Origin of the sequence: Draconibacterium mangrovi, assembly GCF_010586825.1 — a bacterium.
In the GTDB taxonomy this organism is placed as follows: Bacteria; Bacteroidota; Bacteroidia; order Bacteroidales; family Prolixibacteraceae; genus Draconibacterium; species Draconibacterium mangrovi.
On sequence record NZ_JAAAGB010000007.1, the window covers coordinates 230,687 to 288,357 of the forward strand.

Annotated in this window: 46 protein-coding genes (2 of these 46 running past the window's edge); 28 read left to right on the forward strand and 18 right to left on the reverse strand. The window is 40.4% G+C overall.

Going from position 1 to position 57,671, the window contains the following annotated elements:
- Nucleotides 1-167: the 5' end (the start) of a ferritin gene (locus G4420_RS17420; protein ID WP_163325212.1), read on the reverse strand. It extends 349 nt beyond the left edge of the window; only the first 167 of its 516 coding nucleotides appear in the window; the start codon lies at nucleotides 165-167; its stop codon lies beyond the left edge, outside the window.
- A gap of 614 nt (nucleotides 168-781) precedes the next feature.
- On the opposite strand from G4420_RS17420, the gene G4420_RS17425 reads away from it, so the two are divergent.
- Nucleotides 782-2,572, forward strand: a complete 1,791-nt coding sequence (locus tag G4420_RS17425) for a beta strand repeat-containing protein (protein WP_163325213.1) — start codon at nucleotides 782-784, stop codon at nucleotides 2,570-2,572.
- Between the two features lie 112 nt (nucleotides 2,573-2,684).
- Here G4420_RS17425 and G4420_RS17430 read toward each other — a convergent pair whose 3' ends face one another.
- From G4420_RS17430 to G4420_RS17460, 7 genes are all read right to left on the reverse strand, one after another.
- Nucleotides 2,685-3,683: a response regulator transcription factor gene (locus G4420_RS17430; protein ID WP_163325214.1), complete on the reverse strand. Its 999-nt coding sequence runs from the start codon at nucleotides 3,681-3,683 to the stop codon at nucleotides 2,685-2,687.
- A 191-nt stretch (nucleotides 3,684-3,874) separates the two neighbouring features.
- Nucleotides 3,875-4,519 (reverse strand): carboxypeptidase regulatory-like domain-containing protein, encoded by a 645-nt coding sequence (locus G4420_RS17435; RefSeq protein WP_163325215.1) that lies wholly within the window; start codon nucleotides 4,517-4,519, stop codon nucleotides 3,875-3,877.
- 11 nt (nucleotides 4,520-4,530) lie between these two features.
- Nucleotides 4,531-5,919 carry a CsgG/HfaB family protein gene (locus G4420_RS17440; protein ID WP_163325216.1) on the reverse strand — a complete coding sequence of 463 codons (1,389 nt, stop codon included), beginning with the start codon at nucleotides 5,917-5,919 and terminating at the stop codon, nucleotides 4,531-4,533.
- Nucleotides 5,920-5,935: 16 nt separating this feature from the next.
- Nucleotides 5,936-6,367: a curli production assembly/transport component CsgF gene (locus tag G4420_RS17445; protein ID WP_204273727.1), complete on the reverse strand. Its 432-nt coding sequence runs from the start codon at nucleotides 6,365-6,367 to the stop codon at nucleotides 5,936-5,938.
- A gap of 12 nt (nucleotides 6,368-6,379) precedes the next feature.
- Nucleotides 6,380-6,880 (reverse strand): CsgE family curli-type amyloid fiber assembly protein, encoded by a 501-nt coding sequence (locus G4420_RS17450; RefSeq protein ID WP_163325217.1) that lies wholly within the window; start codon nucleotides 6,878-6,880, stop codon nucleotides 6,380-6,382.
- A 1-nt stretch (nucleotide 6,881) separates the two neighbouring features.
- Nucleotides 6,882-7,532 carry a hypothetical protein gene (locus G4420_RS17455; protein ID WP_163325218.1) on the reverse strand — a complete coding sequence of 217 codons (651 nt, stop codon included), beginning with the start codon at nucleotides 7,530-7,532 and terminating at the stop codon, nucleotides 6,882-6,884.
- A 463-nt stretch (nucleotides 7,533-7,995) separates the two neighbouring features.
- A complete protein-coding gene (locus G4420_RS17460) occupies nucleotides 7,996-9,000 on the reverse strand; it encodes a LuxR C-terminal-related transcriptional regulator (protein WP_163325219.1) in 1,005 nt (334 codons plus the stop codon).
- A gap of 418 nt (nucleotides 9,001-9,418) precedes the next feature.
- Here G4420_RS17460 and G4420_RS17465 point away from each other — a divergent pair, with 418 nt between their 5' ends.
- From G4420_RS17465 to G4420_RS17490, 6 genes are all read left to right on the forward strand, one after another.
- Nucleotides 9,419-10,726 carry an acetyl-CoA hydrolase/transferase family protein gene (locus G4420_RS17465; protein WP_163325220.1) on the forward strand — a complete coding sequence of 436 codons (1,308 nt, stop codon included), beginning with the start codon at nucleotides 9,419-9,421 and terminating at the stop codon, nucleotides 10,724-10,726.
- 301 nt (nucleotides 10,727-11,027) lie between these two features.
- Entirely contained in the window at nucleotides 11,028-11,432 is a 405-nt protein-coding gene (gene mce / locus G4420_RS17470; protein ID WP_163325221.1) for a methylmalonyl-CoA epimerase, read from the forward strand.
- Between the two features lie 24 nt (nucleotides 11,433-11,456).
- Nucleotides 11,457-13,016, forward strand: a complete 1,560-nt coding sequence (locus G4420_RS17475) for an acyl-CoA carboxylase subunit beta (RefSeq protein WP_163325222.1) — start codon at nucleotides 11,457-11,459, stop codon at nucleotides 13,014-13,016.
- Nucleotides 13,017-13,030: 14 nt separating this feature from the next.
- Entirely contained in the window at nucleotides 13,031-13,402 is a 372-nt protein-coding gene (locus G4420_RS17480) for an OadG family protein (protein ID WP_163325223.1), read from the forward strand.
- A 35-nt stretch (nucleotides 13,403-13,437) separates the two neighbouring features.
- Nucleotides 13,438-13,863, forward strand: a complete 426-nt coding sequence (locus G4420_RS17485; RefSeq protein WP_163325224.1) for a biotin/lipoyl-containing protein — start codon at nucleotides 13,438-13,440, stop codon at nucleotides 13,861-13,863.
- Nucleotides 13,864-13,879: 16 nt separating this feature from the next.
- Nucleotides 13,880-15,526 carry a sodium ion-translocating decarboxylase subunit beta gene (locus G4420_RS17490; RefSeq protein WP_246241679.1) on the forward strand — a complete coding sequence of 549 codons (1,647 nt, stop codon included), beginning with the start codon at nucleotides 13,880-13,882 and terminating at the stop codon, nucleotides 15,524-15,526.
- Between the two features lie 58 nt (nucleotides 15,527-15,584).
- Here the strand turns inward: G4420_RS17490 and G4420_RS17495 are convergent, their stop codons facing one another.
- Nucleotides 15,585-16,094 carry an aminoacyl-tRNA deacylase gene (locus tag G4420_RS17495; protein ID WP_163325225.1) on the reverse strand — a complete coding sequence of 170 codons (510 nt, stop codon included), beginning with the start codon at nucleotides 16,092-16,094 and terminating at the stop codon, nucleotides 15,585-15,587.
- 644 nt (nucleotides 16,095-16,738) lie between these two features.
- Between G4420_RS17495 and G4420_RS17500 the strand changes: the two genes are divergently transcribed.
- From G4420_RS17500 to G4420_RS17520, 5 genes are all read left to right on the forward strand, one after another.
- Complete coding sequence (locus G4420_RS17500; RefSeq protein ID WP_163325226.1) at nucleotides 16,739-17,530, forward strand: hypothetical protein; 792 nt, start codon at nucleotides 16,739-16,741, stop codon at nucleotides 17,528-17,530.
- 12 nt (nucleotides 17,531-17,542) lie between these two features.
- The gene (locus tag G4420_RS17505) at nucleotides 17,543-17,932 is read left to right on the forward strand and encodes a nuclear transport factor 2 family protein (protein ID WP_163325227.1); all 390 of its coding nucleotides are present in this window, start codon (nucleotides 17,543-17,545) and stop codon (nucleotides 17,930-17,932) included.
- Between the two features lie 209 nt (nucleotides 17,933-18,141).
- Entirely contained in the window at nucleotides 18,142-18,744 is a 603-nt protein-coding gene (locus tag G4420_RS17510; protein ID WP_163325228.1) for a short chain dehydrogenase, read from the forward strand.
- A 249-nt stretch (nucleotides 18,745-18,993) separates the two neighbouring features.
- Nucleotides 18,994-21,120 carry a TonB-dependent receptor gene (locus tag G4420_RS17515; RefSeq protein ID WP_163325229.1) on the forward strand — a complete coding sequence of 709 codons (2,127 nt, stop codon included), beginning with the start codon at nucleotides 18,994-18,996 and terminating at the stop codon, nucleotides 21,118-21,120.
- A gap of 17 nt (nucleotides 21,121-21,137) precedes the next feature.
- A complete protein-coding gene (locus tag G4420_RS17520) occupies nucleotides 21,138-21,770 on the forward strand; it encodes a tetratricopeptide repeat protein (protein WP_163325230.1) in 633 nt (210 codons plus the stop codon).
- A gap of 6 nt (nucleotides 21,771-21,776) precedes the next feature.
- Here G4420_RS17520 and rimO read toward each other — a convergent pair whose 3' ends face one another.
- The gene (gene rimO, locus G4420_RS17525; RefSeq protein WP_163325231.1) at nucleotides 21,777-23,072 is read right to left on the reverse strand and encodes a 30S ribosomal protein S12 methylthiotransferase RimO; all 1,296 of its coding nucleotides are present in this window, start codon (nucleotides 23,070-23,072) and stop codon (nucleotides 21,777-21,779) included.
- Nucleotides 23,073-23,289: 217 nt separating this feature from the next.
- Between rimO and G4420_RS17530 the strand changes: the two genes are divergently transcribed.
- Nucleotides 23,290-23,826: a DUF2975 domain-containing protein gene (locus tag G4420_RS17530; RefSeq protein ID WP_163325232.1), complete on the forward strand. Its 537-nt coding sequence runs from the start codon at nucleotides 23,290-23,292 to the stop codon at nucleotides 23,824-23,826.
- A gap of 3 nt (nucleotides 23,827-23,829) precedes the next feature.
- The gene (locus tag G4420_RS17535; protein ID WP_163325233.1) at nucleotides 23,830-24,036 is read left to right on the forward strand and encodes a helix-turn-helix domain-containing protein; all 207 of its coding nucleotides are present in this window, start codon (nucleotides 23,830-23,832) and stop codon (nucleotides 24,034-24,036) included.
- A 78-nt stretch (nucleotides 24,037-24,114) separates the two neighbouring features.
- Here G4420_RS17535 and G4420_RS17540 read toward each other — a convergent pair whose 3' ends face one another.
- Nucleotides 24,115-24,990, reverse strand: coding sequence for a creatininase family protein (locus tag G4420_RS17540; RefSeq protein WP_163325234.1), 876 nt, complete (start codon nucleotides 24,988-24,990; stop codon nucleotides 24,115-24,117).
- 91 nt (nucleotides 24,991-25,081) lie between these two features.
- Between G4420_RS17540 and G4420_RS17545 the strand changes: the two genes are divergently transcribed.
- The 5 genes from G4420_RS17545 to G4420_RS17565 all read left to right on the forward strand — a co-directional run bounded on the left by G4420_RS17545 (nucleotide 25,082) and on the right by G4420_RS17565 (nucleotide 31,857).
- Nucleotides 25,082-26,368, forward strand: a complete 1,287-nt coding sequence (locus G4420_RS17545) for a glycosyltransferase family protein (protein ID WP_163325235.1) — start codon at nucleotides 25,082-25,084, stop codon at nucleotides 26,366-26,368.
- The gene (locus tag G4420_RS17550; protein WP_163325236.1) at nucleotides 26,325-27,242 is read left to right on the forward strand and encodes an HAD family hydrolase; all 918 of its coding nucleotides are present in this window, start codon (nucleotides 26,325-26,327) and stop codon (nucleotides 27,240-27,242) included. The genes G4420_RS17545 and G4420_RS17550 overlap by 44 nt, the downstream gene beginning before the upstream one ends.
- A 92-nt stretch (nucleotides 27,243-27,334) precedes the next feature.
- The gene (locus G4420_RS17555) at nucleotides 27,335-28,786 is read left to right on the forward strand and encodes a glycosyltransferase family protein (RefSeq protein ID WP_163325237.1); all 1,452 of its coding nucleotides are present in this window, start codon (nucleotides 27,335-27,337) and stop codon (nucleotides 28,784-28,786) included.
- 148 nt (nucleotides 28,787-28,934) lie between these two features.
- Nucleotides 28,935-30,152: a glycosyltransferase family protein gene (locus G4420_RS17560; RefSeq protein ID WP_163325238.1), complete on the forward strand. Its 1,218-nt coding sequence runs from the start codon at nucleotides 28,935-28,937 to the stop codon at nucleotides 30,150-30,152.
- A gap of 13 nt (nucleotides 30,153-30,165) precedes the next feature.
- Nucleotides 30,166-31,857: an alpha-amylase family glycosyl hydrolase gene (locus G4420_RS17565; RefSeq protein WP_163325239.1), complete on the forward strand. Its 1,692-nt coding sequence runs from the start codon at nucleotides 30,166-30,168 to the stop codon at nucleotides 31,855-31,857.
- Nucleotides 31,858-31,938: 81 nt separating this feature from the next.
- Here the strand turns inward: G4420_RS17565 and G4420_RS17570 are convergent, their stop codons facing one another.
- The gene (locus G4420_RS17570) at nucleotides 31,939-33,618 is read right to left on the reverse strand and encodes a M20/M25/M40 family metallo-hydrolase (RefSeq protein WP_163325240.1); all 1,680 of its coding nucleotides are present in this window, start codon (nucleotides 33,616-33,618) and stop codon (nucleotides 31,939-31,941) included.
- A 545-nt stretch (nucleotides 33,619-34,163) separates the two neighbouring features.
- Between G4420_RS17570 and G4420_RS17575 the strand changes: the two genes are divergently transcribed.
- A complete protein-coding gene (locus tag G4420_RS17575; protein WP_163325241.1) occupies nucleotides 34,164-34,850 on the forward strand; it encodes a hypothetical protein in 687 nt (228 codons plus the stop codon).
- A 42-nt stretch (nucleotides 34,851-34,892) separates the two neighbouring features.
- Here G4420_RS17575 and G4420_RS17580 read toward each other — a convergent pair whose 3' ends face one another.
- Complete coding sequence (locus G4420_RS17580; protein WP_163325242.1) at nucleotides 34,893-40,832, reverse strand: UDP-N-acetylglucosamine--peptide N-acetylglucosaminyltransferase SPINDLY family protein; 5,940 nt, start codon at nucleotides 40,830-40,832, stop codon at nucleotides 34,893-34,895.
- Between the two features lie 183 nt (nucleotides 40,833-41,015).
- On the opposite strand from G4420_RS17580, the gene nhaC reads away from it, so the two are divergent.
- Nucleotides 41,016-42,479: a Na+/H+ antiporter NhaC gene (nhaC, locus tag G4420_RS17585; RefSeq protein ID WP_163325243.1), complete on the forward strand. Its 1,464-nt coding sequence runs from the start codon at nucleotides 41,016-41,018 to the stop codon at nucleotides 42,477-42,479.
- Between the two features lie 79 nt (nucleotides 42,480-42,558).
- On the opposite strand, the gene G4420_RS17590 is transcribed toward nhaC, so the two are convergent.
- The 5 genes from G4420_RS17590 to G4420_RS17610 form a co-directional block, all read right to left on the reverse strand.
- Nucleotides 42,559-43,965 carry a Gfo/Idh/MocA family oxidoreductase gene (locus G4420_RS17590; RefSeq protein ID WP_163325244.1) on the reverse strand — a complete coding sequence of 469 codons (1,407 nt, stop codon included), beginning with the start codon at nucleotides 43,963-43,965 and terminating at the stop codon, nucleotides 42,559-42,561.
- 131 nt (nucleotides 43,966-44,096) lie between these two features.
- The gene (locus tag G4420_RS17595; RefSeq protein WP_163325245.1) at nucleotides 44,097-45,773 is read right to left on the reverse strand and encodes a RagB/SusD family nutrient uptake outer membrane protein; all 1,677 of its coding nucleotides are present in this window, start codon (nucleotides 45,771-45,773) and stop codon (nucleotides 44,097-44,099) included.
- Nucleotides 45,774-45,791: 18 nt separating this feature from the next.
- Nucleotides 45,792-49,040 carry a SusC/RagA family TonB-linked outer membrane protein gene (locus tag G4420_RS17600; RefSeq protein ID WP_163325246.1) on the reverse strand — a complete coding sequence of 1,083 codons (3,249 nt, stop codon included), beginning with the start codon at nucleotides 49,038-49,040 and terminating at the stop codon, nucleotides 45,792-45,794.
- A gap of 163 nt (nucleotides 49,041-49,203) precedes the next feature.
- The gene (locus tag G4420_RS17605; protein ID WP_163325247.1) at nucleotides 49,204-50,199 is read right to left on the reverse strand and encodes a FecR family protein; all 996 of its coding nucleotides are present in this window, start codon (nucleotides 50,197-50,199) and stop codon (nucleotides 49,204-49,206) included.
- A 44-nt stretch (nucleotides 50,200-50,243) separates the two neighbouring features.
- Entirely contained in the window at nucleotides 50,244-50,831 is a 588-nt protein-coding gene (locus G4420_RS17610) for an RNA polymerase sigma-70 factor (RefSeq protein WP_163325248.1), read from the reverse strand.
- A gap of 306 nt (nucleotides 50,832-51,137) precedes the next feature.
- On the opposite strand from G4420_RS17610, the gene G4420_RS17615 reads away from it, so the two are divergent.
- The 7 genes from G4420_RS17615 to pdxB form a co-directional block, all read left to right on the forward strand.
- Nucleotides 51,138-51,962, forward strand: a complete 825-nt coding sequence (locus G4420_RS17615; RefSeq protein WP_163325249.1) for a 2-oxo acid dehydrogenase subunit E2 — start codon at nucleotides 51,138-51,140, stop codon at nucleotides 51,960-51,962.
- Nucleotides 51,963-52,134: 172 nt separating this feature from the next.
- Nucleotides 52,135-53,163, forward strand: coding sequence for a substrate-binding domain-containing protein (locus G4420_RS17620; protein WP_262888344.1), 1,029 nt, complete (start codon nucleotides 52,135-52,137; stop codon nucleotides 53,161-53,163).
- A gap of 5 nt (nucleotides 53,164-53,168) precedes the next feature.
- Nucleotides 53,169-54,020: an SDR family oxidoreductase gene (locus G4420_RS17625; RefSeq protein WP_163325251.1), complete on the forward strand. Its 852-nt coding sequence runs from the start codon at nucleotides 53,169-53,171 to the stop codon at nucleotides 54,018-54,020.
- Nucleotides 54,021-54,124: 104 nt separating this feature from the next.
- Nucleotides 54,125-55,198: a sugar kinase gene (locus tag G4420_RS17630; protein ID WP_163325252.1), complete on the forward strand. Its 1,074-nt coding sequence runs from the start codon at nucleotides 54,125-54,127 to the stop codon at nucleotides 55,196-55,198.
- Between the two features lie 26 nt (nucleotides 55,199-55,224).
- A complete protein-coding gene (locus G4420_RS17635; protein WP_163325253.1) occupies nucleotides 55,225-56,511 on the forward strand; it encodes a lactate racemase domain-containing protein in 1,287 nt (428 codons plus the stop codon).
- 18 nt (nucleotides 56,512-56,529) lie between these two features.
- Nucleotides 56,530-57,543, forward strand: a complete 1,014-nt coding sequence (locus G4420_RS17640; RefSeq protein WP_163325254.1) for a Gfo/Idh/MocA family protein — start codon at nucleotides 56,530-56,532, stop codon at nucleotides 57,541-57,543.
- A 16-nt stretch (nucleotides 57,544-57,559) separates the two neighbouring features.
- Nucleotides 57,560-57,671: the beginning of a 4-phosphoerythronate dehydrogenase PdxB gene (gene pdxB, locus G4420_RS17645; protein ID WP_163325255.1), read on the forward strand. It continues 1,019 nt past the right edge of the window; the window shows 112 of its 1,131 coding nt (coding positions 1-112); it begins with the start codon at nucleotides 57,560-57,562; its stop codon lies off the right edge, out of view.

Sequence of the window (57,671 nt, forward strand, 5' to 3'; positions counted from 1 at the left end):
TTATTGGCATGAGTCAGCTCTTCCTGGTACTGAACATACATCCAGTTGGCAAAACCCGGCAGCCCTTTATCGTTAAAATAGGCTGACATTGAGAGGTATAATAATGATGAATATTGTTCTGCGTTTATTTGCTCATTTAACGCTTTTAGTACTTTTTCTTTCAACATGATCTACTTGTTTTATGATTTTGTGCTTAAAAGTAGAAAAAAGGACAGAAAGATAAAAAAGAAAGATCCGTTTTCGGATCTTTCTTAACGAATTAAAAATCGAATGTTGTCAGAGAAAATTTTTACATTAATTGTGATACCGGATTTAATGGTGTTTTTATTCGATCTTTAATTTCAAGGTTTAATAAAAAATAAGGGTATCTTAATTACTTCGTTACTACTGCATCGTAAAAGTAAGTTGATACCTCAACCGAAACAATAAGCATTTTAAGCAAACAGAACAGACCTAGGGGTACTACTAGTTAAAAGATCAATAAATTAAGTAGCACCAAAGCAGACGTCGCACATTTATTCAAATAAAAGAGACAGCGCAAACACACAGCAATTCTACATACTGACATACAGCATCTTACGCTGTGCGCATTTTCTTGAACGAGAAAATTAAGCATTATCTACACCTTTGATAAAACTTCCTATTTCACGTATTTTATTTTGGCTGAAACTGAAATAATTTTGAGATAACAACTGAAAGAAAATAACTGTTATTCCTGTCAAACATGAAACACAACATACTCTTTTTTAATCCACATTATTAACAACTAAAATTTTAAATTATGAAAAAATTAGGATTTTTATTTGTCTTTATGGCCCTTGTTGCATTAACATTTGCACAACAGGCTGTTGTTGATCAAACCAACGAAAGCGGTACTTCAGTACAGGCGGCCGTTACACAAACGGGAACAAACATAGCTACGGTTACACAAAGCAGTGTTTTAAACGTTAACAATGTTAACACCATAAGTGCAACGGTTAATCAAACAAATACTCCGGGAGGAGTGGCAAACAGCGTTACTATTAACCAAACTATTACGGATGACGATGACACCGATGGAAGTATTTTAACGGCTGATGCTACTCAGGAAGGAGAAAACAACAGTATTAGACAAACACAGGAAAACAACGGAGATGATCTGCTTAACAGATTTGTATCACGGGTTTTTACAGCTTCGCAATTCGGTAATTCAAATACTATTGAGCAATCATCTACTGATGGTGACCAGGGATCGGTTGAGTTTACTGCAACTCAAGTAGGAAATGAGAATGTTGCAACACAGTCAACTTTATTGGCAGGTGGTTCTTCATACGACGGAGACCAAACACCATTTGCTACTGGAGTAATTTTTCAGGAAGGAAATTTAAACCAGGCAACACAGCTAATGCAAAGTCTTGATGCCGGTGGCGACATTTACCAGAATGGTACTTCAAATATTGCCACCCAGTTTTTTGGCAATTTGAGCAAAGAAAACTATGCTGATATTGATCAATCCGGGGAAGCAAATGAAGCACACCAGACTTTTTCATCAGGCAATAGCACTGCAATATCTACTTTAACTGCTTTTCAAAACGGTCAAGGCAACCAGTCAGAACAGACTGTAACAGTTGGAAACGACAATACAGGATATGTTGAACAGACAGGTAATTATGGCGATGCTTTTCAAACCTTTACAGGAGATGACAACAACGCTTCAGTAAATCAGTCTGGATATATGAATGTTGCTATCCAAGATCTGACAGGAGATATGAATAATGCCACAATTGAACAAGTAAGTGGTTCGGAGAATTTGGCAACACAAATTATGGAAGGTTACAATGACAATGCATCAATCTATCAAACAGGAAGTTATTCAAGTGTAGCCTCTCAAATCTTTACTTCAACAAGTGGAGACAATACCGCCACTATATTACAAAACGGCTTGGGAGGAAATACACCTCCAAATACCGCCACACAATATGTTGAAGGTACATCAAACAATCTTTCCATCACACAAACAGGAGGAGGTTGGTTTAGCGATGCAACACAAAATGTTTTGGGTGCAGAAAGTGCGAACAACGCATTAACTATTAATCAAGATTGGGGAGACGACAACAATGCGTTACAAACGGTAACCGGAAGCTCAAACACTATTTATGGCGAACAACATGGAGTTTGGTATGGCAATGGAGAAAACCTGACTCAAACCATTACAGGTGATTTAAACGATATTAGCGTAATTCAATATGCCGATAATGACTTTGCAACCCAAACTGTAACCGGCGACGGCAATACCCTAAAAACAGTACAAAATGGTGAAAACGCCAGTGCTGTAATGCTTGTAATTGGCGACAACAACATTGCTTCGCTTGAGCAAAACGGATCTGTAGCTTCGGCCGACATTTACCAGGAAGGTGAATTAAATGTTGTACAAGGTTTGTCAGGCGCCGAATTTGCTATTGGTAACGGCACTCTGGACATCGATCAGTTTGGAGCAAGCAATATTGCCAATATTGGACAAACTGCATTTGGCGCAAGCGCTACCGTCAACCAGTCGGGAGTAGGAAACGTTGCAACAGTCAATCAATACTAATACTAACTTGACAGGGAGGACTATTTTTTAAAACAAAAAGAGGCAGCTTATTAGTTGCCTCTTTTTCATTAGAAAATGTTTTGTAATCCGGAATACCAGAAAATATTTACAATTAAACGTTCAGCATGTGGTTCCTTCCGAACATAAATACTGCTTCCATGATATTGCCACAATCTGTTTTCTGAATAATATTAGAACGATGTTTTTCTACTGTTCGTTCAGATATTCCCAATCGTTCAGCAATTTGCTTAATGGGCACTCCCGTTGCAGAGAGTTGCAGAACCTGTCGCTCGCGAGCTGTTATAACATTCGGATCAAGGTATTTAACGCTATTCATATTATTGAGGTAATTCACCTCTGCTACTTCTTCTTTATCTTTTAATGGAATAACGACACCTATGATTTTTGATGAAGACCCTCGTTTTTTTACAAACGAAAAATATAAGTTGAAGTACTCCTTATCCCTTCCATGGATTTTAATTCTGTTTAAGCGGCAATCTTTAGTCAATCCATTCATAAATCGCGATAGTTTCAATTCATCTTCATAGCCGGTATTAAGGGCAAAAACCTCGCTCAACAAATAACTGCCGTTTCTTTTTGGTGTAAAGTTTGCCAGTTTATCAAACGTTTCGTTGGTTTGAGTGATAAGTCTGTCATCGGCAACAAAAACACCATAAGGAATCATCCTGCAAATTGAATCGAATTTAATTGCACCATAAGCTTTTCGCTCCATATTCTTAATCAATTGTTTTTGAACAATATTCAGAATACGTTCCTGATCGAATGGTGGAAAAATAAAGCTATCTATGCCTAATTCAACCGCAACAAAAAACTCATTTTTGCGAAATTGGTTAAAGATAATAATAAATGGAATTTCGTTTTTTAATATTTCGTTATCCAGAATATTATAAACCTGGAAACCATTTAACTCATTTATGTCGTAAAAGCAGATAATTAAATCAGGGAGCTCTTTCATTAGCTTTTGAATAGCTATCTCGATATTACTTACAAAAGTTACGTGATAATTCTCTTTCGCCAATACATCAATAAACATTTTGCTTGATACTTCCGATTCTCCAATCAGAAGCAGGTTACTTTGGGTAGTTTTCATTTTTAAATCCTTATTTTTTATCTGACATCAAATTACTAAAATGAAACAGATTATCATATACGTAATTTCTCTACATTTAACTCATTAGCAACAAGTAGAGCAATACACCACTTTAAAATCATCAACATAAATAATAAACATAGGGCATTAACAAAGCCTCTACTTTCGTCCAATTCAAAATTCCCTCAAAACTAATTATCCCTCTGTGTTCTAAAACTCCAGGTTGGACTATTGGCCACTTTACTGCCTTCGTATTTAGCCACAACATACCAGTAATAGGTTGTATTATTCTCCAGGCCTGAAATAATCACTTCCTGATACGAAAGGTTTTCACCTGCCGAATTTTGCGTTGTTGAATTCGCCCTAAAATAATATACATCATATTCTAAGCTCTTGCCGTTATCTTCCTGATCGACCTGCCATTGCATTGTTAAGGAGGTGTTTTGATCAACAGCGCCATTTCCCGGCACTGGGTCGTAAAAGGTTACCCATCCAATATCATCATCATCTTTCAAAAGAAAAAAGGTAAGGGTTGTTGTTTCATTTTCATATACTGCCACGCTTACTGTATTACTCAAATAATCCTTCTTCCGGGCAGTAACAGCAAGCTCTCCTTCTGTTACTTTATTAAATTCAAATACGCCATCGGTATTTGTAATTGTAGATGTACTTGCCGGATTAGTGGCAATCTGAACTCCGTCTAACGGGCCGTATGTTTCTCCATCGAGGATCTGTCCCCGGATTGAGCCGAACTTATCGATATCGAGTTTTTCTTCTTCGCATGCTAACAAAAGCATTGCTATAAAAAGAATTAGTAAACAATTTATTTTGCTCATTTATTTCGTTTTTAATTTTTACCCAAATAATATTTCAATCCCAGTTTAAATCCCCAAATATGGTCGTTAAACTGTCCGTTTTTGTCACCGTCGTACTTATCAGAGAATAACTGGTTTACATATACTTTTCCAATTACTGCTAACCGGTTACCTAATAAATACTCAAACCCCGCCCGATAAGAAATATAGGGTATCAACCTATTGTCCGATAAGCCAACATTTGATTCAAAGTCATAATACGCGCCTCCCCCAAAACCGAACAGAGGCGAGAATTTACCTTTCGGATTTAGCAAATACATAAAACTCATATCGGCATAATATTCTTCTGATGCCATTAGTTCATCGATATGTATGCGCTGATAGCCGACATCGATTTCAAGGGAAAAATTTTTGTGTAAGGCATATCCCAATTCCAACGTAGCTCCAGGCCGAATGTAACTGATAGAATAATCGCCTGCATAAAATTGACCGGTCCCAAGAATGGATGTAAACATTTTTCCTCTCAAATGCTGCTCAAATGGTCTGCCCATATGATCAACATCTACCCTGTCCTCTCTTTCCGCCATATAATTTTGTATTTGTTCGTCTTTAATTTCCTCCTGATTTTCAAGACTCCACAAATTATCCAAAACACCTTCGATTATAAGGCCATGAACAGCTTTTTCAATGGCTTCAGTAACTGCCAGTTCGGTTGGTTCATTATAGGTGTAACCGGTTTCGGCCTCAAGCAGTCGTTTGTATTTTACGTACCGGAAAACCCCCATCGATACTTCCTGTGAAAGAATGGATTTTGTTGTGTAGATCGTTTTTAGAATCTTTCCATTACTGGTAGAAACAGCACGTAAATAGATGCTCACCCGATCTTCTCTGTATTGTGCCGAGGCGTCGGTTCCAAAATAGCGAACTCCTGCACCTCCGGTGTAAATATTTGTTTCGTATGAAACGATTCCGCCTTCGAGCAAAACACCAGCAAATAAAAGCGGAGGTAACATTACTTCATTATTTCCTTCGTATTGCTCGCGGCTCGACCGAATTATCTTTCGTTCATTCAGCAAATTACTAATATTCTCTCTTTCAATGGGCACAAACCAACCCGATTCTTCCAGTGCGCGCACAAGAATGTTGGTAGCTCCCTGGGTAACTGCCGTCGACCAGTTGGCGCCAACATCCGATGCTTTATACTGGCCCGTCTGATCTCTGAATTTATATACAGCAACCACGATGGGTTCTTTGGGCTGAGGCAGATCCAGCAAATCCTTTTTCACCGGAGTTTCCGGGCCTAGCTGTGCTTCCCGCTCTTTGCCCAATGGTTGATAAAAATAGGGACTGCACCCGGCAGTAACAGATACAATAATGCAGAATAACAGTACCCTGCAAATCAGTCTTTGAAGTTTTAACATTATAATCATATCTGTTTTAGAAATAAGGTACTTCAACCGATGTCGTTGCCCCGGTTGAGTTATCAACGATTGATATGTTTAATCCGGTACCGCCGTTTCCGATTTCAATTTGATAATCACCGAGAACATATGTTCCTTCATCTAATGCATCTTCGCCAAACTGACGACTCACAATCTGTCTCGAAAGTTGACTAAGAATTTGCCGGTTAAGACTTTCTGTAAAATTATCTACCGGATTAGAATTATAATAGCTACTGTATGAACTGCTTTCATCGTCCGGAGCCTCATAAGTATCTTGCGCCTGGGCTGAACTTAACAGCCAACTGTAATTGTACGGACTTCCGCCAAAAGCAGGATTTTTAGGAGAATAAACAAAATCCTGGGCAAAAGAATATGAAGTGCCCATTGCAAAGACTCCTAACAGAATTAGTATTTTTTTTTTCATCATGTATGGTTTTGTTTAAAAGATGCCCGAACCTGCGCGGTCGTCACCCTCCAATTGTTTTAATATTGCTTCATAATTTTGCAGATAAACCTGGGTTCGAGCAACGGCCTCCTGAGCGAGGGTTTCAACAATATCCCCCCGGGGTTGCAAGAAGGATTGAAAAACAAGTGTTTCGTTAATACTAACCTGAATTTGGGTTGTAGATAGACGATAAGGTTTTTCGGCAACAAAAATTGAATAGTTTTTCGCATTGGAAGGAGCTTCCCAATCGCGATAAAACAAGTCGTAAAATTCTCGTCCGCTCTTTGTTTTGGTTTCATCAAATATTAACCCATCAATCTCTAAATCGGCATCCCGACTTACCTTTTGGGCTTTTTCTTCCGTAATCTCCTTTATTAATTGTTTCAAATCATCAGGAGCTTCTTTTATTTGCTTTGAAGCTTTTATTGTATCGGTTTGAGCGTTGCAAAAGCCAATACAAATAAACATCAGGAGTATCGAAAAAAATGATTTCATATTATTGTGCGGGGAAATAAAAATCGCTGTGTTTGAGTATTAAACTCATTCCGCCCGTTTGGGTAACTTTTATACCAGGTATAATCGCATGATCAAGAATTAACTCAAGGCTATTATCCGTTCCTATTTGAGTTGCATCAACAGTTTTGGGTAAATCCTCAGTCCAGGTGTTACCATTCCCCAACAAGGCAATTTCCATAGTATTGTCGTCTCCAATTTGGGTAAGTAAATTGGATTTTGGAAATATCCCATTGTTATCGATATAGGAATTAATGGTATTCCTGCTGCCTTTCTGATATACTTCTGTGGCTGTAAGCGCTCCGACAGACCATGTATTTGCCTGGTTGTTTGCTCCATCCTGAACAAGAACTGTTGAATGTCCGGATCCTTGCTGAATTATTCCAGCCTGATTTTCAGTTTGAAGTTGAAGAGAATATATGGTATTGTTTAGCAAACCACTTTGCTCCTGATTTACAACTATTGTATTGACATCACCCACCTGACCAATAATACTATAATTACTCAACAGTAGTTCATTATCGATAATTCCAACCTGCATAAGTTCCAGTAAATGCTCCATCAGGTTATCCTGTGCCTGCACATTTGCAAAACAACTCGCGAATAGAATTAAATAGATTATTTTCCTCAGCATAACTCTTTTTATTTGTGGGTAAAAGCTTAAAGCACTTCATCTAAAATTACCATAATGAAACAGATCGGTCAATAGTTAGCGTATACGTGTTTTCTGCATCTTCTATTTTTTTATGCTCTGGGGCAATACTCCTCATGGTCCTTACATTAAAATGTAACGAACAAACAAATTAGACAACTTAAAATGTTGACCAACGAACAGAAGTGTATACCTCTAATTTTGACAGACCATACGACTAATAATATTTTGCCTACTTTCGATTTAACGGAGGACGATTTTCAATAATTCTACCTGTGTATAAAATCAACAAATTACCTTTTCGTTATCCGGCACTTGTTAAAAATTAAACTTTTGCCAAGGGATGCTACTCATTTAATCACAGTTCAAAAATACCCGATGATACAATTTTGCGCAATACGTGATTACCGCCCTTTAATAGTTCGGATACGCAATATTACGCATCTTACAGTTTTTGATTCATGCCATACACCTTAATAATAGCTTCAATAATATTCATTGAATTTGTTTTTCGCATGATGTTTGAGCGGTGTTTTTCTACCGTTCTCTGCGAAATTCCCAATTCGGCGGCAATAAGTTTAATGGGGGTTCCTTTTCCCGATATTTTTAAAATATCATATTCTCTTGAGGTTAAATCAAAATCAGCTGATTGCTCATTTTGAGTTTCAGATATTGAATTGTGATCATTTCCAGAAAATGATTTTACAACATGATCTGACAGAATCTCCACCTGAATAAGTAATCGGTTAACTACAAAATTCGAAATATTTGAAATGTACAAATTCGCACGATACCCATTTTCTCCTTTCAAATGCACATTCGAAACTGTACAATCGGTTGTATGGCCTTTTAAACACATGCAAAATTGTTTTTGCTGTTTCGGAGATTCACTGAAATCAAAGATTTCTTTTAATCCTGGCAGGCTCAAACTTTTGGCAAAACCCATAGTCTGATAAAACGCTGGATTGGCACGTTCAATCCTGTCAGTATCGCAAACCAACATCCCAATTGGCGAGCTAACAAAAAGCTTTTCGAAAGTTGAGCGCTCAAATGCTTTTAGCTTATCTGTTTTTTCGAACAACAACGTTAGCTTTGTAAGTATACGCTTTTCAATAAGTGGCTTAAAAATAAAATTATCGATTCCCAACTCCAGCCCCATCATTATTTCATCCGAATCATAATTTTCAACAATTACAACATAGGGAGTGACACAATTTAATGTACTCCTCCTTAATAAATTGTAGGTCTGATAAGCATCGTAATCCGTGAAATTATGACTACAGATTATCAGGTCGGGAGAATACTCAATAATTTTTTGAATGGCAGCCGGAATAGTTACAGCTCGTTTTACACAATATTTGTGTGTTTTTAGGATCCCACATAACTGGCCGAATAGTTCATCGTCGGACACATTAAGCAGTATCAACTTTTCTTGATGCAATTGGTTCATCGCTATTATGTATTGTAAAGGTGATAGCTAATTTAAGATAATTTCCAATAAATGACACGGTTAAAAGCTAATTTTATGTAGAAAGGAATAATACAACACGAAAAACACCCACAAACACTTTACAAACTTTAGTTCATAAAATAAATAAATGAAGTCGGGAACCATATCCATTGCACTATAATTTTACTATATGAATTCCATGAAACAATTTAGCTCACCTGCATTCTGTTGATTAAGAATTGAACAGGCTTTCTTATTTGTCATTAGTCCAAATAAATGTAACGAAACCCGCAATTAACAAATACTTTACATATCTATTCGAACTTCACATTATAATATTCGAATCATAGTGGGGGGAATTATATTTCTATCTTTGCGCACCTGAAATTATTAGCCGTATTTTATAATCCGATAAAACATGAAAAATATTAAGTACGTATCGCCGGAAGAAGCTGTAAAGGTTATAAAAACCGGAGACAGAGTCCATTTAAGTAGTGTTGCTGTAACTCCTCATACCTTAATTAAACCGATGGTTGAGAGAGGTCGCAACAAAGAGTTCCACAATGTTACCATTCAACATATCCATGTAGAAGGTCAGGTTGAATATGCCAATCCTGAATTCGAAGGAATCTTTCATTCTGAACAATTTTTTGTTGGTGGAAACCTGAGAAAACAAACTCAGGCTGGCTACGCCGATTACATTCCAATTTTCTTAAGCGAAACGCAGCGTTTAATGCGCAGAGGTTATTTAAAAGTAAATGTTGCCATGATTATGGTGTCAGTTCCTGACAAACATGGTTTCGTTTCATTAGGTACTTCTGTTGATGCAACCCGCGCCGCTATTGAAAATGCAGATACGGTAATTGCAGCTGTAAACCCGAATGTTCCGAGAGCTTGGGGTGATGCAATGATGCATATTGATGAGATTGATATTTTCGTTGAAGACGACATTCCATTGTATGTTCACGATCCTGCACCATTATCAGAAATGGACATTAAAATTGGGAAAAATGTTGCCGAATTAGTTGAAGATGGTGCTTGTTTGCAAATGGGTATCGGAGGTATTCCGAATGCTGTTTTGGCACAGTTGGGCAACCACAAAGATCTTGGAGTACACACCGAAATGTTTGCCGACGGAATTCTTCCTTTGGTAGAAAAAGGTGTTGTAACCGGTAAGAAGAAAAAAACAGATCCGGGAAAGATGGTAGCATCATTCCTTATGGGATCGCAAGCTCTTTATGATTTTGTTGACGACAACCCACGTGTTGCCATGATGGACGTTGCTCACACCAACCACGTGGCAAACATCCGCAAGAATGACAAAGTAACAGCAATCAACTCTGCACTGGCTATCGATCTGACTGGTCAGGTTTGTGCCGACTCAATTGGTATTACTCACTACTCGGGAGTTGGAGGCCAGATTGACTTTATCCGCGGTGCGGGTCACTCTAAAAAGGGTAAACCAATTATTGCGCTTCCGTCGGTAACGAATAAAGGTATTTCTAAAATTAGCCCAACCTTACTTTCCGGATCAGGCGTTGTAACTACTCGTGCGAACATGCATTGGGTGGTAACTGAGTATGGTGCTGTTAACTTATATGGCAAAACACTTCAGGAAAGAGCAAAACTTCTGATTTCTATCGCTCACCCTGACCATCAGGAATCGTTAGACAAAGCATCGTTTGAACGATTCGGTCCACACTACCATTATGTAAGGGGTGAATAAAAGACATATGTTTAATGAAGCAGACTTAATGTCTGCTTTTTTTATGACTATTATCATCAACCATTTTATCATTTCGTTCGAATATTAACTAATTCTAAAATCATGATACCAAACAATCAGGTTTTCTGGTTTTAGCGAATAGGGAATTATAAGAAGCCTAACTTTGTTGGAGTTTAAAAAATTGACTATTAATATTTTATAACCATTCTAAATAAGCAGAAATAGAAACGATTAATGCCTCAATAAACTGTACTAACTGGTTCAAAATCTGCTTATTTTCAAGAATACAATTATTTACAAGATGAACATTTCACATATAGAACACATCGGGATCGCAGTAAATAGTCTAGAAGAAGCTATTCCATACTACGAAGAGATGCTGGGTCTAAAATGCTATGCCGTTGAAGAAGTGGCAGAACAAAAAGTAAAAACCGCCTTCTTCCAGGTTGGCGACACTAAAATCGAGTTATTGGAATCAACCAGTCCTGACGGACCTATTGGCAAATTCCTTGAGAAAAAAGGTCAGGGCGTACACCACCTTGCTTTTGCTGTTGACAATGTTAACGATTCGTTGAACGAGCTTGGAGAAAAAGGCGTTCAGCTAATCGACAAAACAGCGCGAAAAGGGGCCGAAGGCTTAAACATTGGTTTCCTTCATCCAAAAGCTACTATGGGTGTATTAACCGAAATTTGTGGAAAAGAATAAAAGACACTTATAATAACCGATTTTATGAGCAACCAGGATAAAATTAAAAAGTTAATCGACCTAAGAGCAGAAGCTAAACTGGGTGGCGGATTGAAAAGAATTGAAGCGCAGCACAAAAAAGGCAAATTTACTGCTCGCGAAAGAATCGAACTTCTGTTAGATGAAGGAAGTTTCGAAGAATTTGACATGTTTGTTACACACCGCTGTACAAACTTCGGATTGGAAAAAACCAAATTTTTGGGCGACGGCGTTGTTACCGGTCACGGAACAATCGACGGACGTGTAGTTTATGTTTTCTCGCAAGACTTTACCGTTTTCGGAGGATCGTTATCAGAAACCTTTGCACAGAAAATTTGCAAGGTAATGGATATGGCTATGAAAGCCGGAGCACCGGTAATTGGTATCAACGACTCGGGTGGTGCACGTATTCAGGAAGGTGTGAATTCGCTGGCCGGTTATGCCGAAATTTTCGAGCGTAACATTTTGGCATCAGGAGTTATTCCACAAATCTCAGCTATTTTCGGACCATGTGCCGGTGGTGCAGTTTACTCTCCTGCCCTTACCGACTTTATCATGATGACCGAGCAAAACTCATACATGTTTGTAACCGGACCAAAAGTTGTTAAAACAGTAACCGGCGAAGACATTTCAGTTGAAGACCTTGGTGGTGGTAAAGTACATGCATCAAAATCAGGTGTTGCACAATTCCTTGTTGAAAACGAACAGGAAGGAATTCTGATTTTACGTAAACTTATAAGCTATCTTCCTCAAAACAATCTGGAAGATCCGATCATTACTGAAAGCACTGATCCTATCGACCGTTTAGACGATGTATTGAATGAAATCATTCCTGATAATCCAAACCAGCCTTACGATGTAAAAGACGTTATTCACACCATTGTTGACTATGGCGAATTCCTTGAAATTCACCGTAACTATGCGAAAAATATCGTAGTTGGTTTTGCTAAATTCGACGGACAACCTGTTGGTATTGTTGCTAACCAGCCAAACTACTTAGCCGGTGTACTCGACATTAATGCATCAGTAAAAGCCGCTCGTTTTGTACGATTCTGCGACGCATTCAATATTCCAATTATTACTCTTGTTGATGTTCCGGGATTCTTGCCGGGAAGTCGTCAGGAATATGGTGGTATTATTACTCACGGAGCAAAACTGATGTTTGCCTACGGCGAAGCTACTGTACCAAAAATCACTATCACGTTACGTAAATCGTACGGAGGTGCACACGACGTTATGTCGAGTAAACAGTTGCGTGGCGACCTGAACTATGCATGGCCAACTGCCGAAATTGCAGTAATGGGTGCTGCCGGAGCTGTTGAAGTACTTCACGGAAGAAAATTACGCGATATTGAAGATGCTGAAGAGCGTGCTAAATTTGTTGCCGACCACGAGGAAGAATACAAAGAGAAATTCGCTAATCCATATCAGGCTGCTTCATTCGGATATATCGACGATGTTATTGAGCCACGTAATACAAGGTTCAGAATTATTCGCGGGTTACAAAGTCTTGCCACCAAGAAACTGGTTAATCCACCTAAGAAGCATTCAAATATTCCACTTTAAAAACAGAACAAATTATGGAACCATTATCAATCCTATTAGCTAGTTCTGTTCAGTTTGGATTCACAGTTGCAATTGTTGGGTTCTTGATCGTTTTTGCATCGTTAACAGTTTTGGTTATTGTATTTAACAACGCACCAAAATTGATTAACATGAAATTCAACAAAGAAAAACTGAAAAAAAGAAAGCAAAAAGGCGAGCCGGAAACAGCCGAAGATGATTATAACATCGAAGGTAACGTTACTGCTGCCATCAGTTTGGCACTACACATGTACTTTAACGAACTTCACGATGAAGAAAGTAATATTGTTACCATTAAAAAGGTAAGAAAATCGTACTCTCCATGGAGTTCTAAAATTTACAGTGTACAAAACAACTGGCCGCGATAAATAATTCTGAATACAAAGTGTAAAAAAAGAATACAATGAAAAAATATAAATTCACAATCAGTGGTAACGAATACGACGTTCATTTAAAAGACATTGAAGACAATGTTGCAGAATTAGATGTAAACGGAACCATTTACGAAGTACAAATTCACGGAGAAGTAAAAACTTCAAAAACGCCGAAACTGATTCGGAAACCGGTTGAAAAAATGCCTGGAGAAGGTCAGATCAAGAAAACTCAATCAACCGGAAAACACAAAGTAACAGCACCACTACCAGGTACAATTTTGAAAATTAATGTAACTGTTGGCGACGTTGTAACTGAAGGCCAAAACCTGATGGTTATGGAAGCCATGAAAATGGAAAATCAGGTTCAAACTACAAAAGCCGGAGAAGTTACTGCCATTAAAGTTAATGTGGGCGACAGCGTGTTGCAAGATGATCTGTTAATAGAAATTGCTTAAACAATACATTGCTGACATGAGAAAAATAGTTCAATTATTATTCGTATTGATTTTTCTTGCGCCCTCAGTATATGCTGGTGGTCAGCCGGAAAAACTCAGCGATGTAATTACAAAGGGGAAATGGATAAATCATTCCGACGGATATGTACCAATTCCAACTTATAAAGAAGGAGAACCTGATCAAAAGGAGGATCCAACCACAGTAAAACGTTACAAAACGTTTACATTTGAAACCGACGGAGGATTTCTTCTTGACTCAGCAAAACAGCGATATTCAGGACGTTACGAAGTTATTGGAGACGAAGTTGAGTTGCATTTCAATACCGTTCCAATTACTGAGTTGCGCACGAATAGAGATCTGAATCAACAGGGAGGTTATAACGTTACAACCCTTCAGGTAAAATTACCTAACCGCGTTCTTAAAATTGACGCCGACGGTAACCTGTCGGGAGACGGATATATTTATAAACGCTACAGCGGCGCGGTGGCCGGTTTGTTTAACTTCTACGAATTTTCGGGATTTGCCAACATAGCCTGGGGAAACATCATCATGATGATTGTAGGATTTGTTTTCCTTTACCTGGCTATTAAGTACGATTTCGAGCCGATGCTTTTAATCCCTATCGGATTTGGTATTTTAATTGGTAACATTCCAATGTTCCAGGTAGCTGATTTTAACCTGAAACTAGGAGTTTACGAGCCTGGTTCGGTACTTAACATCCTTTACCAGGGTGTGGTTCAGGGATGGTATCCTCCACTTATTTTCCTTGGTATTGGTGCAATGACAGACTTTTCGTCACTGATCTCGAATCCAAAACTAATGTTACTGGGTGCCGCTGCGCAGATTGGTATTTTCCTTACGTTCCTTGGAGCGATTTATTTGGGATTTGCCGCACCTGAAGCCGGCGCAATTGGTATTATTGGTGGTGCCGACGGTCCTACAGCGATCTTTATTTCATCGAAACTGGCGAACGGATTAAATGTTCTGCCCGACGGAACCACAGTGAAAAACCTGATTGGCCCTATCGCGATTGCAGCTTATTCGTATATGGCACTTGTTCCGGTTATTCAACCGCCGGTAATCCGACTGATGACTTCTAAAAGAGAACGTCTTATCAGGATGAAACCTCCACGCGCGGTTTCTAAAACGGAGAAAGTACTGTTCCCAATTATTGGTCTGATTCTTACTGCATACATTGCACCATCAGCATTACCACTTATTGGTATGTTATTCTTTGGTAACTTGCTAAAAGAATCGGGTGTAACAAAACGTTTGGCAAATACTGCAGCTAACCCACTTATCGATGCCATTACAATTTTGCTTGGTATTACTGTAGGAGCTTCAACACAAGCCGACGTATTCCTTACTCCGGCTTCAATTAAGATCTTCGGTCTTGGTGCAGCTTCTTTCGTAATTGCGACAGCTGGTGGTGTTGCTGGTGCTAAAATCATGAACCTGTTCCTGAAAAAAGAGAACAAGATCAATCCAATGATTGGAGCAGCCGGTGTATCTGCAGTGCCTGACAGTGCAAGGGTTGTTCAAGGTATGGGATTAAAAGAAGACCCAACGAACCACTTGTTAATGCACGCTATGGCACCAAACGTTTCGGGTGTTATTGGTTCGGCAGTAGCAGCTGGTATTTTGTTGAGCTTCCTGATGTAAGAAAAACTGCTTACGCTATATAAAAAAAGGATTTCTGCTTCAGAAATCCTTTTTTTGTTTATTCAAATGCCCATCGTTCGCTTGGATCGCCGGGCATAGAAACTGTTTTCCACGAAAATTTAAATATCCGTGGTTCAACCAGACGTTCAAAATCGGCATAGCTCATTTTAATCATCTCGGTGTGGGTACCTGCATTAAATGCAATTTCTTCATCTTCAGCAAGCGTTTCGGCCACAAAAACCTCCATGTCGTAAAGATTGCCAAATGGCGGCATCGCTCCTATTTCGCAGTCGGGGAAAAAACGGTGAAATTCAGCTTCGCTTGCCAAACTAACATGTGGTGTTCCGAAGATTTCTTTCAACAGTTCAAAATCAACCTGATACGAAGCAGGAAGTACTGTCATTGCCATTTTCCCATCTACATTTACAATCACAGTTTTTGCAAACTCCTTACCCGAAATGTGACTTTTTGCTGCGATTTCCTGAGCAGTAAAGGCCCTTGAATGTCTGATTACAACGTACTTTACATCGTTTTCATCAAGAAATGCTTTAAGTTTTTTTACTGGCATAACAATTTAGTTTAACTCTTTTAATCTTAAAATTTCACGAATTTCTTTAAGTACAATAGCTTTCTTTCCGGTATATTTTTACACCAATTACAACCTACAGGTTTCGTTTTTTGCACAGTTTAAAAGCATATGATTTATTCTTTTTGATTGTAACAAAAATTTATTGATTGATTCAGGATCGACTTTCGAACAAAATGGTCATTAATTCGATTAAATTTTATATTAAACTGATTTTAACCTAAAATAATTAAAAATAGTGCCATGAGGCATCACTCCCATGTGCTACAATTCCTTCTAAGACAGGATTTCAAGATAAATCAAACAATGTATTACTGTTAATTATAATTTCTCCTATACACCATCTTAGAGTCGACTACTAAACCCAAATTATGTAAATTACAATTTAAATTCGAAAAATAATAAAGGAGTTATTTGTATTGTATTTTCAAAATACACTAACTTGTTAATACTTATCGAACAATTAGCATATGAAAGACACCAGATTCATTAAAAGAATCCATAAGAATTGTTTGATCTCCACAACTTACAAAATGCAAAACAATAAATCCGGGAATTCTATTTCGGAAAGTTCGCTGTGCTTTTTAAAACATCTTAATAATTCTAACTAATTAAAAATTAACATTATGAAAAAGCTTGTCTTTTTAATCGTTTTTATGCTTTTAAGCACAGCTATTCTCTTTGCTCAGCAAGAAAATGATCGTCTGTATATTCTGATGGAATTTATGTCCGTATCGGATGAAATGGAGGACGACTATCAGCAGGTTGAAGAGTTTTGGTCGAAAATCCACCAACAAAGAATTGCAGATAACAACATTATAGGCTGGGATCTTTGGGCCATGATGCCACGCGGAACCGAGCAGGGATCGCAGTACTTTACCGTCACACTTTATAGTACTCTGGCAGCAATGCTTGAAGGAATACCCGGTGATAAATTTCAGCAATACGTACAAAATGCCTATCCGGATATGAGTCAAAGTGACCGGGATGCCATGATGGAAAAAACCGTAAAATCGCGCGATATTGCTCACCAGGTTTTCACCACCGAAATAAACAATACAAGTGGTGATTTTGAGATGGAAATTGGCACCTTGATTGTTTTTGATATTATGAAACAAGAACATGATAGTTACGAAAAAGTGGAGGACGAGCTATTTAAACCATGGCATCAACAAATGGTCGACAATGGGCAAAAAGGCGCATGGGGACTATTACGGGTAATTCTTCCGGCAGGTAGCCAGGCAGTTGGCTCACATATAACCTACAGTATGTATAAAGACTTTGAGCAGCTTGCCAACCACTGGGAAGGTGATGGTGGAGAAATGGATGTAATGACTTCGCTGGCTGTCCAGAAAGCACTAAAAACACGAGATATGCGCGGTGTTGAAATGGCCCGTCTTGTAATGAAAGTTCGATAAATTAGGATAATCATGAGCAATTTAGATCTGTTAAAAGAAGGGTATAAACTATTTGCTGAAGGTAATATTGAAGGTGTTCTTGCACTTTGGGATGAGAAAATTGTGTGGCACGAGTGCAAAGGGTTTCCATTCATAGACGGCGATGGAACTTTTGTTGGAGCCGAAGCTATTGTTCAGAGTGTACTTTCCAAAATACCAGACAATTACGACGAATTCAATATTGAAATTCACGATTTTATTGATGGTGGTTATAAAATAGTTATGGAAGGTTATTATACCGGTGTATGGAAAGCTACTGGCAAACGTTTTAAAGCCAATGCCACGCATACCTGGACATTTAAAAACGGGAAACCATCTGTATTCTTTCAGGCTGTTGATACAGCAACGATTATCAATCCGTAGAATCTTTTAAGATCACACTTTTAACTATGAAAACATCAATTAAATAGAACACCCCTGAATTTAGCACTACATTAATTTTCCTATATTCCAATTTAAGAAGTCAGGCTTTCGCAAGTCTGGCTTTTCTCTTTTATTGTATTTTAGAAACAGTTAGCGGAATTAAACAACCGCCGGTTTAAGCTGTTAAACGGTAAATAAATATTGAATTTATGAAGATAGTAGTTATTGGAGGGCAAGGCACAATTGGAAGCGCCGTAGCCAACCATTTTAAGAAAAAGCACGAGGTAATAACTGCCAGCCGAAATAAAGGCGATGTGCAGGTTGATATGGAAAATTCGGAATCGATAAAGAATATGTTTGATCAGATCGGTAAAGTTGATGCCATTGTAAATTGTGCCGGAGCTACAAAATGGGGGCCTTTTGCCGAACTCTCGGAAGAGGACTTTTATGTTGGATTAAGAGGCAAACTAATGGGCCAGGTAAACATTGTTCGGATTGGCAGACACTACCTCAATGAAGGAGGATCGATTACTTTAACAACAGGCGTCTTGGCCGACGATCCGGTGTACGGTGCAACCAACTCGGCAATGGCAAATAATGCTATCCACGGTTTTGTACTTGCTGTCTCGCAGGAACAGCGAAATGAATTTCGTTTAAATGTGGTTTCGCCCGAACTGGTTGAAGACTCGGCAGAACGACTTGGAAATGCATTCCCAGGGCACACTCCAGTTTCGATGCAGAAAGTAGCCAAAGGCTATGAGCGAAGTGTGGAAGGCCTGCGAACCGGAGAGATCATTCGCGTTTACGATTAGCATTTCAAACGAAAATATAGTATCCTAAAAATAGCCGTTCCTAAGGAGCGGCTATTTTCATTTCTGATCCTAGCCATCAAAATAAAAGCCTCCACTTCATTCTAACTTCACCCTCAAAAACCGTTTTCCGGTTCGTACTTGTATTACTCCCGTTCGTGGGTTAAAGCTAACCAACTGTATTCTTTTATTTCTGTCCCTCCTTTTTCTGAAAGATATTTGAAGTATGAAAACAATAAAACAGAAAAAACCATGAAAACTCGTCTAATAATACTCTTTCAATTTCTGATTTTGTTTGCTCACGCTCAGGTAGAAATTTCAGGAGTAGTACAATCGGAAACCGGAAGCCCGATTACCGGGGTGAATATTTTTATACAGGGAACTTACGACGGGACAACAAGCGATAGCCTAGGTGTATTCTCGTTTAAAACCGAAACAAGCGGAGAACAGACACTTGTTGCCAGTTGTGTTGGATTTGAAACTTATGGTGAACAGTTAAACCTTTCGAGTAATATTTCAGACCTAAAAATCGTACTGATTGAAGAAATCAGCGAACTCGACGAAGTTATAATCAACGCCGGTACTTTTGAGGCCAGCGACAAAAAGAAATCGGTGGTTTTAAAACCGCTTGATGTGGCGCTTACAGCAGGCGCCAATGGCGACATTTTTGGTGCTTTTGGCAAATTACCCGGTTCGCATACAGTGGGCGAAGAGGGACGACTTTTTGTTCGTGGAGGCGAAAGCTACGAAACCAAAACTTTTATGGATGGCATGCTGGTAAATACACCTTATTATTCAAAAATGCCCGATCTGCCAACACGGGGCCGGTTCTCCCCCATCCTCTTTAATGGTTCGGTGTTTAGCACCGGAGGTTATTCGGCCGAATACGGACAGGCACTTTCCTCGATTGTGGCCTTAAATACCGTTGCTCTGGAGCCGGAAACAAAATCAAGTATTTCAGTTTTATCAGTCGGGTTACAAGGATCGCATGCTAAAAGATGGGAAAATACATCGTTGTCAATCAGTGGAGAATACCTGAACACAGCACTTACGAACAAGATCTTTAAGCAAAATGTTGAATGGTTAAAAGTTCCAGTCATTGTTGGTTCAACAATGCTATTCCGACACAAAACCAGTGAAACAGGAATGCTTAAATCTTTTGCCAGTTTTAACTACGACACTAGCAGCTTACTGTACGATAACATTGAGCAGTTGACATCCCAGGAAGTTTCATTGGGGAACAAGAATCTGTATTCGAACACCACATACAACGAAATGCTAAATGACGATTGGATGATACAAACAGGCATTGCCGTTAACATCGACCGCGAAAATATGGATATCAATTCAGACAATATCGCTACTTCGCGAAACAGCAGCCAGCTGAAACTTACATTATCCAATTATTCTGTTAAAGATGTAACTACAACCTTCGGCGCTGAAGCTTTGGTTTATAAATACGACCAGGACATTGATATGGACGGGAATTTCAACCTTTCATTCGATAATAATCTTTTTGCTGGTTTTGCCGAATCGGAGTGGAAAGTAACAAAAAGCTTTGCACTGAAAGCAGGCCTTCGAACCGAATACAATTCGCTTATCAATGAAATAAATGTTACTCCGCGTCTTTCAGCAGCGGTAAAAACAGGCAAAAGCAGCCAGCTTTCGGCTGCTTACGGAAAGTTCTTTCAGAATCCGAATGATGATTATTTGAAATTCACCGACGAGCTGGCACCTGAAACATCAACACACTCCATTCTAACCTGGCAGTATAAAAAAGACAGCCGCACCTTACGTATTGAAGCCTACAATAAAAACTATTCCGACCTGGTAAAATTTGATGAAGAATTTTCTGTTGAACCCGGAAATTACAACAATACAGGAAGTGGTTATTCAAGAGGGATCGATGTTTTTTGGCGCGACCAAAAGCAGTTTGGGAAAGCCGATTACTGGATTTCGTATTCGTGGATCGATTCAAAAAGAAACTACCGTGATTATCCGGTAAAAGTAACACCTCACTACGTTTCGAAACATAACCTTTCAGTGGTTTACAAGCAGTATTTTACAAAGATCAATTCCTTTATTTCGGGCTCCTACACTTTTGCCAGCGGACGTCCGTACAATAATCCAAATACTCCTGAATTTATGGCTGGCAAAACCAAAACCTACAACGATTTAAGTTTCGGATTTACGCACTTGTTTTACCTTTTCAACACGCAAACCGTAGCTCATGTAATTGTAAACAACGCCTTGGGATTTAAAAATGTATTTGGATACAACTACGCACAAACGCCCGACAACAATGGAGTTTATCAATCACAACCAATCGTACCCGGGCAAAAACGACTCATTGTATTTCTACTATCATTTCAATTATAAACTTAAAAATGAATCACATGAAAACTTTATTAACGCTTATTTTCAGTCTGGTAGTTTTAACTGCCGCAGCACAGGGAAAAAATTACGAGACAGCGATGACTGCCGCTCTCGAAAAAATGAAAAGCTCGGAAACAGTTGCCAATTTTCAGGAGGCAGCAAATACTTTTGAACGTATCAGCATGACGGAAACCAAAGAATGGTTGCCTTTGTACTATGCATCCTATTCAATTATCGTGATAAGTTACATCGATCAGGACGTTAACAAGAAAGATCCTTCCCTGGATAAAGCGCAGCAATTTCTTGACAATGCATTTAAAATTGCACCCAACGAATCGGAATTGTATTCGCTACAGGCATTTCTATATCCATCGCGAATTACGGTAGATCCGATGACACGAGGAATGGAATACATGCCTAAAATGAATGCAGCGCTCGACAAAGCAATTGCACTAAATCCGGAAAATCCAAGAAGTTACTATTTACGCGCAATTACCTTGTTTAATATGCCCGAACAATTTGGCGGCGGTGCAGAAGTTGCCCGCCCTCATTTTGAAACCGCAAAAGAGAAATTCGACAAATTCGAACCGGAATCACCGCTTCATCCGAACTGGGGTAAAGAAATAAATGAAATGGAGATGAAAAAACTATAACGCAGTTTAAACGAGTTCTCCGTACAAGTCATAATCTTCGGCACCTGTTATTTTCACTTTAACAATGGTGCCGTTTTTTATTTCCTCGTCAGCAGTGATGTATACTTCTCCATCAACTTCCGGCGAATCAAACTCGGTACGTCCAACGTAGTAATCGCTCTCTTTTCGGTCGATAATAACATCGAACTCCTTCCCTATTTTTTGTTGGTTGAGTTCGGCTGAAATGTATTGCTGCACTTCCATTATTTCGTCGGCACGCTCCTGTTTTGTTTCTTGATCCAGCGTATCTTCAAAATTTCTGGCCGCATACGTACCATCTTCGTCCGAATAAGGGAAAACACCCAATCGGCCAAATTTCTGCTCCTGAACGAATTCTTTCAACTCTTCAAAATCTTCCTCTGTTTCGCCCGGGAATCCAACAAGCATTGTTGTACGAATAACCACTTCCGGTACTTCTTCTTTTATTTTGGCGATTAAAGCCTCAGTTTCTTCGCGGGTAACATGGCGCAACATATTTTTCAGCACGCGATTTGAAATGTGCTGCAATGGCATATCGAGGTATTTGCACACTTTCGGGTTTTCGCGCATTACCGGCAAAATCTCCATCGGGAATTTGGTTGGATACAAATAATGCAAACGAATCCATTCAATTCCTTCCACTTCCGAAACTTTGGTAATCAACTCTGCCAGTTGGTTTTTACCGTACAAATCAATTCCGTAATACGAAAGATCCTGGGCGATCAGCAACAACTCCTTCACTCCTTTTTTGGCAAGGTAACGTGCTTCCATCACAAGGCTTTCGATGGTGCGCGATTGGTGTCGGCCCGTCATTTTCGGGATGGCACAAAACGAACACGAGCGGTTACAACCTTCCGAAATTTTTAGGTACGCAAAATGCGATGGCGTGGTGATTTTACGCTCGTAAATGTATTCGGGCGCATAGGTAACTTTTAGCTCTTCAACCATGGCTTTCATATCAAACTTACCAAAGTACTTGTCAACTTCGGGCAGTTCTTCCTGCAGCTCGTTGTGGTAACGTTCCGAGAGACAACCCATAACGTAAAGTTTGTCGATTTCGCCACGTTTTTTAGCCTCCGCATAATCCAGAATCATATCAATCGATTCCTGTTTGGCATCGTGTATAAAACCACAGGTATTTACAAATACTGCATCAAAATTGGTTTCGTTTGAATCGTGCAACACTTCAAACTTTCCCTTCTGCAACTGGTTCAGCAAAACCTCCGAATCAACCAGGTTTTTCGAACATCCCATGGTTACCACATTTACCCTTTTCTTCGCCATAACTTTTCTTCTTTCTTTTGAGGCTGTAAAGTAAAGATAAATTTGTCTGAATTAAGAAAGTATAGGCTACTAACTATTGAAATATAACACATGTAATTAATAGCGTATTTATCATCCAAACAGTACCAATCAATAAATATTTATTGATTTAAAACTTTTATTTATTGTTTTTCGATAATTATTTATTTATTTTCGTCTACAAATTAAATATCTCACAATGAAAAACAAAGAACTAACCCGAACCCAACAAGTGCTGGCTGTAATGAAATTTTTGGTGTACCTATCAATTACCTGGTATTTTCTAAAACTAGTTGGTATTGGTTTAATGGGATTATCCTTCCTTATCAGAGGTATACCACTTTCAAATTTGTTTTTTATCCCAGATTGGTTCAATTTATTAGAAACGAATCCTGGATATTTAACGCTCGTAATTGTATTAGTAATGTCAGTTAGTCTCTTAAATATCACAATTTGGATATTGGTGTTGAGATTATTAAAAAGAATACAATTGACCAATCCATTTAATATGGAAGTTATCGAAAGATTAGAACGAATAAGTTATCTTCTTTTTATAATTTGGATTTTATCAATTTCTGCTGGAGGATTTTTTGCCTGGCTAGGAGAAAAAGCAGGTGAATTAAATGATTCCTGGAGTCATGGTCCGTATCTGTTTATGGCCGGCCTGGTATTTATTATTTCGCAAATATTTAAACGCGGAGTTGAGTTGCAGTCAGAAAATGATTTAACCGTTTAAGCTATGCCTATAATTGTAAATCTTGATGTAATGATGGCCCGGCGAAAAATGTCGCTTAACGAACTTTCAGAAAAAGTAAACATAACACTGGCCAACCTTTCGATACTAAAAACAGGGAAAGCCAAAGCAGTTCGTTTTAGTACGCTTGAAGCTATTTGCGAGGCGCTGGATTGTCAACCAGGCGATATTTTGGAATATGTTGAAGATTAGAAACAAAAAAAGATTTCACTCCTTCCGGAATGAAATCTTTTTGCTCGTAGCTCAACGCTCGTGGCTAATAGCTTTCTTTTATTGTTTCGTCTTTAGCGGATCAGCCGCTTCCTTAAAGAACTGCTCCTGCAAAGCAGGTACAACTGTATCGGCTTTCACCAGCTTAATCATTTCAACCAATTGATCTACGGTATGATTGATCCACAATTCTCCGGCTTCGGCATTGGCATCCCAGGCTTCACCGCCATAATGATTCGGATAACTGGCATACCACCAAATTCCGGTGTAAACATATTTTAATTCTTTCATCCTGTCCTGATTAACACCCGATTGCTGTTTGGCCCGCTCAACATGCACCACATCGGGTTGTGCAGCAACCATTGCCGAAGTTTCACTGTTTCCGGCATGTGCATCATACGGATCGTGTCGTGTTAAAGCTTCAGCTTTTTCATTAACCTCTTTGCTATCTTCCGGTCGAAACCAATACAGTGAGTAACCCCGCGGTTCAGAGAGTTGTGCCATTCCAAAATAATTCAGAAATGCATTGTTTCCACCGTGGCCGTTTACGATTATGATTTTTTCAAAACCATTGCGATGTAGTTCGTCCAATGTTTCCTGTAACATTTTCCATATCAGTTCGGGCGAATACGAAATTGTACCGGGCTGATGACGGGCCTCGTTTATCTGGCTAAAATAATACCACGGAAAAACTACTGTATATTCCTGTTCGGCAGCCCTAAGTGAATATTCGCGCGACAAATAAAGGTCGGTACCCAATGGCAGTTGGGCGCCATGTTTTTCCATTACGCCAATAGGAATAATGCAGGTTTTTGAACTCTTTTCAACAGCTTTAATAAAATCGGGAGCGGTTAGTTCTTCCAGACGATACGATAAATCCTGTGCATAAACAAACGAAGTGATTGCCAATAACAATAATGTTACTATTTTTCTCATAGGTTTTAGGTTTTAGTTAATATTTCCATAAATATAGATTCTTGGAAACATTTTCCCAACGATTTCCTAATTTTATACATAAACTTACAACATGCCAGTAGTAATCGCACATAGTCATTTAAATCCCGGTGGAGTTACCAGGATTATTGAATCGCAAATAGACAGCCTGCAAGGCGAAGAGATAAAAGTTTTGGTGGGCTCCTGCCCCGATGCCAGTACAATAACATCAAAAAATGCCGGGCTGCATATTATCCCCGAGTTGGATTATCTTGATCGCCGGCAATACACCGAGCAGGAAGCAAAGGAAATGTTGCATAAAATACACGGTGCAATTAGCATGCACCTTTCTCCTGATACAGTTTTACATTTTCACAACCTGAATCTCGGTAAAAATCCGATTGTTACTTATGCGGTTTATTTGCTGGCAAAAGAAGGTGTCAAGGTGTTTAACCACGCCCACGATTTTGCCGAAGACCGCCCCAGCAATTATTCATTTCTGGAAGAAATTATCTATGATATTTTTCTGCAGGATATCAACGAGGTGTTGTATCCAAAGTTGCCCAACTATCACTTTGGTGTGCTAAATTCGTTTGACTTTGATCGTATAAAAGAACTTGGAGTAACAGAAGACCGTATTGAATGGCTCCCAAATCCGGTAACCTTTAATACATCGGAAGATTTGCCTGAAAAATCGGAGGCCAAACAAGCCGTTTGTGAAGAGTTGAATATCGATGCCGACAAACTTTTGGTAACGTACCCGGTTCGTGTAATTCAACGAAAAAATATTGGTGAATTTATTCTGTTATCGTTACTATTCCGGCACAGGGCAAATTTTGCGGTAACACAACCGCCACAAAATCCGGTTGAAATTGAAATGTATAACCAATGGATGAAATTCTGCACATATCACGGGATTGACATTGTGTTTGAAGCCGGTACGAAAGTCAACTTTGAAAAATTGTTACGAGGCAGTGATTTCTGTATTACCACAAGTTACAAAGAAGGTTTTGGAATGGTGTATCTCGAACCCTGGTTGCTGGATACACCCGTGGTTGGTCGCGATATTGATTTTATCACCCGCGATTTCAAAGACGATGGTTTTAGCTTCCCGACGCTATATTACAAGTTGAATATTCCCGGAATTAAAACCGATTTTAAAGATCTGAATTTGAAAATGCAAATGGAGATCATCTCCGAAGTTTTAAACGAAAAGATAGAAAAACAAAAGCTATTTGAACAAAATCCCATCCTAAATACTTTGTTTAGTGACGTAACGTCGCATATTGTAGAAAAAAACAAGACAATTATCAAAAACAACTACTCTCTGCAGGGATATGGAATTAAACTTCAGAAACGATATAAAAAAATGGTTGGATAGTTCAGAGAAACTGCAACCCGTTCCCACCACTTTTTGCCCCAACTTAAAAACCGATTCGAAAGAAAAAATTAAGGCCGTAATTTTCGATATCTACGGCACCTTGCTTATTTCTTCGTCGGGCGATATCGATCAGGCTTCGCTGAACAAAGACAATTTGCGGGCAGCTATGGAAGCCGGAGGATTCGATTTATCGGGTTGCAAGGAAGAAACCTGCAGTTTTCTGCTCGACCAGTTACAGGAACAGATTAAAAAGCAGCACGAAAAGCTAAAAACCAAAGGCCATCCCTACCCCGATGTCGATATTTTTGAGGTTTGGAAAGCTATGTTTGAAGCGGCCAAAAACAAAGGATTACTAAAACTGGGCGGCAGCGAATCTTGGGCAGATACAATAATTGTTTTCGAACTGCTAAGCAACCGCGTTTACCCCATGCCGGGAATGAAAGAAGTGCTGTTGGAAATAAAAAATATGGGTATCCCCATAGGTATTGTTTCCAACGCGCAGTTCTACACGCCCATAATCATGAATTATTTTCTGACCGGTGAATTTTCAACCGATCAACATATCGATCTTTTTGAGGAAGACCTTTCGGTGTACTCGTTCAAAGAGCTGCGGGCAAAACCCGATACGGCTTTGTTCGACAAATTTATTCCGGTATTAAACAACAAGTATAATATCGAGCCATCGGAAACAATATTTGTGGGCAACGACATGCTGAAAGATGTTTACACTGCTACAAAGGCAGGTTTACGAACTGTGCTGTTTGCCGGCGACGAACGTTCACTTCGCCTGCGTGAAGACGATCCGCGCGTAAAAGGCATGTTCCCCGATTTTATTATCAACGATTTAAAACAACTTTTGAAAATTATAGGATGAAACGAGCATCAGTTAAATGTTTTAAATCACGATGACATGATTATCCGCCAGTTGGCGGATGAGTTACCGCTAAAAATTAAAAATATTAACGAATGAAGTTAAACGATTTACGTGTAGGAATTATCCATTCCTTAATTGGCAAAAACGATGGAGTTTCCATTGTTATCGACCAAACAGTTGAAGCCATGTCGGAACACCTCGACATAAACATTGGTAACTTTTTCTTTTTGGCAGCGCACTCATCGCCGCGTTTTAATGCGCAAACAAACGACGTGTTCTGGCACAAAAGCGAGGCGCACAAAACCATTTTGAATAATTTCAATAATCCCGATACCGAAGGGTTGGATGAATTGATTCATGAAAATGCACTGTATGCCAAGAAAGTTATTCAGGAGTGGGTTGATGAAAATGATATCGATCTGATTATTGCGCACAACACCTCGCACCCGTACAATTTTATTACGGCAGTAGGATTAGGTTATTACATTGAAGAATTACGTGCCGAAGGAATTATCTGGCCGAAACTGATGGTATGGTGGCACGACTCGTATTTCGAGCGCGATATTTTTTCAAATCCAAACGAGGTGATTCAGAAATATCTGAAATATCTGCCCGGAGTTACTTTTGTAAATTCGATTGCCTTTATCAACAAGCAGCAAATCGATTTGGGCAAAAGGCTTTTTGAACAGCTCAACGCCAGCAAACTGGAGAAATTCTTTAAACTTCGTACAACGGTTGTGCCAAACACCTGCGAAATTCCATGGGACTGGGAACACATTGATCCGAAAACTGAAGAATTAATTTGCCCGGTACAAGACAATTATAACGACTCGTTTATGAAAGATATCGGCCTTGTTCAGCAAGTTGAAAGCCGGGGTTTTACCATGGATGAAACGGTAATTCTGCTGCAACATACCCGTGTTGTTCCGCGAAAGAAAATCGAACTGGCTATCGATCTGGCTTTTGCACTGGAAAAGAAATTCACCAAAAACCGCGAGAAAAAATGTGTTGCCGTTATTGTAAGTGGTCATTCGGGTGACGAACAAAACCAGTACCTCAACAATCTGTACGTTCATTACACCGAACTTTGCAAAGCACATCCCAATAGCAATGTGGTATTGATTTTTGGCGAACACAACATTCTTTCGCACCGCGATATTATTGTGGACCGGAAGTTTTACAAATTTGCAGAAGTACCTTCAATTGTTGCCGCTCATGGCGGACTCGGAACTTATTTCAGCGATGTGGAAGGCTTTGGAAATAACCTGCTGGAAATGATGTCGTACGGATTGCCGGCGGTGATCAACAAATACGAGGTTTACAAACAGGAAATTGAGCAATACGGTTTTGATCTTCCGGCAATTGATGGCGGTGGCGTAACGGAAGAGCTGGTAGACTCGGCTTACCGCTTGCTTACCGATATTCCGTACCGCAACAAGGTCGTAATGCATAACCTGAAAGTGCTAAAAGAAAAGCTCGATCATAAAATTATTGCTGATAAACTCGAACCGATTATTAAAAGTATGTACATGCGCGAGTTATAGAACGAAAGGCGCATGTTAATTATCCGGCTATCGCACTAATTCGAAATAGCTTGGGCACCTATTAAAACAAATGTTTTTTTATATTTAAAAGGTCGTCGGAAAAGCGGCGCCTTACATCAGTTATTTGACACACAAAAAATAGTAGAAAATGGGAGATTTTTATCAGAACGGATTTGTAGCAACACTTCATAATTTACGTGCCAGACCTTATGAAGAGCTGGAACAAAAATTGGAAAAATTTAGTAAAAAACGTCCCATTGGATTAATTATTCCTTCCTTATATTCAGAACTTTCACGTCAGGCATTAAAAGACATTGTTTCTATTTTAAAAGACATCCCGTATGTTTCGGAGATCGTAATCGGTTTAGACCGTGCGGATGATTATCAATACAAAAATGCCCTTGAATTTTTTGCAGAACTGCCACAGCACCACAGGGTGATTTGGAATGATGGTCCACGAATGCTGGAATTTAAAGAGAAACTTGCATCGAAAAACATTGTTACTTCAGTTCCCGGAAAAGGGAGAAATGTATGGTTCTGTTTTGGTTACATGATCGCCTCAGGACGTTCGGAAGCAATTGCTCTGCACGATGCCGATATTGTTACCTACAACCGCGAAATGCTGGCACGATTGGTTTACCCGGTTGCCGACCCATCGTTTAACTTTAAATATTGTAAAGGTTACTATTTCAGAACCGACGACGAAAAGTTGCATGGCCGGGCCGTACGTTTACTGGTTACACCGCTGTTACGCACACTGAAAAAACTTCTCGGACACCATACATACCTGGAATATCTGGATAGTTTTCGATACCCGCTGGCAGGCGAATTTTCGATGCGTGCCGATATTATTAAAACCATTCGTATTCCTTACGATTGGGGGCTTGAAATTGGCATATTAAACGAGGTTGAACGCAACAACTCGTTAAACCGGATCTGTCAGGTTGAAATTGCCGACCGGTACGATCATAAACATCAGTCGCTTTCTGCCGAGGATGCAGAAAAAGGTTTATCGAAAATGAGTCGCGACGTTTCGCGGGCAATTTTTGGGAAACTGGCTACCGATGGAATTACGCTAACACCGGAATTCTTCCGCACCCTAAAAGCAACATATTACCGGATTGCGTTGGAATTTGTGGAACTTTACAAGGCTGATGCAGCAATGAACGGTCTTTCATACGACTTCCATAAAGAAGAGGAAGTAATCGATTTGTTTGTAAAGAATGTATACCAGGCGGGCATTGATTATTTAAACAATCCCGACACAGTGCCACTTATGCCAAGCTGGAAACGTGTCCAGAGCGCCTTCCCCGAAATTTTAGAAGAGTTTCATGAGATTGTAGAAGCAGATAACAACATCCTTTAAAAACCTGAAAAATATGATTAATCCCGATACTTCTTTCATAAAAAAAATTGAGAGTCGGCTTAAATTTATTTACAAGGATAAGTTTGATAATACGATTCTTGCCGATTTATTACACGTCATCTCATCGTATCAAATCAACTCGTCAAAGGGCGATAAATGGAATGAAAAAGACGTGGTATTGATTACCTATGGCGACAGCATAAAAAACGCCGATGAAGAGCCATTGCAAACGCTACGTGCTTTTTTAAATGACAAGCTGAACGAACAGTTAACAGTGGTTCATATTTTACCTTTTTTCCCTTACAGCAGCGACGATGGTTTTTCGGTGATTGATTTCAGGGAGGTAAATCCGGAACTGGGCGACTGGCGCGACATTGAGGATTTGACGATCGATTACGATCTGATGGCCGATTTAGTAATTAATCATGCTTCGAGTAAAAGCCAGTGGTTTAAAAACTTTTTAAAACAACACGGGAAGGGTAAAGACTACTTTATTACCGAAGATCCGGAAACCGACCTTTCGCAAGTTACCCGTCCGCGCAACACGCCTCTTTTAACGCCTTACGAAACTGCCAACGGCACCAAACACGTTTGGACAACTTTTAGCGCCGACCAGGTAGATCTGAACTTCTCAAATCCTGATTTGCTGGTTGAGATGATGGATATTCTGCTCGGATACATTAACAAAGGAGCACGAATTATTCGCCTCGATGCGATTGCCTTTTTGTGGAAAGTTGTTGGAACAACTTGTCTGCACCTGCCTGAAACACACGAGGTAGTTAAACTGATGCGCGATGTTGCTGAGTTTATCAATCCTGACACGATAATTCTTACCGAAACCAATGTGCCCAATAAGGAAAACCTGAGCTATTTTGGCGACGGCGACGAAGCGCACATGGTTTACCAGTTTAGCCTCCCTCCCCTGTTGTTGCATGCTTTACATACCGGTACTTCAAGTTACCTGACAAGTTGGGCGAAAAGTTTGCCACAACTCGAAGGCGATAAAACATTTTTCAATTTTACGGCATCACACGATGGAGTTGGCGTTCGTCCGCTGGAAGGATTGTTACCCGACGACGAAAAAAACAATTTGGTGGAAAATATGAAAGGTTTTGGCGGTTTGGTCAACTACAAATCGAACCCTGATGGAAGCCAAAGTCCGTACGAATTGAACATTACTTATTTTGATGCGCTTAAAGGCACACACAAGGGCGAAGACAGCCTGCAGGCAGAAAGATTTCTGGCTTCGCAGGTTTGTATGATGAGTTTGGCAGGTGTTCCGGCCTTTTACATTCACAGTTTAACCGCCACTCCGAATTATTACGAAGGCGTTGAAAAAACAAAGCACAACCGCACTATAAACCGCAGAAAGTGGCAACTGAATGAATTGAACGAAGTGCTGAGTAATGATTCCCCACAGAAAAAAGTATTTGAATCGTTACGACAACTCATTCTGTTACGTAAAAAACAAGTTGCATTCCATCCAAACGCAGCGCAGGAAGTTCTTGATTTAGGCAACGATTTTTTTGCGATAAAAAGGCAAACGCAAGAACAAACCATTTTGGTGGTTATTAATTTATGTGACGAAGAAAAGAAAATTGAAATTCCAAAAGGATACGGTTTTGATTTGATCACAGGAGCCAAATTCTCTTCGGAAAAAATAAAAGCTTACCAGTGTTTATGGCTGGTTAAAGAGAAACGTTAAGATTACAACAAACGACACCTCGTTTTTACATACAAAAAAGGCTACCAAATGGTAGCCTTTTCTATTTTATTCACTCTATATTTACTCAGCTTCAGGTTTTACTGTAGTTTTTTTCCAATCGTCGCTGTTGGCAAATTTCCAGGTGTTCAAAAATCCAACTTTGATAATATTCTGCATTTTTTCCCAGTTAATTTTGCTCAACTCGTCTGATGGTTGGTGATAATCAGGATGCATAGCCGCCATAAAATAGAAAACAGGAATGTCTTCCTCAGCAAACGGAGCATGATCGCTACCTCCTCCAGGACGTTCTGACGGGCGTAATTCAAGATCGAGATTGATATCGAAATCCGCAATATGTTTTTTGGTAGTTTCACCGATAACCGTGTTGGCTTCGGTATAAACCATGTGTGCCTGATTCTTTAAAGTATCGCCTTCCGGATTTCTGGCAATCATATCATAGTTCAGGTTCAACACAACATTCAAATTCTTTTCTTTTGCATCGCGAACAAAATAGGTTGATCCAAACAAACCTTTCTCTTCGCCCGTCCATGCTGCGAATACAACTGATTTTTCAGGTTTCTCGCCCGTTTCCATAAATGCTTTCGCAATTTCCATTACACCAACCGTTCCAGAGGCATTATCATCAGCACCATTGTAAATTACACCATCCCATTTTCCAAGGTGATCGTAATGTCCACCAACCACAATAAACTCATCTTTATTTTTACCTTCAATATAACCTACCACATTTCGGGCGTTAACAACTTTCGAGTTTACCGATGTTTTAAAGGCAACTGATTTGCCTGCCAGTACCTGCGATGCGGATACCATATTTTTAGCTGCTTCGGTTTCAAATTTTTCAATATCAACACCGGTGCCCGATAGAATTTCGTTAGCAACCCGAGATGAAACCGTAAAAGTTGACAGGTTTCCACCCAGTTCTTTTCCCGGCATCGACATCCTGTTTCCGTAATACGGATTTGGCCGTTTGTCGCTTTCGTTAAAACCACCATTATCTCTGTAAATATTGTTTTGTGCCCATCCCATCATCGGATTCGCATCGGGACTGATCCGGATTACTGCCAATGCACCGGCATCCTGTAGTCCTGTAATTTTATTGCGTTCAAGATAATATTCTGCACGACGTCCTTCCGGTTTAAACTTTTTGTAAGCAACTGAAGTTGTGTCGTTGTGTCCCGGGTAGCCTTCTAAAATCACTACAATTTTACCGGCAACATCCATTTTTTTCAGATCGTCGTAGGTTTTATTTCCATCGGCATAACCATAACCGGCAAAAACCAAAGGTGCCTGAACTTTTTGGCCAACCGTTCCGGTCTGCACATAAAAATCGGTCTGATAAACAAAATCCATCGAACTTTCGCTTCCCGGTTTGCTGGTTACCACTGAAAATACCTGCTCGTCTCCCGGTTCATATTCAATCAGACCAAAATTCTGGTAATAAGTCCGGTATTCTTCAGGTCGGACACCAGCCATTCTTTCGCTTCGTGATGGCTGGGTATACGCCACATCGCCAAACGGTTGAACTCCGTAAGTTTTAAACATCGATGCAATGTAATCAGCAGCAATATAAGCTCCTTTGGTTCCAACAGCACGGCCTTCGGTCCAGTCTGATGCAAGAAACTCCAACTGCCCTTTAATCGACTCCATGGTAATGGCTTCCAAACCTTTTTCAACCTCGTTTTGGGCAAACAGCAAATGCCCGGAAATAAACAGAATTAAGAATAAAGAAATTTTTTTCATGCGATTTAAATTGTTTGTATTAATGCTTTTATTCAATATTGATAATTTTATTCAGCAAACTAAGATCTGTTAATATGTAAAAGACAACGTTCATTTTTAAAACTTTTTACAAAACGTAACTTATATTCTTTTACATTTAAAATAACTGGTAGCTAATTGTGTTTATAATTACACTTGCCTGCATTTTATTTTCACTCACTATGCCCCTTTTTTAATATAAATGCATAAAATCAACATATTTAAAATTCAATTTGACAAATAAATGAGCCAAATTTTAACAATTAGTCATTACAATGATAATCAAAACAACATTTCTAAAACTAAACATTTGTCATGTTTAGACCTACTTACCCCTAGCATTGAAGTGAGATTAAATGCTTCAATCAGATCATTCGTTCTTTTGATTGATTAAAATAGAGGAAGTGAATATCCATTTCGTTTTAGATATGAATTCGAAGAAAGTATAACATTTGAACCACCTTAATCGTAATGATCAATACGGTTTTTGTATTTCGTATCAACTCAACCAATTTAAAATCAACACCATGAAAAATACCTTACATGTAAACGGAATAATCTACAAATACGAAAAGCTGGTTCAAATTCCGTTAAACACACCCCACAACGTTTATATTGCTGAAGCTTCCACTCCTTATGCTGATTATTACGGGCAGGTTCCGCGAATGGCCAAACCCAACTCCATTTTCCTTTTCACCAAAAAATTCTATTTTCTTGAGGAATTAATCTGTTTTTCGTCAACTATCGAAGAATGCCTGTTAGAACACATTAACATTGCAAGTGCAGTGATTGAATCAGGCGGAAAACAATATCCGGCAATTCGGATAAAAGATTTTCCGGATTACAGCCAGTTGGTGAAACTGCAGGATTGCCTGACCAAAAATAAAGTAGAATTTACCGACAAATTACATTTCGAAGAAGAGGTTAAAACCAAAGTGAGCAAACCATTTATTTTGGAAGAATTGGAGCCTGATTTTTATATGGATCAGCTTGAAGAACACAAGGGCTATTTTGTTATAGACAGGCATTTTAACCCGGAAGAGTTTGAAAACGGGATAAAACAAATAAAATACAACGGAGTTTGTAAACTTTTTGATGCCGAGCAGGGAGAGCTCTACAACAACGGCAAACTAGTGCATATTGTACGTATTTTCTCGGAAGCTTTGGACCTGGACATGCTTAAATGTTTGCAAAAAGAATTTAGAAAATTATAAAGCAATAAAAGCCCGGAAGAATTTACCTCCCGGGCTTAATTATTATTGTAAAGATTCGATTTCCTGTAATTTGGCTTTCACCTCGGCATCATCCGATCGTAACTCCAACGCCTTTCTGTAATAGAAACGGGCCACATTGTAATTACCCGATTCAAACGCAGTATTTGCAGTTGTTTTATAGTTTTCAAACTGCTGCTGACTTTGTCCCGCAACCCGTTCTGCAATCCTACGCTCAATTTCACGCAACTGTTCCCTCGGATAAGCTTCTCCATCTTTTTGCGATAAGGCCTGGTTGTACCAACCTCTCGCCACGGCCAGTTCGTTGTTTCTGAAATTCTCATCACCCAAATCGATAAAACGCTGGTATTCGCGGTCGCGTTCGCTTAACATCATATCTCCCAGAATCCGGTTAATTTCGGCAATACGCTGTGGTGGATAAGCTTCTTCAGGTTTCAGATCCTGTGCTTTGTAGTACCAGGCTCGCGACACATTGTATTGTTCAATTTCAAACGATCCATCAGCCTTTTTAATGATTTCGTCGTAAAGTGCATTTAAACCTGATTCTTCCAAAATCCGTTGTTCATCCAGCTCTTCTTCCAACTGGGATATTTGCTCTTTCCTTCTCGCCAGATCTTCGGCATTAGCTTGTTCCTGCGCTATTCGTTGACGTTCGTTTTCGCGTATTTCGTCAATTTTCCGTATTTGTTCTTTCGGATATTCTTCATCGGGTTTTACCCCCAACGCAATCTCGTATTGCAAACGGGCATCATCATACGTCTGTGTTCTGAAATGACCGTCAGCCACCACAATTACACTTCTGTATTTTTCGTCGATGGCTCGCTGTGCCAATATTCCATCAATTTCGGCAATTTTTTCTTTCGGGTAGCTTTCTTCTGGTTTCAATGTTGAAGCCTCGGTATAATTCTCCTTCGAAGCAGTATAACTGCTTGCCGAGAAGAAACGATCAGCTTGCATAATCAGACTTGCATACTTTCTATCCAGCTCTTCCTGAGCAGCCTTGGCGGCCGCCAATTCTCTTAATATCCGATCAATCTCATCAATTTGTTGTTGCGGATAGCTTTCTTCCGGTTTAATATCCAAAGCTGTGCGGTATTCGTTGCGCGAATTTGCGTAGTTTTCTGCTTTAAACAACTCATCAGCGCGTGCAATTGCATCAGCGTAGTTTTTATCTTTTTCAGCCTGAAGAGCTGCCAAACGCGCTGCTTCGGCTTCTGCTTCTTCCCTTGCAATACGTTCTCTTGTAGTTACGATCGAATCGATTTTTGCCAGCTGCTCATCCGGATACACTTCATCGGCTTTGGCTTGTTTTGCTGTGTTATAAGCAGCAATTGCAGCATCCCAACCTTCACGGTTGTATTCGCGGTCGCCTTCTGCAATTGCATCTTCATACGCTTTTTGTGCTGCCGAAAGTTGAGCTAGTAAGTTTCCTAATTCATCGATACGTTGCTGCGGATACGTTTCTTCCGGTTTTATATCCAATGCTGCACGGTATTCGTTGCGTGAGTTTTCATAATTCTCATCCGTAAACAGTTCGTCAGCTCGTGCAATTGCTTCGTTGTAGTTTTTATCTTTTTCAGCCTGAATTGCTGCTAAACGAGCGGCTTCGGCTTCGGCAGCTTCTTGTGCCAAACGTTCGCGTGTAGTTACGATCGAATCGATTTTTGCCAGCTGTTCATCCGGATAGGTCTCATCAGCTTTGGCTTGTTTCGCTGTGTTATAAGCAGCAATTGCAGCATCCCAACCTTCACGGTTGAATTCACGGTCGCCTTCTGCCACAGCATCTTCATAAGCTTTTTGAGCTGCCGAAAGTTGTGCTAGTAAGTTTCCTATTTCATCGACACGTTGCTGCGGATAAGTTTCTTCCGGTTTTATCTCCAATGCTGCGCGGTATTCGTTACGTGAGTTTTCGTAATTCTCAGCCGTAAACAGTTCGTCAGCGCGAGCAATTGTTTCATTGTAGTTTTTATCCCTTTCAGCCTGTATTGCTGCCAATCGAGCGGCTTCTGCTTCAGCGGCTTCTTGTGCCAATCGTTCTCTTGTTGTTATAATCGAATCAATCTTTGCCAGCTGTTCATCCGGATACACTTCATCAGTTTTGGCTTGTTTTGCATTGTTGTATGCAGCGATTGCAGCATCCCAGCCTTCACGGTTGTATTCGCGGTCGCCTTCTGCAATTGCATCTTCATACGCTTTTTGTGCTGCCGAAAGTTGAGCTAGTAAGTTTCCTAATTCATCGATACGTTGCTGCGGATACGTTTCTTCCGGTTTTATATCCAATGCTGCACGGTATTCGTTGCGTGAGTTTTCATAATTCTCATCCGTAAACAGTTCGTCAGCTCGTGCAATTGCTTCGTTGTAGTTTTTATCTTTTTCAGCCTGAATTGCTGCTAAACGAGCGGCTTCGGCTTCGGCAGCTTCTTGTGCCAAACGTTCGCGTGTAGTTACGATCGAATCGATTTTTGCCAGCTGTTCATCCGGATAGGTCTCATCAGCTTTGGCTTGTTTCGCTGTGTTATAAGCAGCAATTGCAGCATCCCAACCTTCACGGTTGAATTCACGGTCGCCTTCTGCCACAGCATCTTCATAAGCTTTTTGAGCTGCCGAAAGTTGTGCTAGTAAGTTTCCTATTTCATCGACACGTTGCTGCGGATAAGTTTCTTCCGGTTTTATCTCCAATGCTGCGCGGTATTCGTTACGTGAGTTTTCGTAATTCTCAGCCGTAAACAGTTCGTCAGCGCGAGCAATTGTTTCATTGTAGTTTTTATCCCTTTCAGCCTGTATTGCTGCCAATCGAGCGGCTTCTGCTTCAGCGGCTTCTTGTGCCAATCGTTCTCTTGTTGTTATAATCGAATCAATCTTTGCCAGCTGTTCATCCGGATACACTTCATCAGTTTTGGCTTGTTTTGCATTGTTGTATGCAGCGATTGCAGCATCCCAGCCTTCACGGCGGAATTCACGGTCGCCTTCTGCAACAGCATCTTCATAAGCTTTTTGTGCTGCCGAAAGTTGTGCCAGCACATTTCCTATTTCATCAATACGTTGCTGTGCATACAATTCTTCGGGTTTTATTTCCAGTGCCGCACGGTATTCATTGCGTGATTCTTCGTAATTCTCAGCGGCAAACAGTTCGTCAGCACGGGCAATGGCATCGTTGTAGTTTTTATCCTTTTCGGCCTGGATGGCTGCTAATCGGGCTGCTTCAGCTTCCGCTTCTTCCCTTGCAATACGTTCTCTTGTAGTTACAATCGAATCGATTTTAACCAACTGTTCATCCGGGTAAGTTTCGTCTGCTTTGGCTTGTTTAGCCGTATTGTAGGCTGCAATGGCTGCTTCCCAACTTTCGTTACGGAATTCGCGGTCAGCCTCGGTAACGGCATCTTCATAGGCCTTTTGAGCAGCTGAAAGTTGTGACAGGACGTTTCCAATCTCATCGATACGCTGTTGCGCGTAAGTCTCTTCCGGTTTTATGTCCAGTGCGGCGCGATACTCGTTGCGTGATTCTTCATAATTCTTAGCCGTAAACAGTTCGTCAGCACGGGCAATGGCGTCGTTGTAGTTTTTATCCTTCTCGGCCTGGATAGCTGCCAATCGGGCCACTTCAGCTTCAGCCTCTTCTCTTGCAATACGTTCTCTGGTGCTTACAATCGAATCGATTTTGGCCAGCTGTTCATCGGGGTAAGTTTCGTCTGCCTTGGCTTGTTTTGCTGTATTGTAAGCTGCAATTGCTGCATCCCAACTTTCACCACGGAATTCGCGGTCGGCTTCGGCAACTGCATCTTCATAGGCTTTTTGAGCTGCTGAAAGTTGTGACAGGACGTTTCCAATCTCATCGATACGCTGTTGCGCATACGATTCTTCCGGTTTTATGTCCAGTGCGGCGCGATACTCGTTGCGTGATTCTTCGTAATTCTCAGCTGCAAACAGTTCGTCAGCACGGGCAATGGCATCGTTGTAGTTTTTATCCTTCTCGGCCTGGATAGCTGCCAAACGGGCTGCTTCGGCTTCAGCTGCCGCTAGAGCAAGACGTTGCTGTTCGGCAATCAAACCATCAATTTTATCCATCATCTCAGGAGGATAAGTTTCTTCCGGTTTAAGCTGAGCAGCTTCTGCAAATGTTGATTTCGCATTGGTGTAATCTTCCCGTGCAAACAACCGATCTCCCTCTGCAATCAAATCTTTGTATTGTCTGTCCAAACGGGCTACATCTGCTAATGTCGAAGCAATTTCATCCAGTTTATCCTTTGGATATTGCTCCTGTGGTTTTATTCGCAGTGCTTCGGTGTATTTGCCCCTGGCATCTTCGTAATTTTTCAGTGCCAGCATATTATCAGCCTGTTCAATTACCTGTGCATACTGCTCGTCAACTCCCTGCTGAGCTATTAGTCGTGCAATTTCAGCAATTCGCTCCTGCACATGTTTGTCGCCGGCTTTTAATTCATTTGCTTTCTCGTAAAGCGATTTGGCGGTAGCATAACTTTGTGCATCAAACTGTTTATCGGCCTGACTTACAAACTCATTAAAGCTGTTTAGTGCATAGAGAATCTCGCTGATCTCCTCTACCCGCTTTTTTGTTCTTGGCTCATCAGGAACCAATTCCAGTGCCTGCTCGTAGTTCGACAAAGCTTCGGGATAATCTTCCTTTTTGTACGCTTTATCGGCAGCTGCAATAAATTTATCAAACTCCATCCTGTCAAGGATGCGCTTCATTTCCTTTTTAGAGTCCTCAATGCGGCGTGTAGCCTTTATGTCGCCGGGTTTATAAGACAATGCATTCTCGAACGAAGTAAGTGCCCGATCGAAAAACTGCTTGGAAAACATACGCTCACCTTCCGACATGGCATCATCATAACTTTTCTGGTCTTCCTGATTTTTGAGCTGTTCGGTAAGCAAACCATTTATTTCAGCAATTTTTGTTTTCGGGTATTGTTCGTTGGGCCTGATCTCAAGCGCCTTGTTAAAAAGGCCTAGCGCTTCGTTAAATAATAGCTCGTCAATCGCCTTGTCGCCTTGCTCAACCAGGTTTTGATAGTTTCCCGCAAGTCGTTGTTGTTCCTGCAATGCAGCAAGCTTTTTCAACTGATCGTTAACATATTGGTCAAAAGGTTTTATGGAAAGCGCCCTGTTGTATGAATTTTTTGCTTCGGGTAATTGACGATTCGCAAGGTGCAAATCGCCTTCCCGAACCAACTTATTGAAGCGGGCAAGTTTTGCTGCATCCAAATCTTCGGCGGCCATAATCAATCCCAAAAGGTCGTTAATTTCGGCAATCCGGTCTTTCGGAAACTGCTCACCGGGGAATATTTTACTGGCAGCTTTATATCCATCCAGCGCTTCCAGAAACTCTTCGTTGCTGTATTCTTTTCCGGCCTGTTCCAGCAATTCATTATATTCCTTTCGAAGTTCCGCCAGTTCGGCACGGGTTAAACGCGCCATAAAATCAGCATTCTCATCAATCTGTTGCGCCTGTGCGATTGCCTGGTTAATCAGGCGTTCAATCTGCGCATCGTTGTAATACAGTTCCTTTACAAAATTATCAACGCCTGGGCTGTAAAATATTTTCAGAATAGTATTCTCCGCAAACGAATTATCGATTCCGGGAATTTCAGTAAACAAATTAATATTTACCGGAAATGGAGGAAATTTAGGATCGGCATTCAGCACATCGCGTGGAACAGCAGTTTCAACCACAATCTTCTGGCTAAAATTTCCTTCGTTCTCAAAAATCAGTTCCCATTTGTGGTTCCAGTTCAGTTCTACATTGTATCTTCCATCGGCCCCAATACCGTAATTATCCAGTCGTCTCCCATCGCGGTACATTTGTATAATCGCTCCTTCCGAAGATCCTTCCTGAACGGTAACCGTACCTTCAACAGCCAAACCGTTGGCACGCTGAGCCATTGACCGGCCAACACAAAAAACAAAAATTAAAATGGTAATTATAGATGTAAAACCCTGCTTCATATCAATTTGTTAATTAACAAAGAACGAAAATAAAAACAAATAATTATCCACTAAATAAAATGTAGTTTGTTTTTCTTTCAGGGCTTGTTTTTTACAAAATGCACGAATTGAGCTCAATTTTATTACATTTTTCAACTATAATATGTTATTTTGGCGCTTCATTTATTTATCCGCTACTTTAAAATGACAACAAAACGCGAAGCATCACTTTTTCTGGCATTGTTGCCCATTCTTATTTTAATTGGTCTGTTAACACTTAACGTATTACTTTTTGACGATACTTTATCTGGTGCCAACCAGGTTGCGTTGATGCTGGCAGCTGCTATTGCCGGCGTTGTTGCTCATCGTTTGGGTTTTAGCTGGGACAGAATCAGCAGTAAAATCGTTTCGACAATCGGTTCGGCGATGCCTTCCATTTTAATTCTTCTGTTGATCGGTTCGCTTGCAGGAACATGGCTGATAAGCGGTGTTGTTCCGGCAATGATTTATTATGGGTTAGATATTATCAGCCCGAAAATGTTTTTGTTTACGGCAGTTGTGGTTAGTGCCATAGTTAGTGTGGCTACCGGAAGTTCGTGGTCGACCATTGCCACCATCGGAATTGCGCTGCTGGGTATAGGGAAAGCCATCGGAATTGACGAAGCTATTGTTGCCGGAGCGATTATCAGTGGTGCTTATTTTGGCGATAAAATGAGCCCCTTGAGCGACACCACGAATCTTGCACCTGCAATGGCCGGTACCGATTTGTTTACCCACATAAAGTACATGACATTAACCACGGTACCAACCATGACAATCACCCTGGTTATTTTCCTGATAATGGGTTTTAACTACGATTTTTCACATGCAACTATAAATGTTCAGGATGTAAAACTGGCCATCGACGCTACTTTTAATACCAGCCCGCTATTATTTCTGGTTCCGGTAATTCTGATTACCGTAATCATATTAAAAGTACCGCCACTACCATCCTTATTAATCGGAACTTTATTGGGCGGTTTGTTTGCCATCATTTTTCAACCCGATATTATAAATACTGTTGCAGGTAACGTAAACAACTACGGAACCGCGTCGTATTATTCGGTTATGCAGGCTATGTTTGGCGATGTTAGCTTAACCACTTCGAATGCCAATGTAAACGAATTGCTGAGCACTTCGGGAATGCGCGGAATGCTCGACACCGTTTGGCTGATACTTTCGGCAATGGTTTTTGGCGGCGTAATGGAATCGGCAGGTTTATTGAAACGAATTACACAACCCATTATAAAATATGCCAAAAGCACTGGAAGTCTGGTGGCATCAACCGTTGGAACATGTATCTTTTTCAATACCACGGCTTCCGACCAGTATATTGCATTGGTAGTGCCCGGAAGGATGTACCGAAAAGCCTACGAGGACAAAGGTTTAAAGCCCGAGCTACTGAGTCGTACGCTTGAGGACAGCGGGACAATTACTTCGGTGCTTATCCCTTGGAATACCTGTGGTGCAACACAATCAAGGGTGCTTGGTGTTGATACGTGGTCGTATGCTCCTTATGCATTTTTTAATATTATCAGCCCGATAATGACCATACTTTTTGCTTATCTGAATATTAAGATCAGGCGATTTGCAAAAGGTGAAAAACCTTCGAAAGTAAAAGAAGATTAAAAACAAAATTACCTTTATAGAAGTATAAAAAAACGCAGCGTATATCCTACACTGCGTTTTTTATATTCACAATTCACAATTAAACTAATCGTTTTGCGCGCGGTTGCAAGGTAGTTAAACTACCAACTTTCACAGGCATTCCCGATTCGATACTATTTCGGGCGGCTGTACCGATCAGAATTGACATGGCTCCGTCGCGTGTTCCGGCCAAATGTTGAAACTCGTCCTCAGCATCTGGTGTTCTGAATATGTGATCGTGCAATCGTTCATCTCCTCCACCGTGGCCACCCCGGCTGTAACCCACATTAATAATTTCCTGCTCGCCCCATAACTTATGCAGAATTATTGGCTTGTTAATCTGGTCCTGACTTCCGCTCTGATCCATTTCTGCCCGGTGCATATCTTCCTGCGATATTTGCACATCTTCCAGGTATGGCACATCCAAAAATGCTTCAATACGGCCTTCGGTGCCGTTAAAAGCTACGCGCCAGCCTTCCCATGGAGAATAGGTCGTAAGCATGTAATTCAAGTACACATTATTGGCGTATTTTACATTCACGTTCATTTTATCGTAAATGTTTATCTCGGGCCTGAACAAACAATTGTCGCGAATATAACCATCGTGTTGTTCGTGTTTAACATACAGGTTATAGTCTGTTTGGCTTTTGGTGATGTCCCAAAAGAAAGCACAACTATCTTTTTCATTGCACGAGCGGCAGTTTACGCCACTTTTATCGCGTCGGTTGCCGTAAAACTCCAGATCGCCTTTCGCATAAACTTCATCCGGATCGGAGTCGATCCACCAGTTCAGCAGGTCGAAATGGTGTGTGGCTTTGTGAATCAGTAAGGTTCCGCTCCACTCGCGCTGGCCGTGCCAACGACGGAAATACGAAGCACCGTGACTGGTATTCAACATCCACGAAAAATCAACCGAAACCAGTTTGCCTATTGTATTGTTCATCAGCAATTCCTTAATCTTGGTATTGTAAGGGCTCCAGCGATAGTTGAATCCAACAATCACTTTACGTTTGTATCTTCGCTCGGCATCCAATATTTCCTGACACTTATCTTCGTCGGTGGTCATTGGTTTTTCAGTAAGCACATCTACCCCATTTCCCAACGCTTTTATAATATACTGATGATGTGTGGCATCGGGCGTTGTAACAATGATTAAATCGGGCGATTGCTCTTCAATCATGTCATCAAACTCGGTGTAAGTTTTGCAATCCTTGCCGACTCCGATATAATCAGCGGCATATTTTACCCGGCCGAGATTAATATCTACCAGCGCCACAAATTCAAGGATATCGCCGTATTCGTCAACCAATCGTTTTCCCCAAAAACTGTTTCCACGGATTCCGGTGCCCACTAAAACCAGTTTTAATTTTTCGCCTTCGGAAAGCACAGCGGCTTTTAAAGGATTGGAGACTACGGCACCTGCCGTAATGGTGCCAATGGTGGCCAGAAAGTTTCGTCTGTTTTGCATGAGTATAAGTTTAGAATAAATAGCAATTGATTTAGGCCAATAAACTTAAAATAATTTGTGTGTTCTTCCAAAAAAAGAGGCCACCCAAAGGCAGCCTCTCCATTCATAAACTAATCACCAGACTATCAGGTTTAGTTGTAACCTGGATTTTGTTCTAATGCGTTATTACCCGAAAGTGCATTCTGAGGCACGGGGAAACGACGTAAATGCTGCGAATCTGATGCTTCATGATCCCACCATTCGTCATTTACAAATTTATTCCAGCGAATTAAATCAGTACGACGGCGGCCTTCGCCAAGAAATTCAACACCCCATTCGTCAAGCATTCTGTATTCGTCCAAATTTGCGGCTGTAACAGGATTTGGATCATTTCCATCTTCAAAGTTACGTTCGCGAACGTCATTGATTAAATCAGCTGCTGTCTGCTTTTCTCCTGCACGGAGTTTGCATTCAGCCAGCATGTAATAAACTTCAGCCAAACGAATGATTACATTATCAGCGCCCCAGCGCAACGATTCATCAGCCAGGTTTGGCATTGGAGCTTTTACCAGACGAACTCCGGTATTCTCTTCACCGTCAGCCATAGTTGACGGCAAGGATGCGATATCAGGATATTCGTCGCCCACCTTTTTGAAAGTGGCCACCATATCAACAAACGAAATCACTTCATTTTTGTATTCCTGTGTTCCGTAAGAAGTTCCGTATGGGCTGATTTGATCGCCAACCAGGAACATTCCTTCGTATTTACCTCCACCTTTATACAAATAAGGTTTTTTACGCAAATCGCCATCATCGAATTTTTCGTAAGGATTACCCAACTTGAATTCGGTATAAATTTCGCCGGTTGGCTTACGCGATGGTTGCAGGTGATGTCCGTTCCAGGCTCCGCCATCCAATCCAAAATATTTGTATGTTTCGTAATGGTAGAAACGGTTCCACATCCAATCGTACTGAAGTTTGTTAAACTCCGATGGAGCCGACCAAATTACCTCAGGCGATACATTATTATAGAAGCCAAGAGGCCCAAACCATGTTGGATCAAGCTCGTAATCGCCATAATCACCATCGATAATTCCTTGGCAAATTGTTGCGCACTCTGAAAAGCGGCTTTCACCAATATACGATTCAGCATTAAAATACAACTGAGCCAACATAGCAGCAGCAGCTCCCTGACGAAGGGCACCTTCTTCTTTCTCGCCCGACACTTTTTTAGGCAATTTTGGAATTGCCGCCAAAAGTAAGGTTTCAATATGATCAAAAGTTTCCTTATCAGAACTTCTCGGAATATTTTCTCCTTCGTTTGAAGTAAAAATTGGAAGTCCACCAAAATAATCAAGGCCACGTAAGTAGAAATATGCAATAAGTGTTTGTAACTGCATCACGTGCGACGCTTTATCTTCCTCTGTTAAACCAACAGTGCTGTAGTCGAGTTTTTCAAGGTCTTGTTTCGAATCCAATGCAAGGGCAACTCCCATAAGCGTACCGCGCCAGGTTCCCCAAATCCAACCATCATTAACCGTCCATTCGTGGTAGTGATAGCGGTAGTTTTCACCTCCGTTATACCAGTGAGGACCTTTCGTTGTTATTGCAAACTGGTCAGCAGTCATTTCCTGCAGCTGCCATCTGTCTTCCTGAACATACCAGCGGGCATGGGTAAAAGAACGGTACAAAGCGGCTTTTACATCCTGCTCTGTTTTAAAGAATGTTTCCGGAACAACTGCCGAGTACCAAACCTCTTCCAAATCGGTACAAGCAACACCGGAAAACAATAATATGATGAGTAGTAAACTATATGATTTAATTTTCATAACAATTTAATTTAAAGGTTAAAAAGTTAATTGAACTCCCAAAGTCCAGGTACGGGTACGTGGATAAATGTTATTATGCCACTCGAAACCAGGGTCCAAACCATTGATGTTCGACTCCGGATCCATTCCCGAATAAGACGTAATGGTAAACAGATCTCTACCGGTAACATATACATTGGCATTTTCCAACCAGTTGATGTTCCGTGTGTTAAAACGATAACGCAGAGTTAAGGCTTTCAGTTTGATGAAATCACCGTCTTCAATCCAGTAATCAGAAAGTTCTTTCTCGCCTGTAACATCTTTGTTTTTATCAAATGCATGCGACAAAACGTTTTGTTCTTCAACATTTGGCAAGCCATAGTACATATCAATTGTATTGTATATATCATGTCCTAACCAACTGGTAAAAAAGGCTTCCAGTTCCCAGTTTTTAAAACCAACTGTATTGTTCCACGACATTTGAACTTTAGGAATTGCATTTCCTACGAATGCTTTGTCGTCGTTTGTTTTTGTTTGCTGAGTAACATCAAAGGCGTTTCCGTCTTTGTCGTACAACATCCAGTTTCCTTCGTCAGTGAATCCGGCAAAACGCCATACGTAGAACTTACCAATGTCTTGTCCGGGGAACAAACGAACCGCATTACCCGGAGAGCCAGGAGCAGGAAATCCTACCCTATCCCAATAGGTTTGACTGCCCCAAAGCGACTCCAGGGTAGATTTATTGTGTGAAATACGGAATGTGGTTGAATAATCCCAGTTGGCAGAACTTACTGCATCGTAATTAAGCTCCGCTTCCCAACCTTTGTTTCGTAAACTACCAACATTCATCGTTGTTTTGTCGTGTACAGCAGGTGGCACTGAAACAGAAATATCGTAGATCATTTTATCAACCTTACGATCGTATAAATCGAACTTACCGGTTAATTTGTTATCAAATAATCCGAAATCAACACCTACGTTGTACTCTTTTTTCTCTTCCCACTGCAGTTCTCTATTTTGGTTATGTGCCGATCCGTAGGTATAAATCCATTCATCATCAACCAACCACCAGGTATCAGAAGCATACATACGTGTTGCTGCGCCCGGCGAAAAACTTTGGTTACCTGTAACACCATAACCTCCACGTAGTTTTAAATCGCTAACAGCAGTTACATTATCCATAAACGATTCATCACTGATGCGCCATCCGGCGGATACCGCAGGGAAAAATCCCCATTGGTTATCTTTATAAAATTTCGAAGAACCTTCGTATCGTCCGCTTACCGAAAGAATATATTTTTCGCGGAATGTGTAGTTTGCACGACCAAAGAAAGCGATCAATCTTTCGCGAGGATCTTTCCACGATCCCATTCCGGCTTTACCTTCCGAAAGGAATGTGCCTTTTCCCATATCCCAGGCTTCAATACCATCAACCGGAAAATCGTAGTTCTCCATGTTAAAACCGTCGGCATTAAACTCCTGGAAACTATAACCTGCCACTGCGTTAATTGAATGTTCTCCAAAAGTGTTAATGTATTTTGCCAACCATTCGAAAGTTTTATCCATATTTCTTCCGTATGCCTGACGGGCATGACCAGCCCGGGCGTTATCCAGCGACTCTTTGTGTTGTGCTGAATAGTATAAAATATCGCGGTATTCGTTTGCACGGTGAGCTATCATTGCCTGGGTGCTTAAATTATCGGTGATATTAAGTTTCAACGTCACATCACCAAGGAAATTGGTTGCATGTCCCTGATCGGTGCGTAAATTAATATCGGCAACCGGGTTGTAGTATTCCCAACCTCCAGTCCAAACATTATAACCATGAACTTGCGTATCGTCGTAAGCAGGTTGTGTTGGATTCAGTTTCAAAGCCATATCAAAAATACCATTGTGCGAACGATCGCTGTTTGTTTTGCGGTAATCAGCATGTGCAATAATTTCAGCAAAACCATCCATTAATGTGAAGTTGGCATTAATACGGCCACCCATTTCTTCTCTTTTATCACCAATGGCAATACCTTCCTGATCGGAAGCTAAAAACGTGGCATAAATACGAGAAGTTTCAGAACCACCACTTAAGTTAATATGATGACGCTGGCTGAAAGGGTTGTCAACAGTAACTTCGTTGTACCAATCGGTAGAGCTTCCGTAATCAGTTCCCAAATCGTTGGCAACAAATTCTTCGGCACTTAAAACTTCCGGTTTACGGCGAATGGTTTCGGTAGTAAACTCCGATGTATAAGTCAGACGAATTTTTCCGGCTTTTGCCGATTTGGTAGTAATAAGAATTACACCACCAGCAGCACGCGTACCATAAATTGCTCCGGCCGATGCATCTTTTAACACATCGATCGACTCAATATCTTCGCGGCTTACCGAGTTTAAACTACCACCCGGAACACCATCTATAACAATAAGTGGTCCTTGTCCGGCCAAAACCGATGCCACACCACGCAATTGCACTGATGTTGAAGCATTCGGACTGGTTCCGTTAGTCGACTGAATACTTAAACCGGTAACTTTTCCCTGCATGCCGATAAGTGGATTTCCGGATCCACCCGGAATCAGATCTTTCGATTTTACTGTGGTAATTGAACTGGTTACTTCTTTTTTCTCCAAAGTACCATAACCTACTACAACTACTTCGCCAACGTCAATTGCATCACCAAGCATGGTTACATTTACTTCGGTTTGCCCCCCAACTTCAATTTCCTGGGTTTGCATTCCAACAAACGAGAACTGTAGTACGGCATCCGCAGGAACATTTCCTAAGGTATACTCTCCTTCCAGGTTAGTTACAGTTCCATTCGTAGTTCCTTTTACAACAATTGTTACACCAGGCAATGGTATTCCGTCGTTGTCGGTAATCACTCCCCGAACAGTTTTCTGCTGTGATTCCATATCACTGCCATTTCCGGAGTTGTCCTTAGTTATAACAATGTCTTTATTAAGTACTCTGTACTTCAATCCGGTACCAATAAGAACATCTTCTAATACATGCTCAACAGTAGCTTTGGCATATACGGCATCAACCTTTTTATATCGGGGCAGATGCTCGTTTTTGTAAAAGATGTCAAATTCAGTTTGGTCTTGAATGGATTGAAAAACGTTCTCAAGACTTGCATCGTGTAACTCCATGTCAATCCGCACTGATTGCGAATAAACACTAGCCGATGCACTGACTAAACTTATTAAAATTAAAAAAAGGGATAGTTTCATAATAAGAAACAGTTTTCGCCCCTTCCTCCTTTCAAAAAGGAAGCGGTGGTTTAGTTTTTTTTTCATAGTTTCGCTACGATTTTAATTTATAAATCAAAAAATTTACATTAGTAATGTTAAACGGGAAGTATGTGGCGTATTTCCCGTTTTTTTTAGATGCATAGGTATTTCATTTCATAGGCAGAATTTGTTTTAGTTAGCTAGTTTGTTAAATAAAATTTGTGAAATGTTATTTCAGCTTCACCGTAATATTGTCTTTATCAACTTGGTAGTTTATTGGCACTAACTCGTTGATTACTTCAAAGTGCTGTTCAATTGGTTTATGTTTTCTCAATACTCCTGAGATATATTCGTATTTAAATTCGTCTTTCGGGTAATCAATTTCTACATCCCACCAGCGCTCCATAATTTTAAAAACCTTGTCGACCGATTCGTTGCGGAATTCATATCGTCCTTCGCGCCAGGCAGTGTAAATATCAAAGTCTTTTTCCCCTATTGCAACCTCGGCCGTTTCGGTGTAAAAAGTTGCCTGTTCGCCGGGATACAAATCCTTAAAGAAATTGCCCGAAATGATTTTAACTTTTCCTTCCACCAAGGTGGTCTCAATCATTTTATCTTCGGGATACTCGCAAATATTAAACTTGGTTCCGGTAACTTTTACGGTGTGATTGCCTGTTTTTACCAGGAACGGATTCTTCTCACTCGAAGTAACCTCAAAATAAGCCTCACCACGTAAGCTGATCTCCCGGTTCTTTTCAGTAAAATCTGATGGGAAAGAAAGCTGCGAGCCGGCATTAAGCCAAACATGTGTACCATCGGCTAAAAACACTTCCTTTATTTGTCCTTTTATCGCTTCAACGGTACGCATCTCAACTTTGCGCGCTGATGCACTGTCCGAATATATATAATGGCTCATCCAACCAACTCCTAAAGCCACAACAACAATTGCTGCAATTTTCACCAGCTCCTTAAAATATCCTTGTTTAACCTTCGAAATATTTATTCGTTTTTCTAATTCAAGCCATTCATTGTTTTCTAAAACTTTTAACCTGTCCGAATCAATTTCTGCAGCATTCCAAATATCTTTTTCTTTGAACAGTTTCTTTCTGTTCTCCGGATTTTCATTCAGCCAATTCATCAATGTGGCTTTTTCTTGCTGGTCTGCATTTCCTTGAATAAAATGCAGAATAACCTGATCTATATTTTCAGTGTTTTTCTCGTTCATTTTTAATAAGAGTATTTAAGTACAAGATAACCCTACCTCAATCGCTAAATATTTTTAAGAATTAACAGGAAATAGGATAAATTGAAGTCTTTAAATTCATCATGAAAGATTTTGAGAGCTTTTGAAATGTGCTTTTCAACCGTCTTTATCGACAGGTCGTACTTTTGTGCAATCTCTTTGTTCGACAAACCATTAAAACGGCTATCGTGAAATATCTGAACACATTTTGGAGGTAACTTCTCTAATGTATTTTGAATGCGGTCTCGGATTTCAAACTCCAAAATACTTTTTTCAGAATGCAGAAAATAATTTATTTCTTCCTGTTTCAACTGAAATTCAATCTCACTCTGTTTTTCGGCCCTGAAACGTTCTTTCTCAAAATATTTGTAACAGCGATTTTTAACTATTGAAAAAAGGTAAGCTGACAAAGTAGTTTTTAATTCGATTCGCTTTCTGTTTTTCCAAAGCTCGTAAAAACAATCCTGTACAAAGTCCTTCGCAAGATCCTCTTCAACAAATTTACGGGCGAAAAGAAAAAGCGGTTGGTAATACTTTGAAAATAACTCATTGAAGGCAGAATAATCACCTTCTTTAATTTTCCTGAATAATATAGATTCAAGGTTGAGTTTCATTAACAGAAAGCAAATTAGTTTAGTTACAGTTTAGTTTAAACACACAAAAGTATGCTTTTTGTGTAATTCGCAAACTGTTTAAAGACATACCACCTGTTTTATTATTCTATGCTTAATGGAGAAATAAGACCAAATACTTTAAAAGTATTAAAAACACACCAGGATAGATTTTAGTGATTGTGCAGATAAAACATTAAACGCTGCACCTTTTTTTTAGGGATTTCCACAGAAACAATTACATTTGCGCCCTAAAGCCGCAATTATTCAATTTTTACACAGGAAACGATTGACACTTAAAATCGTTATATGGAGCAAATTGATTATAATTCAGACTGGCGCAAAGTAGCGTCAACTATTTACAAAAAACCTACCGATTCCAAAATTTATGGTATGGTAGAGTTGGATGTTACTGATATTGAAAAATATATCGCCAAAAAGAGAAAAGAAGGCTTAAAAACCACACTTACTTATATTATCACACTTATTATTGGCAGGGCAATCAGAAACGAAGTGCCCGAATTGAACACCTTTGTGAACGGCTCGAAAATTGCCCAACGTAAACAGGTCGACGGTGTAGTTAGTGTTTTACTCCCCGGAGGAGAAATGGGCTCGGTAAAAGTTGAAAATGCCGATCAGCAAACTATTCAGGAAGTTACCGACCAAATTGCAGAACATATCCGCGAGTCGCGAAAAGGAAACGAACGCGACGAAATGCAATCGAAAAATATGTTGGCGCGCGTTCCATGGCCTTTCCGGAAATGGTTATTCCGTTTGTACCGTGTACTCACTATCGACTGGGGAATTTCGTTGCCGGGAATTGGTCTCGATTCAAACAGTTTTGGATCGTACGTGGTTTCAAATATTGGCACGGTTGGTCTCGATACCGGTTATGGTTCACTGCTTCCTTCTTCGAATGTATCACTGGTAATGATTCTCGGATCCGTTCAGAATAAACCTGCAGTTGTTAACGGGGAAATCGTTCCGCGCCGAATCATGTTGCTGTCTGCCACACTCGACCATCGTGTAGTAGACGGATCGCACGGAGGACGCCTGTTCCGACACATTAAATTCCTGTTGAAAAATCCGCATCTCTTGGAAGAAAAGCCCGACGAAAACCTGGCTAAATTTTAAGGATATTTCTTTTTCAAAATGTTGCTGAGCATTTTTGAAATATTTTTCCGTGTTCGTACACGGTAATACAAATATTTTTGTTTAGTTTTGAAAGCGAGTAACTAAACCATCATTTTTTAATCTTAAAATCAGAAGCGCTATCGAACTAAATAAACAAATACGAATTAAGGATATTGCCGAAAGAGCAAAGGTATCGATTGGTACTGTAGACAGGGTTTTGCATAACCGTGGGGAGGTTGCAGAAGCAACCAAAAAGAAGATTCTTGAAATTGTAAAAGAATTGAACTACCAGCCCAATATTTTGGCAAGTACGCTTGCCTCAAAAAAATCGGCCACATTTGCTACGCTACTCCCCGAACCTCCGGCAAGAGATGGATATTGGACAAAACCTATTAAAGGTATAAAAAGACGTATTTCGGAGTTGCCGCAATACGGGTTACAAATTGAGTCGTTTACCTTTAACCAGGCCGATTCAAAAAGTTTTGTGGAAGAAGCAAATAAAGTTCTTGCCATGAAACCCGATGGCGTTGTACTGGCTCCCTTTTTCAAAAAAGAGGCTGCTGTTTTTATCGAAAAGTTAAAAGAACTGGAAATTCCTTTTGTTTTTATCGATTCGAATATTAAAGACGTTGGCCAGCTTAGTTACATCGGCCAGAATTCTTATCAAAGTGGGTTGGTGTCGGGAAAATTACTTGATCTGATGTTGAGCGACGGAAACATTCTTGTTATTCATTTTGCAAAAGAAATGGATAATCAGAACCACCTCGTGCAGCGCGAAATGGGAATTCACGATTGGTTTAAGCAAAAAAAGGATAACAAACACGACCTGTTCACCATTGAAATTCCGGATACTAATTCGGATGAATGGATGCAAAAAGTAGAAAAAAATATTTCTGAAAAGAATATTAAAGGAATTTTGGTCACCAATTCGAAAGTGTTTTATGTGGGCCGTTTACTGAAAAAACTAAATATCAAAGACATTAAAGTAATCGGGCACGACCTCATTAAAGAAAATATTAAATACCTGAAAGAAGATCTGGTACAGTTCCTTATCTGTCAACGCCCCGAAGAACAGGGCTACAATTCGGTGAACAAACTGTTCCGAAGCATCGTTCAAAAACGGGAAATTCAGGAAGAAAGTTACACCCCCATTGACATTGTTACCAAAGAGAATGTTGATTATTATAAAGAATTTAAATAGATATTATGCAGGCACTATCATTTAACGATTTAAAAGACAAAGTATGCGTAATTACCGGCGGTGCAGGTGTTTTGGGTACCGCCATGGTAAAAGCAATAGCATCGGTTGGCACCAAAATCGCCATCGCCGATATTAATAAGGAAGTCGCCGATAAAGTTGCGGCAGAGATTGCGGCAGAATCAGGAGCTGAAGTAATTGGTGTTGCAGCCAATGTGCTCGATAAAGAATCGCTTGAGTTTGCCAAATCCGAGATTAATAAACGACTGGGACCAATTGATATATTGATTAATGGTGCCGGAGGAAACAGTCCGCAGGCAACGACAAAAGTAGAAACCATAACCGAGGATAATATTGACAACCTTGAAGACACTTTTTATGGTTTGCAAATGGAAGGTTTCGATAAAGTATTTGCGCTGAACTTTAAAGGCACTTTGCTGCCTACAATGGTATTTACACGCGACATGCTTGCCAATAGAAAAGGCGTTGTTCTTAATGTTTCGTCGATGAACTCGTACAAACCACTGACTAAAATTCCGGCCTACTCAGCCGCAAAAGCATCGATCAATAATTTTACCGAGTGGTTGTCGGTGCATCTTGCAAAAGTTGGCATCAGGGTAAATGCTATTGCTCCCGGATTTTTTATCACGCACCAAAACCGCTTTTTGGTTATGGATGAAAAAACAGGCAACTACTCTTCTCGCGGACAAAAAATTGTTGACAATACACCAATGGGAAAATTCGGTGAACCGGAAGATTTACAGGGCGCAACACTTTTCCTGATTTCTGATGTTTCAAATTTTATTACCGGAATTGTAATCCCGGTTGACGGAGGATACAGTGCATTTGGTGGCGTTTAACGGAATTATTTGAGCTATCAGAAATTACTAAAAGCAGGTTACATCAGCAACAAAACACCCCACAAACAGTACAACTTAATGTGGTATACAAAAAATCAATAAATATGAAATTGAAACAAAATTGTAAATATGCCATGCTGGTTCCAACAAGTATGGGAACACGCATTACTCCTGAAAACGGTCAACCGGTTCACTCAAGCGATAAATTCACATTGTATGCTACCAGTGCCGAGACCAATGTTGCAAGCATCTCGTCGTACCTGGGATTACCGGTAAAAGTTTTGACTACATTTGTGAAAGACAGTCCTATTGCAAAATTTATACAGAGCAATTTAAAGGCCCGCCACATGGATTACGAAGGCCCTGAAGTGGAGCAAGGAAATCCGTGGGGTTACCGCCACCAGATAAATATTGCCGACAGTGGTTATGGTAGCCGTGGACCACGCGTTTTTAACGACCGCGCCGGTGAAGTAGGCCGTACACTTAACGTAAAAGACTTCGATCTGGAACGGATATTTGGCGAAGAAGGTGTTCAGATCGTACACTTGTCTGGGCTGATCGGTGCTTTATCGCCTGAAACAACCCAGTTTTGTCTGGAAGTTGCAAGAGCCGCAAAAAAACACGGTACCAAAATTTCGTTTGACCTTAATTACAGAGCTTCATTCTGGAAAGGCCGCGAAGAACAGTTGAGAAAAGATTTTACCGAGATTGCCTCGGTATCAGACATTCTCATCGGTAACGAAGAAGATTTCCAGTTATGTTTTGGAATTGAAGGACCATCTGCTGGCGGCGAAGGTTTAAATGCCAAAATTGACGGTTTTAAAGGACTTATCACCCGCGTAAAAGAAACATTTCCTAACGCTTCTGTTTTTGCAACAACACTACGTGAAGTTATCAGTGTAAACGAACACCTGTGGGGAGCTATTATGCTGGAAGGCGATAACTGGCATGTGGTTGAACCACGTACCATCCACGTACTCGACCGCATTGGCGGTGGCGATGGTTTTGTTGGCGGAATGCTGTATGGTATTTTAAAAGAATGGGAACCTGAGAAATGGCCTCAATTTGGCTGGGCAACCGGAGCGCTGGCCACCACATTTTTAACCGACTACGCTCAACCTGCCGACGAAGAACAGGTTTGGAGTGTTTGGGGCGGTAATGCACGCGTTAAGCGCTAATCATTAAATTTTAAAGCAGATCAAAAATGATATATTTCGAAAAAGGATCTACCGAAACTGCACTCAGTGCTAAGGATCTGAAAAATGGCCTGTTTGAAGCTTTCGAAAAAATGGGAGCCAAACAAAAAGTTTTGGCCATTCCTCCTGATTATACGCGACTTCCATCACGCGCAGGAGAACTCACCGAATTTGCCTGGGAATATTTCGGAGAACGTCTCACCGATGTACTTCCGGCGTTGGGAACGCACACTCCAATGACAATGGAGCAAATCAGCCACATGTTTGGAAAAATGCCAACTGAACTGATTCGTGACCACGACTGGCGAAACGATGTGGTTACGCTGGGCACCGTTCCCGCTGAATTTGTAAAGGAAGTTTCGGAAGGTGCAGTTGATTATTCATGGCCGGCACAGGTAAATAAAATTTTGGTTGAAGGCAATTACGATTTGATTTTATCGATTGGTCAGGTTGTTCCGCACGAAGTGGTTGGAATGGCCAATTACAATAAAAATATTTTTGTAGGAACCGGAGGAGCAGAGGGCATAAACAAAAGCCATTACATCGGTGCAGCCTACGGTATGGAACGCATGATGGGACGTGCCGATACGCCTGTTCGGAAGATTTTTAATTATGCCTCCGAAAATTTTTCAAACCATATGCCTATCGTATATGTGCAAACGGTGGTTGGATTAAATAACGATGGCAAATTGCAAACGTATGGGCTTTTTATCGGCGACGATTTTGAAGTGTTTGATAAAGCTGCAAAACTTTCGCTGGAAGTGAATTTTGAAATGGTTGACAAACCAATTGCGAAAGCAGTGGTTTGGCTCGATCCAACCGAATTTAAAAGTACCTGGCTGGGTAACAAAAGTGTTTACCGTACGCGCATGGCATTAGCCGACGGCGCGGAGCTGATTGTTTTGGCTCCGGCCTTAAAGGAATTTGGCGAAGACCCTAAAATTGATGAGTTAATTCGAAAGTACGGCTACTTCGGAACGCCACACACCTTAAAACTTGTAGCGGAGAACGAAGATCTGCAAAATAACCTGGGAGCTGCAGCGCACCTTATTCATGGATCATCCGAAGGACGTTTTAACATCACCTATTGCCCGGGAAAAGGGAAAGAAAATATAACACAGCAGGAAATTGAGAGTGTTGGATTTAAGTATGGTGATTACGATGAAGTCACAGCCAAATATGATCCGAAAAAGCTAAAAGACGGCGTCAATATCATGCCTGATGGTGAAGAAATATTTTATATTTCAAATCCGGCAATTGGACTGTGGGCATACCGCGAACGTTTTGATTATTAATAAAAACAGACAGCAGAATTGAGTACTTCGAGCAAGAAAAAGAGCATTAACTGGGGAATAATCGGTGTAGGAAATGTAACTGAAGTTAAAAGTGGTCCGGCTTTTTATAAAGTCGAAAACTCAAAGCTGGTTGCAGTAATGCGCCGAAATGCCGAATTGGCTGAAGATTATGCCCGTCGCCATAACATTCCGAAATGGTACAGCGACGGTTCAGCATTGATCAACGATCCCGAAGTGGATGCGGTATATATTGCCACTCCTCCCGCCACACATGCGTCGTACGCTATTGAAGCGTTAAAGGCCGGGAAACCGGTTTACGTTGAAAAACCTATGGCGCGCAATTATGCCGAATGTTTGGAGATGCTTAAAGTTGCTAAAGAAACAAAAACTCCGTTATGGGTTGCCTATTATCGACGAACTTTACCCGCGTTTTTAAAGGTAAAAGAACTAGTGAAAAATGGCAGTATTGGCAAACCTTTAATGGTGAATATAAAATTGTACAAACAAGCTGCCGAAGCCAATCAGAAGCCGGAAGAAATGCACTGGCATGTATTTCCGGAGATTGCCGGTGGCGGGCATTTTTTCGATCTGGCCTCACACCAATTGGATTACCTTGATTTTGTTTTTGGGAAAATCACCGAAGTTAAAGGACAAGCGGTTAATCAGTCCGGCCTCTACCCTGCTGAAGATACTGTTACCGGAACCTGGAAACACGAATCAGGTGTTGTCGGCACCGGAAGCTGGTGTTTTGTTGTAGATGAAAAATCGGAGAAGGATTATATTCAAATTATCGGAGAAAAAGGCGAAATTTGTTTGCCTTGTTTCACACATGGCGACGTTATCGTAAAAAACCAAAATGGAACAGAAAAACTAAGTTTTAATAATCCGCAACACATCTCGCAAAACCTTGTTGAACAGGTGGTGAATGAATTACTGGGAAATGGCACATGTGTGAGCACCGGCGAATCGGCGGCCCGCACCAGTTGGGTACTTGATGAGATGGTTAAAGATTATTATTTGGAACCACAATAGGCACAATAGAACACTGATGAAGATTATTATTGACAATAAAATACCATATATAAAAGGAGCACTTGAACCTTTTGCTGAAGTAGTTTATCTTCCGGGAAGTGAAACTACTCCCGAAGTTGTAAAAGACG

Coding starts and splice junctions, on each gene's coding strand:
- G4420_RS17425 (WP_163325213.1), top strand. CDS start 782: ATGAAAAAATTAGGATTTTTATTTGTCTTTATGGCCCTTGTTGCATTA.
- G4420_RS17430 (WP_163325214.1), bottom strand. CDS start 3,683: ATGAAAACTACCCAAAGTAACCTGCTTCTGATTGGAGAATCGGAAGTA.
- G4420_RS17435 (WP_163325215.1), bottom strand. CDS start 4,519: ATGAGCAAAATAAATTGTTTACTAATTCTTTTTATAGCAATGCTTTTG.
- G4420_RS17440 (WP_163325216.1), bottom strand. CDS start 5,919: ATGTTAAAACTTCAAAGACTGATTTGCAGGGTACTGTTATTCTGCATT.
- G4420_RS17445 (WP_204273727.1), bottom strand. CDS start 6,367: ATGATGAAAAAAAAAATACTAATTCTGTTAGGAGTCTTTGCAATGGGC.
- G4420_RS17450 (WP_163325217.1), bottom strand. CDS start 6,880: ATGAAATCATTTTTTTCGATACTCCTGATGTTTATTTGTATTGGCTTT.
- G4420_RS17455 (WP_163325218.1), bottom strand. CDS start 7,532: ATGCTGAGGAAAATAATCTATTTAATTCTATTCGCGAGTTGTTTTGCA.
- G4420_RS17460 (WP_163325219.1), bottom strand. CDS start 9,000: ATGAACCAATTGCATCAAGAAAAGTTGATACTGCTTAATGTGTCCGAC.
- G4420_RS17465 (WP_163325220.1), top strand. CDS start 9,419: ATGAAAAATATTAAGTACGTATCGCCGGAAGAAGCTGTAAAGGTTATA.
- mce (WP_163325221.1), top strand. CDS start 11,028: ATGAACATTTCACATATAGAACACATCGGGATCGCAGTAAATAGTCTA.
- G4420_RS17475 (WP_163325222.1), top strand. CDS start 11,457: ATGAGCAACCAGGATAAAATTAAAAAGTTAATCGACCTAAGAGCAGAA.
- G4420_RS17480 (WP_163325223.1), top strand. CDS start 13,031: ATGGAACCATTATCAATCCTATTAGCTAGTTCTGTTCAGTTTGGATTC.
- G4420_RS17485 (WP_163325224.1), top strand. CDS start 13,438: ATGAAAAAATATAAATTCACAATCAGTGGTAACGAATACGACGTTCAT.
- G4420_RS17490 (WP_246241679.1), top strand. CDS start 13,880: ATGAGAAAAATAGTTCAATTATTATTCGTATTGATTTTTCTTGCGCCC.
- G4420_RS17495 (WP_163325225.1), bottom strand. CDS start 16,094: ATGCCAGTAAAAAAACTTAAAGCATTTCTTGATGAAAACGATGTAAAG.
- G4420_RS17500 (WP_163325226.1), top strand. CDS start 16,739: ATGAAAAAGCTTGTCTTTTTAATCGTTTTTATGCTTTTAAGCACAGCT.
- G4420_RS17505 (WP_163325227.1), top strand. CDS start 17,543: ATGAGCAATTTAGATCTGTTAAAAGAAGGGTATAAACTATTTGCTGAA.
- G4420_RS17510 (WP_163325228.1), top strand. CDS start 18,142: ATGAAGATAGTAGTTATTGGAGGGCAAGGCACAATTGGAAGCGCCGTA.
- G4420_RS17515 (WP_163325229.1), top strand. CDS start 18,994: ATGAAAACTCGTCTAATAATACTCTTTCAATTTCTGATTTTGTTTGCT.
- G4420_RS17520 (WP_163325230.1), top strand. CDS start 21,138: ATGAAAACTTTATTAACGCTTATTTTCAGTCTGGTAGTTTTAACTGCC.
- rimO (WP_163325231.1), bottom strand. CDS start 23,072: ATGGCGAAGAAAAGGGTAAATGTGGTAACCATGGGATGTTCGAAAAAC.
- G4420_RS17530 (WP_163325232.1), top strand. CDS start 23,290: ATGAAAAACAAAGAACTAACCCGAACCCAACAAGTGCTGGCTGTAATG.
- G4420_RS17535 (WP_163325233.1), top strand. CDS start 23,830: ATGCCTATAATTGTAAATCTTGATGTAATGATGGCCCGGCGAAAAATG.
- G4420_RS17540 (WP_163325234.1), bottom strand. CDS start 24,990: ATGAGAAAAATAGTAACATTATTGTTATTGGCAATCACTTCGTTTGTT.
- G4420_RS17545 (WP_163325235.1), top strand. CDS start 25,082: ATGCCAGTAGTAATCGCACATAGTCATTTAAATCCCGGTGGAGTTACC.
- G4420_RS17550 (WP_163325236.1), top strand. CDS start 26,325: ATGGAATTAAACTTCAGAAACGATATAAAAAAATGGTTGGATAGTTCA.
- G4420_RS17555 (WP_163325237.1), top strand. CDS start 27,335: ATGAAGTTAAACGATTTACGTGTAGGAATTATCCATTCCTTAATTGGC.
- G4420_RS17560 (WP_163325238.1), top strand. CDS start 28,935: ATGGGAGATTTTTATCAGAACGGATTTGTAGCAACACTTCATAATTTA.
- G4420_RS17565 (WP_163325239.1), top strand. CDS start 30,166: ATGATTAATCCCGATACTTCTTTCATAAAAAAAATTGAGAGTCGGCTT.
- G4420_RS17570 (WP_163325240.1), bottom strand. CDS start 33,618: ATGAAAAAAATTTCTTTATTCTTAATTCTGTTTATTTCCGGGCATTTG.
- G4420_RS17575 (WP_163325241.1), top strand. CDS start 34,164: ATGAAAAATACCTTACATGTAAACGGAATAATCTACAAATACGAAAAG.
- G4420_RS17580 (WP_163325242.1), bottom strand. CDS start 40,832: ATGAAGCAGGGTTTTACATCTATAATTACCATTTTAATTTTTGTTTTT.
- nhaC (WP_163325243.1), top strand. CDS start 41,016: ATGACAACAAAACGCGAAGCATCACTTTTTCTGGCATTGTTGCCCATT.
- G4420_RS17590 (WP_163325244.1), bottom strand. CDS start 43,965: ATGCAAAACAGACGAAACTTTCTGGCCACCATTGGCACCATTACGGCA.
- G4420_RS17595 (WP_163325245.1), bottom strand. CDS start 45,773: ATGAAAATTAAATCATATAGTTTACTACTCATCATATTATTGTTTTCC.
- G4420_RS17600 (WP_163325246.1), bottom strand. CDS start 49,040: ATGAAAAAAAAACTAAACCACCGCTTCCTTTTTGAAAGGAGGAAGGGG.
- G4420_RS17605 (WP_163325247.1), bottom strand. CDS start 50,199: ATGAACGAGAAAAACACTGAAAATATAGATCAGGTTATTCTGCATTTT.
- G4420_RS17610 (WP_163325248.1), bottom strand. CDS start 50,831: ATGAAACTCAACCTTGAATCTATATTATTCAGGAAAATTAAAGAAGGT.
- G4420_RS17615 (WP_163325249.1), top strand. CDS start 51,138: ATGGAGCAAATTGATTATAATTCAGACTGGCGCAAAGTAGCGTCAACT.
- G4420_RS17625 (WP_163325251.1), top strand. CDS start 53,169: ATGCAGGCACTATCATTTAACGATTTAAAAGACAAAGTATGCGTAATT.
- G4420_RS17630 (WP_163325252.1), top strand. CDS start 54,125: ATGAAATTGAAACAAAATTGTAAATATGCCATGCTGGTTCCAACAAGT.
- G4420_RS17635 (WP_163325253.1), top strand. CDS start 55,225: ATGATATATTTCGAAAAAGGATCTACCGAAACTGCACTCAGTGCTAAG.